The organism is Methylobacterium sp. CM6244 (assembly GCF_054817885.1).
The window spans coordinates 2,864,544-2,921,405 of record NZ_CM139247.1 but is presented as its reverse complement, the minus strand read 5'-3'; the positions used below and the strand labels follow the sequence as shown (position 1 = coordinate 2,921,405).

52 protein-coding genes (2 of these 52 running past the window's edge) are annotated in these 56,862 nt (G+C 66.3%); 20 read left to right on the top strand and 32 right to left on the bottom strand.

The window, feature by feature from the left end; all coding sequences use genetic code 11:
- From ACYQML_RS13580 to ACYQML_RS13570, 3 genes are all read left to right on the top strand, one after another.
- Positions 1-493 carry the end of a capsule biosynthesis protein gene (locus ACYQML_RS13580; protein ID WP_311274669.1) on the top strand. The gene continues 815 nt to the left of window position 1, outside the view, so the window shows 493 of its 1,308 coding nt (coding positions 816-1,308); its start codon lies off the left edge, out of view; its stop codon occupies positions 491-493.
- Positions 494-610: 117 nt separating this feature from the next.
- On the top strand, positions 611-1,381 hold the full coding sequence (locus ACYQML_RS13575; RefSeq protein WP_311274670.1) for an SDR family NAD(P)-dependent oxidoreductase: 771 nt from the start codon (positions 611-613) through the stop codon (positions 1,379-1,381).
- Positions 1,378-2,232: a formyltransferase family protein gene (locus tag ACYQML_RS13570; protein WP_461233099.1), complete on the top strand. Its 855-nt coding sequence runs from the start codon at positions 1,378-1,380 to the stop codon at positions 2,230-2,232. The genes ACYQML_RS13575 and ACYQML_RS13570 overlap by 4 nt, the downstream gene beginning before the upstream one ends.
- A 130-nt stretch (positions 2,233-2,362) precedes the next feature.
- Here ACYQML_RS13570 and ACYQML_RS13565 read toward each other — a convergent pair whose 3' ends face one another.
- The 4 genes from ACYQML_RS13565 to ACYQML_RS13550 all read right to left on the bottom strand — a co-directional run bounded on the left by ACYQML_RS13565 (position 2,363) and on the right by ACYQML_RS13550 (position 6,772).
- Complete coding sequence (locus ACYQML_RS13565; RefSeq protein WP_056429153.1) at positions 2,363-3,229, bottom strand: outer membrane protein; 867 nt, start codon at positions 3,227-3,229, stop codon at positions 2,363-2,365.
- A gap of 389 nt (positions 3,230-3,618) precedes the next feature.
- Positions 3,619-5,271, bottom strand: a complete 1,653-nt coding sequence (gene ettA / locus ACYQML_RS13560; RefSeq protein ID WP_056429151.1) for an energy-dependent translational throttle protein EttA — start codon at positions 5,269-5,271, stop codon at positions 3,619-3,621.
- A gap of 308 nt (positions 5,272-5,579) precedes the next feature.
- A complete protein-coding gene (locus ACYQML_RS13555) occupies positions 5,580-5,894 on the bottom strand; it encodes a hypothetical protein (protein WP_461233098.1) in 315 nt (104 codons plus the stop codon).
- Between the two features lie 26 nt (positions 5,895-5,920).
- Entirely contained in the window at positions 5,921-6,772 is an 852-nt protein-coding gene (locus ACYQML_RS13550) for a DNA/RNA non-specific endonuclease (protein WP_461233097.1), read from the bottom strand.
- A 679-nt stretch (positions 6,773-7,451) separates the two neighbouring features.
- Here ACYQML_RS13550 and dxs point away from each other — a divergent pair.
- The 7 genes from dxs to ACYQML_RS13515 all read left to right on the top strand — a co-directional run bounded on the left by dxs (position 7,452) and on the right by ACYQML_RS13515 (position 16,582).
- The gene (gene dxs / locus ACYQML_RS13545) at positions 7,452-9,413 is read left to right on the top strand and encodes a 1-deoxy-D-xylulose-5-phosphate synthase (protein WP_419952727.1); all 1,962 of its coding nucleotides are present in this window, start codon (positions 7,452-7,454) and stop codon (positions 9,411-9,413) included.
- Positions 9,414-9,565: 152 nt separating this feature from the next.
- A complete protein-coding gene (gene hpnA / locus ACYQML_RS13540) occupies positions 9,566-10,606 on the top strand; it encodes a hopanoid-associated sugar epimerase (RefSeq protein WP_461233096.1) in 1,041 nt (346 codons plus the stop codon).
- On the top strand, positions 10,603-11,517 hold the full coding sequence (gene hpnC / locus ACYQML_RS13535) for a squalene synthase HpnC (protein WP_461233095.1): 915 nt from the start codon (positions 10,603-10,605) through the stop codon (positions 11,515-11,517). Before hpnA ends, hpnC begins: the two co-directional genes overlap by 4 nt.
- Complete coding sequence (hpnD, locus tag ACYQML_RS13530) at positions 11,514-12,368, top strand: presqualene diphosphate synthase HpnD (protein ID WP_461233093.1); 855 nt, start codon at positions 11,514-11,516, stop codon at positions 12,366-12,368. Before hpnC ends, hpnD begins: the two co-directional genes overlap by 4 nt.
- On the top strand, positions 12,368-13,684 hold the full coding sequence (hpnE, locus tag ACYQML_RS13525; RefSeq protein WP_461233092.1) for a hydroxysqualene dehydroxylase HpnE: 1,317 nt from the start codon (positions 12,368-12,370) through the stop codon (positions 13,682-13,684). The genes hpnD and hpnE overlap by 1 nt, the downstream gene beginning before the upstream one ends.
- Positions 13,685-13,721: 37 nt before the next feature.
- Positions 13,722-15,719: a squalene--hopene cyclase gene (shc, locus tag ACYQML_RS13520; protein WP_461235726.1), complete on the top strand. Its 1,998-nt coding sequence runs from the start codon at positions 13,722-13,724 to the stop codon at positions 15,717-15,719.
- Positions 15,720-15,874: 155 nt separating this feature from the next.
- The gene (locus tag ACYQML_RS13515; RefSeq protein WP_461233091.1) at positions 15,875-16,582 is read left to right on the top strand and encodes a phosphorylase; all 708 of its coding nucleotides are present in this window, start codon (positions 15,875-15,877) and stop codon (positions 16,580-16,582) included.
- Between the two features lie 98 nt (positions 16,583-16,680).
- Here the strand turns inward: ACYQML_RS13515 and hpnH are convergent, their stop codons facing one another.
- On the bottom strand, positions 16,681-17,844 hold the full coding sequence (hpnH, locus tag ACYQML_RS13510; protein ID WP_018044393.1) for an adenosyl-hopene transferase HpnH: 1,164 nt from the start codon (positions 17,842-17,844) through the stop codon (positions 16,681-16,683).
- Between the two features lie 763 nt (positions 17,845-18,607).
- Between hpnH and ACYQML_RS13505 the strand changes: the two genes are divergently transcribed.
- Positions 18,608-21,274 (top strand): MMPL family transporter, encoded by a 2,667-nt coding sequence (locus tag ACYQML_RS13505; RefSeq protein ID WP_461233090.1) that lies wholly within the window; start codon positions 18,608-18,610, stop codon positions 21,272-21,274.
- A gap of 104 nt (positions 21,275-21,378) precedes the next feature.
- On the opposite strand, the gene hpnK is transcribed toward ACYQML_RS13505, so the two are convergent.
- The 6 genes from hpnK to ACYQML_RS13475 form a co-directional block, all read right to left on the bottom strand.
- Positions 21,379-22,233: a hopanoid biosynthesis-associated protein HpnK gene (hpnK, locus tag ACYQML_RS13500; protein WP_461233089.1), complete on the bottom strand. Its 855-nt coding sequence runs from the start codon at positions 22,231-22,233 to the stop codon at positions 21,379-21,381.
- Entirely contained in the window at positions 22,230-22,388 is a 159-nt protein-coding gene (locus ACYQML_RS13495; protein WP_420604565.1) for a hypothetical protein, read from the bottom strand. Before ACYQML_RS13495 ends, hpnK begins: the two co-directional genes overlap by 4 nt.
- A 321-nt stretch (positions 22,389-22,709) precedes the next feature.
- Positions 22,710-24,146: a hopanoid biosynthesis associated radical SAM protein HpnJ gene (hpnJ, locus tag ACYQML_RS13490; protein WP_056423872.1), complete on the bottom strand. Its 1,437-nt coding sequence runs from the start codon at positions 24,144-24,146 to the stop codon at positions 22,710-22,712.
- Between the two features lie 57 nt (positions 24,147-24,203).
- Positions 24,204-25,418: a bacteriohopanetetrol glucosamine biosynthesis glycosyltransferase HpnI gene (gene hpnI, locus ACYQML_RS13485; RefSeq protein WP_311274679.1), complete on the bottom strand. Its 1,215-nt coding sequence runs from the start codon at positions 25,416-25,418 to the stop codon at positions 24,204-24,206.
- A gap of 112 nt (positions 25,419-25,530) precedes the next feature.
- The gene (locus ACYQML_RS13480; RefSeq protein WP_461233088.1) at positions 25,531-26,148 is read right to left on the bottom strand and encodes an MlaC/ttg2D family ABC transporter substrate-binding protein; all 618 of its coding nucleotides are present in this window, start codon (positions 26,146-26,148) and stop codon (positions 25,531-25,533) included.
- Positions 26,139-27,290 (bottom strand): HpnL family protein, encoded by a 1,152-nt coding sequence (locus ACYQML_RS13475; protein WP_461233087.1) that lies wholly within the window; start codon positions 27,288-27,290, stop codon positions 26,139-26,141. The genes ACYQML_RS13480 and ACYQML_RS13475 overlap by 10 nt, the downstream gene beginning before the upstream one ends.
- Before the next feature lie 211 nt (positions 27,291-27,501).
- On the opposite strand from ACYQML_RS13475, the gene ACYQML_RS13470 reads away from it, so the two are divergent.
- Together ACYQML_RS13470 and ACYQML_RS13465 are read left to right on the top strand one after the other, a co-directional pair.
- Positions 27,502-28,683 carry a hypothetical protein gene (locus ACYQML_RS13470; protein WP_056424469.1) on the top strand — a complete coding sequence of 394 codons (1,182 nt, stop codon included), beginning with the start codon at positions 27,502-27,504 and terminating at the stop codon, positions 28,681-28,683.
- Positions 28,684-28,864: 181 nt separating this feature from the next.
- Positions 28,865-29,698: a MipA/OmpV family protein gene (locus ACYQML_RS13465; RefSeq protein WP_461235725.1), complete on the top strand. Its 834-nt coding sequence runs from the start codon at positions 28,865-28,867 to the stop codon at positions 29,696-29,698.
- Positions 29,699-29,741: 43 nt separating this feature from the next.
- Here the strand turns inward: ACYQML_RS13465 and ACYQML_RS13460 are convergent, their stop codons facing one another.
- The 9 genes from ACYQML_RS13460 to ACYQML_RS13420 form a co-directional block, all read right to left on the bottom strand.
- Complete coding sequence (locus tag ACYQML_RS13460; protein WP_056423865.1) at positions 29,742-29,975, bottom strand: hypothetical protein; 234 nt, start codon at positions 29,973-29,975, stop codon at positions 29,742-29,744.
- Between the two features lie 73 nt (positions 29,976-30,048).
- Positions 30,049-30,660, bottom strand: a complete 612-nt coding sequence (locus ACYQML_RS13455; RefSeq protein WP_461233086.1) for a glutathione S-transferase family protein — start codon at positions 30,658-30,660, stop codon at positions 30,049-30,051.
- 124 nt (positions 30,661-30,784) lie between these two features.
- Positions 30,785-31,969: an alpha/beta hydrolase gene (locus ACYQML_RS13450; RefSeq protein WP_461233085.1), complete on the bottom strand. Its 1,185-nt coding sequence runs from the start codon at positions 31,967-31,969 to the stop codon at positions 30,785-30,787.
- A 159-nt stretch (positions 31,970-32,128) separates the two neighbouring features.
- Positions 32,129-32,338: a hypothetical protein gene (locus ACYQML_RS13445; RefSeq protein WP_461233084.1), complete on the bottom strand. Its 210-nt coding sequence runs from the start codon at positions 32,336-32,338 to the stop codon at positions 32,129-32,131.
- Positions 32,339-32,448: 110 nt separating this feature from the next.
- Positions 32,449-32,883: a response regulator gene (locus ACYQML_RS13440; protein WP_056423856.1), complete on the bottom strand. Its 435-nt coding sequence runs from the start codon at positions 32,881-32,883 to the stop codon at positions 32,449-32,451.
- Positions 32,884-33,121: 238 nt separating this feature from the next.
- Positions 33,122-34,021: a dienelactone hydrolase family protein gene (locus ACYQML_RS13435; protein WP_461226548.1), complete on the bottom strand. Its 900-nt coding sequence runs from the start codon at positions 34,019-34,021 to the stop codon at positions 33,122-33,124.
- A gap of 69 nt (positions 34,022-34,090) precedes the next feature.
- Positions 34,091-34,552: a hypothetical protein gene (locus ACYQML_RS13430; RefSeq protein WP_461233083.1), complete on the bottom strand. Its 462-nt coding sequence runs from the start codon at positions 34,550-34,552 to the stop codon at positions 34,091-34,093.
- A gap of 155 nt (positions 34,553-34,707) precedes the next feature.
- On the bottom strand, positions 34,708-35,142 hold the full coding sequence (locus ACYQML_RS13425) for a DUF192 domain-containing protein (protein WP_056424462.1): 435 nt from the start codon (positions 35,140-35,142) through the stop codon (positions 34,708-34,710).
- A gap of 63 nt (positions 35,143-35,205) precedes the next feature.
- On the bottom strand, positions 35,206-35,781 hold the full coding sequence (locus ACYQML_RS13420) for a cold-shock protein (protein ID WP_244478141.1): 576 nt from the start codon (positions 35,779-35,781) through the stop codon (positions 35,206-35,208).
- Positions 35,782-36,264: 483 nt separating this feature from the next.
- Here ACYQML_RS13420 and ACYQML_RS13415 point away from each other — a divergent pair, with 483 nt between their 5' ends.
- Positions 36,265-37,305, top strand: a complete 1,041-nt coding sequence (locus ACYQML_RS13415; protein WP_461233082.1) for a DUF1624 domain-containing protein — start codon at positions 36,265-36,267, stop codon at positions 37,303-37,305.
- A gap of 79 nt (positions 37,306-37,384) precedes the next feature.
- On the opposite strand, the gene efp is transcribed toward ACYQML_RS13415, so the two are convergent.
- On the bottom strand, positions 37,385-37,951 hold the full coding sequence (efp, locus tag ACYQML_RS13410) for an elongation factor P (protein ID WP_056423850.1): 567 nt from the start codon (positions 37,949-37,951) through the stop codon (positions 37,385-37,387).
- 160 nt (positions 37,952-38,111) lie between these two features.
- Between efp and epmA the strand changes: the two genes are divergently transcribed.
- From epmA to ACYQML_RS13395, 3 genes are read left to right on the top strand one after another with little or no spacing between them, the layout of a single operon-like run.
- Positions 38,112-39,185: an EF-P lysine aminoacylase EpmA gene (epmA, locus tag ACYQML_RS13405; protein ID WP_461233081.1), complete on the top strand. Its 1,074-nt coding sequence runs from the start codon at positions 38,112-38,114 to the stop codon at positions 39,183-39,185.
- 20 nt (positions 39,186-39,205) lie between these two features.
- Complete coding sequence (locus ACYQML_RS13400; protein WP_419952882.1) at positions 39,206-40,267, top strand: lysine-2,3-aminomutase-like protein; 1,062 nt, start codon at positions 39,206-39,208, stop codon at positions 40,265-40,267.
- Between the two features lie 47 nt (positions 40,268-40,314).
- The gene (locus ACYQML_RS13395; protein ID WP_461233080.1) at positions 40,315-41,127 is read left to right on the top strand and encodes a YdcF family protein; all 813 of its coding nucleotides are present in this window, start codon (positions 40,315-40,317) and stop codon (positions 41,125-41,127) included.
- Between the two features lie 21 nt (positions 41,128-41,148).
- On the opposite strand, the gene ACYQML_RS13390 is transcribed toward ACYQML_RS13395, so the two are convergent.
- The 5 genes from ACYQML_RS13390 to ACYQML_RS13370 all read right to left on the bottom strand — a co-directional run bounded on the left by ACYQML_RS13390 (position 41,149) and on the right by ACYQML_RS13370 (position 45,251).
- Entirely contained in the window at positions 41,149-41,445 is a 297-nt protein-coding gene (locus tag ACYQML_RS13390; protein WP_056423843.1) for a DUF3253 domain-containing protein, read from the bottom strand.
- On the bottom strand, positions 41,442-42,179 hold the full coding sequence (locus tag ACYQML_RS13385; RefSeq protein WP_461224485.1) for a DUF599 domain-containing protein: 738 nt from the start codon (positions 42,177-42,179) through the stop codon (positions 41,442-41,444). The genes ACYQML_RS13390 and ACYQML_RS13385 overlap by 4 nt, the downstream gene beginning before the upstream one ends.
- A 143-nt stretch (positions 42,180-42,322) precedes the next feature.
- Positions 42,323-42,631, bottom strand: coding sequence for an acylphosphatase (locus tag ACYQML_RS13380; protein ID WP_461233079.1), 309 nt, complete (start codon positions 42,629-42,631; stop codon positions 42,323-42,325).
- A 37-nt stretch (positions 42,632-42,668) separates the two neighbouring features.
- Entirely contained in the window at positions 42,669-43,100 is a 432-nt protein-coding gene (locus ACYQML_RS13375; protein WP_056423837.1) for a gamma-glutamylcyclotransferase family protein, read from the bottom strand.
- A gap of 198 nt (positions 43,101-43,298) precedes the next feature.
- On the bottom strand, positions 43,299-45,251 hold the full coding sequence (locus ACYQML_RS13370) for an ATP-binding protein (protein WP_461235724.1): 1,953 nt from the start codon (positions 45,249-45,251) through the stop codon (positions 43,299-43,301).
- On the opposite strand from ACYQML_RS13370, the gene ACYQML_RS13365 reads away from it, so the two are divergent.
- Entirely contained in the window at positions 45,180-45,641 is a 462-nt protein-coding gene (locus ACYQML_RS13365) for a hypothetical protein (RefSeq protein ID WP_461235784.1), read from the top strand. The genes ACYQML_RS13370 and ACYQML_RS13365 overlap by 72 nt on opposite strands.
- Positions 45,642-46,008: 367 nt before the next feature.
- Here ACYQML_RS13365 and ACYQML_RS13360 read toward each other — a convergent pair whose 3' ends face one another.
- Both ACYQML_RS13360 and ACYQML_RS13355 read right to left on the bottom strand, forming a co-directional pair.
- On the bottom strand, positions 46,009-46,461 hold the full coding sequence (locus ACYQML_RS13360) for a hypothetical protein (RefSeq protein ID WP_461233078.1): 453 nt from the start codon (positions 46,459-46,461) through the stop codon (positions 46,009-46,011).
- Between the two features lie 204 nt (positions 46,462-46,665).
- The gene (locus ACYQML_RS13355) at positions 46,666-47,349 is read right to left on the bottom strand and encodes a L,D-transpeptidase (protein WP_461233077.1); all 684 of its coding nucleotides are present in this window, start codon (positions 47,347-47,349) and stop codon (positions 46,666-46,668) included.
- Positions 47,350-47,533: 184 nt separating this feature from the next.
- Between ACYQML_RS13355 and ACYQML_RS13350 the strand changes: the two genes are divergently transcribed.
- Positions 47,534-48,469 (top strand): histone deacetylase family protein, encoded by a 936-nt coding sequence (locus ACYQML_RS13350; protein WP_311274695.1) that lies wholly within the window; start codon positions 47,534-47,536, stop codon positions 48,467-48,469.
- A gap of 7 nt (positions 48,470-48,476) precedes the next feature.
- Here the strand turns inward: ACYQML_RS13350 and ribB are convergent, their stop codons facing one another.
- The 3 genes from ribB to ACYQML_RS13335 form a co-directional block, all read right to left on the bottom strand.
- A complete protein-coding gene (gene ribB / locus ACYQML_RS13345; RefSeq protein ID WP_207410470.1) occupies positions 48,477-49,553 on the bottom strand; it encodes a 3,4-dihydroxy-2-butanone-4-phosphate synthase in 1,077 nt (358 codons plus the stop codon).
- 48 nt (positions 49,554-49,601) lie between these two features.
- Positions 49,602-50,705 carry a chorismate synthase gene (gene aroC / locus ACYQML_RS13340; RefSeq protein WP_461233076.1) on the bottom strand — a complete coding sequence of 368 codons (1,104 nt, stop codon included), beginning with the start codon at positions 50,703-50,705 and terminating at the stop codon, positions 49,602-49,604.
- A 185-nt stretch (positions 50,706-50,890) separates the two neighbouring features.
- A complete protein-coding gene (locus ACYQML_RS13335; protein WP_207410483.1) occupies positions 50,891-52,030 on the bottom strand; it encodes an anhydro-N-acetylmuramic acid kinase in 1,140 nt (379 codons plus the stop codon).
- A 123-nt stretch (positions 52,031-52,153) separates the two neighbouring features.
- Between ACYQML_RS13335 and tyrS the strand changes: the two genes are divergently transcribed.
- Positions 52,154-53,443 (top strand): tyrosine--tRNA ligase, encoded by a 1,290-nt coding sequence (gene tyrS, locus ACYQML_RS13330; protein ID WP_207410485.1) that lies wholly within the window; start codon positions 52,154-52,156, stop codon positions 53,441-53,443.
- A gap of 392 nt (positions 53,444-53,835) precedes the next feature.
- On the opposite strand, the gene ACYQML_RS13325 is transcribed toward tyrS, so the two are convergent.
- Positions 53,836-56,862: the 3' portion of a YhdP family protein gene (locus tag ACYQML_RS13325; RefSeq protein WP_461233075.1), read on the bottom strand. Its footprint extends 429 nt past the window's final position; 3,027 of the gene's 3,456 nt are visible here — the last part of the coding sequence; its start codon lies beyond the right edge, outside the window; the stop codon is at positions 53,836-53,838.

Genomic DNA, 56,862 nt, shown 5'->3' with positions numbered 1-56,862 from the left:
GATCAAGCTTCACCCCCTCGACAGCGGGCTGGTCAATTGGCGCAAACACGCCAGGAACTCCGCCCGTCGTCATGGCGTGGAAGACCGGCTGGATTTCATCGATGGCGGCGACCTGCCGAACCTCATCGCCGGCAGCCGAGGCGTCGTCCTGGTGAACAGCACGGTGGGGATGCTGTCCCTGGAGCTCGGCCGTCCGACGGTCGCCGCGGGTGATGCGATCTACAACATACCCGGCCTCACGCATCAGGGTGGGCTCGACAGCTTCTGGACGAAGCCGGAAGCTCCCGACATGCAGCTGGTCGCGGATTTTCGTCGGGTCGTCTTGCATCGGACCCAGGTGAATGGCGGATTCTTCTCCCGTCCGTCGATCGACCGAGCCGTGGCGGGGAGCGTCTCGCGCCTCGAAGCCCGTCTGCCTGCACCGGCCCTGGCCGCCGCGAGGGTGATTCGCGAGCGCACGACGACGACGCCGGAACTCGCGCCGGTCTACTGACCGAGCGCCGCCGGGCTTCGACTCATTCCGGGGACGGTGCGCCTTCATATCGGCACGGCATCATCTTGTCCGAGAACGGGTTCCCGCTTGCCAGGGTGATGCTCTAGAACAGGCCTCATGCCCGTCATTCTCATCACCGGTGCGTCGAGCGGTATCGGCGCGGCTCTCGCCCGGCATTACGCTGCGCCCGGCACGCATCTCGTTCTGAATGCGCGTGGCATCGACAGGCTGAATACCGTCGCCGCCGCGTGCCGCGACCTCGGCGCAACCGTGGCGACCCGGTCCATCGACGTGCGCGACAGGCAGGCCGTGGGCGAATGGCTACGCGAGACGCACGCGGTGACGCCCCTCGATCTCGTCATCGTCAATGCCGGCATCAACGGCGGCCATCCCGGTGGGGATATCGAGACCGAGGCGATGGCGTTCGAGACCGTCGACGTCAATCTCAACGGCGCACTGAATGTCGCCCTCCCCTGCGTGACCCTGATGCTGGCGCGCGGGAGCGGCCAGATCGCCCTGATCTCGTCTCTCGCGGCCTTCGCGCCCTTGCCCGACGCACCGGCCTATAGCGGCACCAAGGCGGCCTTGCTCGCCCACGGATTGGCGCTGCGCGCCAAGCTCGGTCCGCGTGGCGTCCGGATGAACGTGGTGACTCCCGGTTACGTGAAAACCACAATGGGTGGGGATTACGAGGGCTGGCGTCCGATGGAGATGAGTGCCGAGGAGGCGGCTGTCCGCATCGCGCGCGGCCTCGCCCGCGACCTCGACATTATCGCCTTCCCAGAGCCCCTCGCCTCCCTGGCACGCGGATCGGCCTTGCTGCCGGAGAGCCTGCGACGCCGCTCCATGCGCGGTTTCCGGTTCAAGGTCGGGCGTAGCAAGCGATGACGCGCCCGCGCATCGCATTGTTCGTGCTCGAAGCGTTGCCGAATGCCCGTGCCGCCCGCCAGTTCGTGCAGGACCATGCCGGCGACATCGCCTTTGTCGGGCTTTCGAATGCGGAGCGTCCGAACTCGGGTGGTCTCACCGGCCAGGTCCGGCGCCACCTCGCCCGGTCCGGCCCGGCATTCCTGCCCTATCTCGCGGTGAATTTCGGCCTGCCCGATCTGCTGGCTCCGGCATCGGGAATGCTGCGGCGCTTGACGGGGGCTGGACATGTGGCCACGGCGACGCCGCTCAAGGCATTGTGCCGGACGCTCGGTATTCCGACTCTCCGCATTGATGACGTCAACGGATCGGATGTGGTCCAGGCCTTCGAGGCCCATGCGCCGGACCTCATCGTCGCGTTCCATTTCGACCAGATCTTTTCCGCCGCGACCCTGGCATTGGCGCCGCTTGGAGGAATCAACGTCCATCCCGGCCTGCTGCCGCGCCATCGTGGGCCGGTGCCGACGATCCACGCGCTGGCAGAGGAGGTTCCCGGCTTCGGCGTCACGATCCATCGCTTGACGCCAGCAATCGACGCGGGGGCGATCCTCGCCCAGGAAGCATCGGACTTTCCGTCCGGCACCACCGCCACCCGCGCGGCGATCCTGCTGCATGAGAGGGGGCGCGTCCTCCTCGATGGGGTGCTCGACGATCTCGCCGCAGGTATCCTAGGCGACGGCATGGTGGCGGAGGCCCTGCCCTACTGCCCGTTCCCGGACCGGGCGCTGCTGGCGGGTCTCGCGAGACAGAACCGAAAGCTCGTCGATGGCGCCGATCTGCGAGCCGCGTTGAGCGTGCACGCGACGACTTGAATGCGCCCACCGGCCGGAGCAGCCGGATTGATATCATGAGAAAACGGCCCGGTCCTGGGGACCGGGCCGTTTGATGGCTTTCGCCGTCGTTCTACTGCCGAAGCGAAGACCGCTCCGGCAGAGTCGAACCTCAGAGGCCGCCGAACTTGTAGTTGAAGCCGGCCTTGATGAGGTTGCCCTCGGTGCTGAAGCGCGAGGTGTAGGAACCGGTGGAGGGAGCGCCGAGGCCGGTGTTGTTCACCAGGACGTTGCGGCTGCCGAGGTCGTAATGCAGGTACTCGGCCTTCAGCGTGATGGCGCTGGCGCCGATGAAGCTGCCGATGAAGTTGAAACGGTTGAGGAAGCTGTCGGTGGGGATCGCCCACTCGATGCCGCCGCCATAAGCGTAGCCGGTCTCCATGTCGTTATAGCGGCCGGCATAGGCCAGAGCGCCGGCGCCGTTGAAGAAGTTGGCGCCGTAATTGACGTTGCCGTAGGCGAAGCCACCGGTGCCGTAGACGAGGACCGTGTCGAAGGCGTAGCCGATGCGGCCCTGGACGGTGCCGAGATAGTCGAGGCGCTGGCGCAGGTTAGCGGGATTGAGGGGGCCTCCAACCGTGCTGCTGGGGCCGAAATAGGCGTAGCTCTTGCTGATGTCGGTCCAGGTCACGTCGGCATTGACGCCGAGGACGAAGCCTGAACCGGGGGTCAGCTGATAGTTGTAGCCGATGCCGCCGCCGACATTGCCGATACCGTCCTGCTCGGAACGGAACGTGCCGGGGCGACGGTCCAGACGCACGTTCTCGCGCGTGTTGAATTCGTTGCCGGTGGTGCGGATCGTCTGATCGTCGCTCCAGGCGTAGGAGCTGTGGGTGCCGAGATAGAAGCCGGTCCAGGTGAAGACCGGGACGGGCGAGAAGACCGGCGGGGGAGCGGCGCGGCGCGGAAGATCCGCGGCCGAAGCGGCGCCGGCCAGAAGAACGGAGGCGGTGCCGGCGAGAAGAAGCTTCGCGATCATGATGAGGATGTCCGTGGGGGCTGACCTTCAGGTCAAATTAGCCCCTCTCCCACGGCTCGCCTATGACCCCCGAGCCACACCCTAACGTAGAAACGAGGGTCGTCGGCCGATCTCCATCGATACGGCACCGGCGCCCTTAGAAATTTCGTTCGACGGGGCGAAAAGCTGAAGACATCGAGATCGGTAACGTTTCGATCATCTTTGCTTCAACGCTGAGCCTCCTGCCGACATCGTGCCGGTCTTAGGTGAAGACCGGGGTGAGTTCTGCAGGGCTTGGCAAGAACAATGCCGCTACCCGATCGATCAGGTGCGGCATCGTCGCCTCGGCCTCCCGCCCGGCCAAGGGCCGGACATACGAAATCGGCCCGGTCTTGGACCGGGCCGCGTCGTCAGCGCGAGAACTTCTTGTACTTGATCTTCTTCGGCATGAGGGAATCGGCGCCGAGGCGACGCTTCTTGTCCTCTTCGTAATCCGAGAAGTTGCCCTCGAACCATTCCACATGGCTCTCGCCCTCGAAAGCGAGGATGTGGGTCGCGATGCGGTTCAGGAACCAGCGATCGTGGCTGATGATGACGGCGCAGCCGGCATAATCCTCCAACGCCTCTTCCAGCGCCCGCAGGGTCTCCATGTCGAGATCGTTGGTGGGCTCGTCGAGCAGCAGCACGTTGGCACCGCCCTTGAGCGTGCGGGCCAGATGCACGCGGTTGCGCTCGCCGCCCGACAGTGTGCCGACCTTCTTCTGCTGGTCGGAGCCCTTGAAGGCGAAGGCCGCGCAATAGGCGCGGGAATTGATCTCGCGCTTGTTGAAATAAATGATGTCGTTGCCGCCCGAGACTTCCTGCCAGACCGTGGCGCCGGGATCGAGGGCGTCGCGCGACTGGTCGACATAGCCGAGATGCACGGTCTCGCCGACGGAGATGGTGCCGCCATCGGGCTTCTCCTGGCCGGTGATCATCTTGAACAACGTGGTCTTGCCGGCGCCGTTCGGCCCGATGACGCCGACGATACCGCCGGGAGGCAATTTGAACGACAGGTCCTCGATCAGCAGGCGGTCGCCGAACGCCTTGTTGAGGTGCTCGAACTCGATGACGTTGTTGCCGAGGCGCTCGTCGATCGGGATGACGATCTGGGCCGAAGCGTCGATCTTGTCCTGAGACTTCGCCACGAGCTCCTCGTAGCGGGTGATGCGGGCCTTCGACTTCGACTGGCGGGCCTTGGGCGAGGCCGAGATCCATTCCTGCTCGCGATTGATGGCGCGCTGGCGCGCCATATCCTCACGGCCTTCCTGGGCGAGGCGCTTCTGCTTCTGAATCAACCAGGCGGAGTAGTTGCCCTCGTAGGGGTAGCCGCGGGTGCGGTCGAGTTCGAGGATCCAGCCGGTGACGTTGTCGAGGAAGTAGCGATCGTGGGTCACGATCAGGATCGCGCCGGGATATTGCTTCAGGTGGCCTTCAAGCCAGTTCACCGTCTCGGCGTCGAGATGGTTGGTGGGCTCGTCGAGGAGGAGCAGTTCCGGCTCCCAGAGCAGCAGCTTGCAGAGCGCCACGCGACGGCGCTCGCCGCCCGACAGGGTGGCGACCGGCTGCTCGTCGCTGGGGCAGCCGAGGGCCTCCATGGCCTGATCGACCTTTGAGTCGAGCTCCCACAGATCCTTGGCTTCGATCTGATCCTGGAGGGCGGTCATCTCGTCCGCCGTCTCCTCGGAATAGTTCATCGCGAGTTCGTTGTAGCGGTCGAGCAGCGCCTGCTTCTCGGCGACGCCCTCCATCACGTTCTCGCGCACCGACTTGTTGGGATCGAGCTGCGGCTCCTGCGGCAGGTAGCCGACGCGGGCGCCCTGGGCGACGAAGCCCTCGCCGGTCCATTCTGTGTCGATGCCGGCCATGATCTTGAGCAGGGTCGACTTGCCCGAGCCGTTGATGCCGAGCACGCCGATCTTGGCGTCCGGATAGAACGACAGGTTGACGTTATCGAGGATCTTCTTGCCGCCGGTATAGGTCTTGGTCAGACCCTTCATGTGGTAGATGAATTCGCGCGCCATGAGCGTCCGGTATCCTTGACTATTGCTGGGCGGCGCGGCGCTTGGGCGCTTGATCGGCCGCCGGAAATGGCGTGAATGGGGCTCGCCGCCGAGGTCGCGCGCCATGAGGGCGGCGCGCGTTGCTCTGGTCTGCCCGGTCCGTCCCACGTGCGGTGGCATCGAACGGCGTCGTGCCATCCTTGAAACCGCAGCGCGTCGGACAATGGTTGGACCTACCAGGGCGGCGGGTCAGCGGCAAGAACGGGTATGGTCCGCAAGGGGAGCGGAAGAGCCCTTTCTGCGCGGGGTCGAAGCTGCGCCGAAGCGGCTCACGCGAAAGGGTTCTCGACTTTTCGCGTGTTCGAGGCCGTTCGTGCCACCTCGTCCGGCAGGTCGGCCGTTTCGAGCACGGCGACGATCTCCTCTGCAATGGTTCTGAGCCTGCGCGCCCGTTCCAGCCCCGCTTTGTCCCGTGAGAGGTCGAGGCTGCCGTGAAGGGCGATCGCCAGGGTGCCGTTCTCCACCGAGAGGCCGCCGATGGTCTCGACCGTGGCGTCATCCGCGAAGGGCGTGAAGGCGTCAGGTTCCGCTCTCATCGTGGGCGGTCCGGTCTCCGCCGCCCTCGTCTCATCCGGCTTCGTCATGTCCGCCTCTCGTCTCGTTCGAGCGTTCAGAAGATCGACTTCAGAAACTCGCGAAGCACACGCCGCGCGATCCGCTCGAGGGTTGCAAGGGCCCATTCCTCGAAGCTCGGCTCATCGCGCGTGCGCCCTTTCGGTCGCCCACCCGCCGTGTCGCCCCGGGAATAGGTGCGCGGTTCGGGCAGGTGCATCATGGAAGCGACGAGCCCGGGAAAGACGTCGATCCCCGAGAGTGTCGTCAACTCGTCGAGCGGGATCGACCGCCAGTCCGCATCGGCACGGTTCGGCACGAGATAAGCCGCCGCCTCGCCGCGGGCCGGATCGTACACTGCCTTGAACAGTGACGTCGGCACCAGGACACGCCCGTCGAGAGAGTCGATGCTCGTGCCCGCATAGATCGTCCCGGTGACGACGAAGAGCTGCCCCCGCGCCACAGCGAGGCGTCGGACGCTCTCCTCGATCGCAGCCCACAGGCCCCGGTTCAGGGCACGGTCCTGGGGAACTACATTGGCCAGCGTGAAGGATTCGGCTTGCGCCGACTCACTCGGCATGTCCCCGGCAGGCGCCATATGGCCCCGGTCGAAGCCGCTACGGACATAATCGTCGAGCCGGGCGCGGCTAGCCACCGGCAGTCGGTCTTCCTCGTGGAAGGAATCGGTCCGATCGACGATGCGCGCCGCAGCGACGCTCGCCTGCGTCAGATGTTCGGAGGCGTAGACGGGGGTGCGCGACACGCCCGAATGCAGCACCGCGAAAGCCTCGTAGCAGAGGCTCGTCGTCTCCGCGGCGAGCTTACGGTTGACGATCACCGGTACCCGTCCGCGAGCGAACAGGGATGGGCAGGCGACGCCCGCCCGGCTCTCCTCCGCCGAAACCAACATTCCGACGAACAGGAACGCCGCCCCATGTGGCAACCGCCTGAGGCGCACCCTCGGCGAGGCGGCTTCCGGAAGGATGACCCTCAATAGCAGACCCGGACCTTGCGCGTGCCGGAGGGGGTCGGACGCCAGCGATAGCCACAGGGCCGGCCGAGCGTTCCCTCGAAGGGGTGGACCCGCCGGTCGGGCTGCTGCGACGCGCCGGGATGGCTGCACCCATCCAGCCTGTCGCACGGGAGCCTGAATTCGAAGACCGGCGCCGGGACGCCGTCCCAGACGCCCTGGCCGGACCGGGGAGACGCCACCGATGGTTCAGGACAAAGCGTCACACAGGCAGAAAGGCCCAAGAGCACTATCGCGGACAGGGGTCGACAAAAGGTCATTCCGGCTCGCCGTGAAGTCATCGCCGTGCGAAAAGCCAATCTTCGACATTGATCGATCAGCCACAAATCCTTACCTCCTTCGGCCGTTCCAGGCACCAAATGCGTGGGGCACGGCCAGAAGACTCGATATGGCGACGTGGCATTGACCGACGGTAGCGTTATAATGCGCGTTGGTCACGGCGGCCACGCTGCATGAAAGTCGCCAAAGCCAGGATCGACGGATGTCTCGCCCGAAGCCGATAGCGGCAGGTGGGGCGCACTGTCGATCGGTTACCTGATTCAAAGAAGTGAGTGAGCCATTGTCACGGATAGAAACCTCGATCCTCGACGGGCTTGACGAGACGTCTGCTCTTCGCGCGCTTCCCGAGAGCCAGCTTCAGGCGGTGGCGGACGCTGTGCGTCTGGAGATGATCGACGCGGTGTCGGTGACGGGCGGTCACCTCGGGTCGGGGCTCGGCGTGGTCGAGCTGACGGTGGCGCTGCATCACGTGTTCGACACGCCCGACGACCGGATCGTGTGGGATGTCGGGCACCAGGCCTACCCGCACAAGATCCTGACGGGGCGGCGGGACCGGATCCGGACGCTGCGTCAGCCGGGCGGGCTGTCGGGCTTCACCAAGCGGTCGGAGAGTGTCTACGACCCGTTCGGGGCGGCGCATTCCTCGACCTCGATCTCGGCGGCGCTCGGCATGGCGGTGGGCCGCGATCTCGACGAGTCGACCGCCAAGGCCAAGGGCCAGCCCGCTCCGAAGCGCCGCAACATGGTGGCGGTGATCGGCGACGGCTCGATGTCGGCGGGCATGGCCTACGAGGCGATGAACAATGCCGGCGCGCTGCATTCGCGGCTGATCGTGATCCTGAACGACAACGACATGTCGATCGCCCCGCCGGTGGGGGCGATGTCGGCCTATTTCGCGCGCCTGGCCTCGGGCGGGACCTATCGCGGCCTGCGCGAGACGGCCAAGCAACTCGGCAAGCTGCTGCCGAAGGCGATCTACCAGCGCGCCGCGGCGGCGGAGGAATACGCCCGCTCGCTGGTGGTGGGCGGCGGCACGATGTTCGAGGAGATGGGCTTCCACTATGTCGGCCCGGTCGACGGGCACAACCTCGACCATCTCCTGCCGATCCTGAAGAACGTGCGCGATTCGGACCAGGGCCCGATCCTGCTCCATGTCGTGACCCAGAAGGGCAAGGGCTACGCCCCGGCCGAGGCGTCGGCCGACCGCTATCATGGCGTGGTGAAGTTCGACGTCCTGTCGGGCGTCCAGGCCAAGGCCAAGCCGAACGCGCCGGCCTATACGCGGGTCTTCGGCGAGAGCCTGATCAAGGCGGCGGATGCCGACGACAAGGTGGTGGCGATCACCGCGGCGATGCCGGGCGGCACCGGGATCGACCTGTTCGGCAAGGCGCATCCGGACCGGACCTTCGATGTGGGCATCGCCGAGCAGCATGCGGTGACGTTCGCCGGCGGTCTGGCGACGGAGGGCTACAAGCCGTTCGTGGCGATCTACTCGACCTTCCTGCAGCGGGCCTACGATCAGGTCGTGCACGATGTGGCTTTGCAGAACCTGCCCGTGCGGTTCTGCCTCGACCGGGCGGGTCTGGTGGGTGCGGACGGGGCGACTCATGCAGGCGCGTTCGATCTCGCCTATCTCTGCTGCCTGCCGAACATGACGGTGATGGCGGCCTCCGACGAGGCCGAGCTGGTCCACATGGTGGCGACCCAGCATGCCCATGACAGCGGCCCGATCGCGCTGCGCTATCCGCGCGGCGAGGGGGTCGGTGTCGACCTGCCCGAGCGCGGCGTGCCGCTGCCGATCGGCAAGGGCCGGATCGTGCGGCGTCCCGAGGGCGCACGGGTGGCGCTGTTGAGCCTGGGCACCCGTCTGGGCGAAGCCTTGAAGGCGGCCGACCTGCTGGAGACGGCGGGGATCGCCGTGACGGTGGCGGATGCGCGCTTCGCCAAGCCGCTCGACGAGGCGATGATCCTCGATCTGGCGGCGAGCCACGAGGTTCTGATCACCCTGGAAGAGGGGTCGGTGGGCGGTTTCGGGGCTATGGTGCTGCATCTCCTGTCGGAGAAGGGCGCGCTCGATGCGGGCCGGGTACGGGTGCGGACGCTGACGCTGCCGGACACCTACCAGGACCACAACAGCCCCGACACCATGTACGCCGAGGCCGGCCTCGACGCCGACAGCATCGTCCGCACCGTTCAGGCCACCCTGCCCGAGCAGAAGGCCGGACGTCTGCGTCTCGCCTGACCTCCGGCCCCTGGCGTGTGGCCGCGCACGGAAGTCTCCGTGTGTGGCCGCGCTGCGCTTGTTCGCCTCGCCCATCGATGAGAAAAGACCGGGCATAATGCCGGTTCGCACCGGCGCGTCTTCCTGTGCAATCCCCTGACCCTACGAGAGAAATGACAGAGGCCACCTCCTCCGGCAGGTTCAAAGAGAACCGTTACGAAGCCGGCCCGGTTCTCATCACCGGAGCGAGTGGGTTCCTCGGTGCCGCCCTCGTGGACGTGTTCCGCAAGGCCGGCTTCTCCGTGCGGATCATGGTGCGGGCCTCCTCCCCGCGCACCAACCTCGTCTGGAACGACGTCGAGATCGTCGAGGGCGACATGCGCGATCGCGCGTCGGTCGCCGCCGCTCTCGCTGGCCAGCGCTACCTCGTCCACGCCGCCGCTGATTACCGGCTCTGGGCGCCGGACCCGGAAGAGATCGTCCGCACCAACCGCGACGGCGCCATCATCCTCATGGAGGAGGCGCTGAGGGCGGGGATCGAGCGGATCGTCTACACATCCAGCGTCGCCACCATCAAGCCGCATGACGACGCCACGCCCGCCGACGAAACGCGTCCTCTCACCCCCGGCACGGCCATCGGCGCCTACAAGCGCAGCAAGGTCGTCTCCGAGCGCGTGGTCGAGGAGATGGCGGCGCGTAACGGCCTGCCCGTGGTCATCGTCAACCCGTCGACGCCCATCGGCCCCCGCGACGTCAAGCCGACCCCCACCGGGCGGATCATCGTCGAGGCGGCCCTCGGGCGGATGCCTGCCTTCGTCGATACCGGCCTCAACCTCGCCCATGTGGACGACGTCGCCCACGGCCATCTCCTGGCCCTGCGCCATGGCCGCACCGGCGAGCGCTACATCCTGGGCGGCGAGAACGTGCTTCTGTCGCAGATGCTCGCCGACATCGCCGGCATGGTCGGCCGCAAGGCGCCGACCATCAACCTGCCGCGCGCCGTAGTCTACCCGATCGCGTTCATCTCCGAACAGATGGCCCGGATCACCGGCAAGACGCCCTTCGCGACCATCGACGGCATCAAGATGTCCCGCTACCGCATGTTCTTCACCGATGCCAAGGCACGGGCCGAGCTCGGCTATTCCGCGCGGCCCTACCGTGAGGGGCTGTCGGATGCGCTCGGCTGGTTCCGCCAATCGGGGTATTTGAAGTGACCGCAACCCTCGACAGCGCGACGGACGCGCGTTCGGGCAAGGGGCACAAGGACGAGAACTTTCCCGTCGCCTCCCACCTGATCCATCCGAAGAATCGCGGCGCGATCCTGGCTTTCTACGATTTCGTGCGTGCGGGCGACGACGTCGCCGACCATGCCGAGCTGTCGCCCGAGCGCAAGGTTGAGCTTCTCGACGAACTCGCCGATGCCCTGACCGGCAAGGGGCCCTCCGACCGCGAGGCGGAGCCGCTGAAGCGGGAACTCGCCGCGCGCGGCCTTCCGGCGACGCATGCCCTCGAACTCCTCGACGCCTTCCGCCTCGACGCGCGGAAGAACCGATATGAGGATTGGGACGACCTCATCGCCTATTGCCGTCTCTCGGCCATGCCCGTGGGCCGCTTCGTCCTCGACGTCCATGGCGAGGACCCGGCCGTGGTCTGGGGGCCGTCGGATGCGATCTGTGCCGCGCTCCAGATCATCAACCACCTGCAGGATTGCGCGAAGGACTATCGCCGCAATGACCGGGTCTACCTGCCGCGGGACGTGCTGGAGCGCCACGGGGTCTCCGTGCAAGCGCTTGCCGCCGACAAGGCCTCCCCTGCCCTGCGTGCGGTCATCCATGAACTCGCCGAGCGGACCATGGTCCTCCTCGACGAGGGCGCGGTGCTGCCCGATCTGATCGACGACCTGCGCCTGAGCCTCGAGATCGCGGCGATCCACCGTCTCGCCGTGGTGCTCACGAAGGGGCTGCTCACGCGCGACCCGCTCTCCGAGAAGGTCCATCACGGCAAGGCAGGCTTTGCCCTGACGGCTCTGGGCGGAATCGCCTCGACCCTGGCGCGGCGTCCGTTCCGTTCGCGCATCCTGCGCCGACAGTCCACGCGCGTCGCGAGCCAGGGAGCGCAGTCATGAGCGCCACCGCATCACCCGCCCAGGAACCCGCGATGGCGCAGGACGCCGCCCTGCCGGCCGCCGGGTCTTCGTTCTACACCGCCATGCGGCTGCTGCCGAAGGATCGCCGGGAGGCGATGTACGCGGTCTACGCCTTCTGCCGTTCGGTGGACGACGTCGCCGACGATGGTGGACCGGCGCCCGTCCGCGCGGCTGAACTCGACCGCTGGCGCGCCGATATCGATGCTCTTTATGCCGGAAAACCGGCTCCGCGCGTGCGCGACCTCGTGGTACCCATCCGCCGCTACGGATTGCTCCGCGAGGATTTCCAGGCGGTCATCGACGGCATGGCGATGGATGCGTTCGAGGACATCGTCGCTCCCGACGAGGCGACCCTCGATCTCTATTGCGACCGGGTCGCCAGCGCGGTCGGGCGACTGTCCGTGCGCATCTTCGGCCTGCCCGAGGCCGATGGCATCCGCCTCGCCCATCACCAGGGCCGCGCGCTGCAGCTCACCAACATCCTGCGCGACATCGACGAGGATGCCGAGCGCGGCCGTCTTTACCTGCCGCGCGAGAAGCTCGCCGCAATCGGCCTCACCGATCCGACGCCCCAGGCCGCCATCGCTCATCCGCGCATCGGCGAGGTCTGCATCGCCGTGGCCAGGGAGGCCGAAGCCCATTACCGCGACACTTGGACGATCATCGACCGCAATCCGCGCAAGGAAACCAAGGCTCCCCGCCTGATGGCGGCCGCCTACCGCCTTTATCTCGACGCGGTGCTGACGCGGGGCTGGACCATGCCGCGCGCTCGCGTGAAGCCCTCGAAGCTGGCCCTGCTCGGCGTCGCGCTGCGCCACGGGATTGTATGATGACGCAAATGCAGACCGGAACGGTCCATGTCGTCGGTGCCGGGCTCGCGGGCCTGTCCGCGGCGGTGTCCCTCGCCGAGCGCGGTCGGCGCGTGGTCGTCCATGAAGCGGCCAAGCAGGCCGGCGGGCGCTGCCGCTCCTACTATGATTCGACGCTCGGCCTGACCATCGACAACGGCAACCACCTGTTGCTGTCGGGCAACCGTTCGTCCCTCGACTTCCTGAAGCTGGTGGGCGCCCCCGCCGATGCCCTGACCGGGCCGGACGAGGCTGAATTCCCCTTCGCCGACCTGAAGACCGGTGAGCGCTGGACCCTTCGGCCGAATGCCGGGCGGGTGCCGTGGTGGGTGCTGCAGGCGTCGCGGCGGGTGCCGGGCAGCCGGGCGATGGATTATCTCGCGCCCCTGAGCATCCTCCGGGCCGCCTCGGGCAAGGCGCCGGGCCGTGCGGGCACGATCGGCGAGCGCATGGAATGTTCCGGGCCGCTCTACGAGCGCCTCTGGCATCCGGTGCTGCTCGCCGCCCTGAACACCGATCCGCAGGAAAGCGATGTCGGGCTCGCCGCCACGATCCTGCGCGAAACCCTGGGCGCGGGCGGCGCCGCTTGTCGGCCCCTCATCGCCGTCGGCGGCCTTTCGGTCGCCTTCGTCGATCCCGCCTTGTCGTATCTGGCCAAGCACGGCGCCGAGATGCGCTTCGGTCGTCGCCTGCGCGGCCTCGGCGCCGATGCGGGTCGGGTCGATACCCTCTTGTTCAACGACGAATCGGTGACGCTCGGTCCCGATGATTCGGTGGTGCTGGCCCTGCCGCCCTGGGTCGCGACCGACCTGATCCCAGGACTTTCGGCTCCGCAATCCTACCGCTCCATCGTCAATGCTCATTTCGCGATCCTTCCTCCACAGGGCTCGCCGTTATTGCTCGGTGTGGTGAACGGTTTGACGGAATGGCTATTCGCCTATCCGGATCGACTGTCGGTCACCATCAGCGGTGCCGATCGCCTGCTGGATATGCCGCGGGAAGACTTGGCGAAGCAGATCTGGGCCGAGATCTCGACTTTGACCGGACTTGCACCGGAACTGCCAAGCTGGCAGATCGTCAAGGAGAAACGGGCGACCTTCGCGGCGACGCCCGAAGAGGCCGCGCGGCGCGCGAGTGCCGTGACGGCCCACGACAATCTCGTCCTGGCGGGCGACTGGACCGCGACCGGCCTGCCATCGACGATAGAGGGAGCGATCCGTTCGGGAACGACGGCCGCGCAAGCGCTCCTTAAAGGCGCGCCTGCGCGCCGTGAAGCTGTGACGCGCGGCGCGGCGTGAGGAAGGGGCCGCGTCAGGCGGCACTGAGGCGAGGATGATGCGAGAGGCATTCAAGAAGGTCGAGACGCTCCAGCGTCCCAAGACCCAGGAGATTTCCCTGGACGACGTCGAGCATGGAGTCATGCGGGCGACACAGGCCCTGACGAATCTCGTCCATGCGGACGGGCATCTCTGTTTCGAACTCGAAGCGGATGCGACGATCCCCTCCGAATACATCATGTTCCACCAGTTCCGGGCGACGACCATTCCGCCCGAACTGATGGCCAAGATCGGCAATTACCTGCGCCGGACGCAAGGAAAGCATGGCGGGTGGTCGCTGGTCCATGACGGGCCGTTCGACATGAGCGCCAGTGTGAAAGCCTATTACGCGCTGAAATTCGTCGGCGACTCGATCGAGGCTCCCCACATGCGTCGCGCCCGCGAGGCGATCCTCTCGCGTGGCGGTGCCGCCAATTCCAACGTGTTCACCCGGTTCCTGCTGGCTCTGTTCGGCGAGGTGCCCTGGCGCGCCGTGCCGGTGATGCCCGTCGAGATCATGCATCTGCCGAAGTGGTTTCCCTTCCACCTCGACAAGATCTCCTATTGGGCACGCTGCGTGATCGTGCCCCTGCTGGTGCTGCAGGCGAAGAAGCCCCTCGCCAAGAACCCGCTCGGTCTCGGCATTCCCGAATTGTTCGTGACGCCGCCGGAGCATGTGCGCTCCTGGCCGGGCAGCCCGCATGCGACCTGGCCCTGGACCCCGATCTTCGGCGCCATCGACCGGCTGCTGCAGGTCACGCAGGATTACTTCCCGAAGAAGCGCCGCCAGCGCGGCATCGACAAGGCCGTGGCCTGGACGAGCGAGCGCCTCAACGGCGAGGACGGCCTCGGCGCCATCTTCCCGGCCATGGTCAACACCGTGCTCATGTACGAAGTGCTCGGCTATCCGGCCGATCACCCGCAGGTGCTGATCGCCTGCGAGGCGGTCGAGAAGCTGGTCGTCGTCAAGGAGCACGAGGCCTATGTCCAGCCCTGCCTCTCGCCGGTTTGGGATACGGCCCTGGCCGGTCACGCGCTGCTCGAGGCCGGCGGCTCCGATGCCGAGCACCAGGCCCGGCGCGGGCTCGATTGGCTGCGTCCGCTCCAAGTGCTCGACATCAAGGGCGACTGGGCGGCCGGCCGTCCCAATGTCCGCCCCGGCGGCTGGGCGTTCCAATACGCCAACCCACATTTCCCCGATCTCGACGACACCGCCGTGGTGGTGATGGCGATGGACCGGGCGATGCGCCAGCACGGTCTCGTCGCCGACGTACCGGATTATGCCGTCTCCATCGCCCGCGCGCGGGAATGGGTCGAGGGCCTGCAATCGAGCGACGGCGGCTGGGCGGCGTTCGACGCCGACAACAACCATCATTACCTCAACAACATCCCGTTCTCGGATCACGGTGCCCTCCTCGACCCGCCGACCGCCGACGTCACGGCCCGCGTCGTCTCGATGCTGTCGCAGCTCGGCGAGACCCGGGAGACCTCGAAGGGCCTCGATCGCGGCGTGAAATACCTCCTCGACGATCAGGAGGAGGATGGCTCCTGGTACGGGCGCTGGGGGATGAACTTCATCTATGGCACCTGGTCGGTGCTCTGCGCGCTCAATGCCGCCGGCGTCGATTCGGCCTCGCCGGAGATCCGCAAGTCGGTGTCCTGGTTGATCCGCATCCAGAACCCCGATGGCGGCTGGGGCGAGGATGCCTCGTCGTACAAGATCGATCCGGCCTTCGAGCCCGGTTATTCCACCGCGTCCCAGACCGCCTGGGCTCTCCTCGCCCTGATGGCGGCGGGCGAGGCCGACGATCCGGCGGTGACGCGCGGCATCAACTACCTGACACGGACGCAGGGCGCGGACGGGTTCTGGTCGGAGGAGCGCTATACGGCGACCGGGTTCCCGCGGGTGTTCTACCTGCGCTACCATGGCTATCCGAAATTCTTCCCGCTCTGGGCCATGGCGCGCTACCGCAACCTCAAGCGTAGCAACACGCGGTCTGTCGCCTACGGGATGTAGGCTCTCCTCGACCCTCTCCCCTCTGTGGGGGAGAGTGCCTGCGGAGCATGCGGGAGGGGGGCCTCTCCGGAAACGTCGCTCCCCTCTCCCGACCCTCGCTGACGCGAGGGCCACCCTCCCCCGCAGAGGGGGAGGGAGTGCTGGCTGGACATCCCATGCTCCCCATCCTCGTCGTCACCGGACTCTCCAAGGAGGCTCGGCTTGCCGCCGGTCCCGAAATCGAGGCCGTGGGAGCGGGTGGATCTCCGGAGCGCCTTCGTGCGCTGCTCGCCCTTCGCCGGAAGCCCGGATGTCGTTCCGTGATCAGCTTCGGCATCGCGGGAGGGCTCGATCCGTCGCTGGTCCCCGGCGACGTGGTGATCGCCACCGGCATCGCCGATGAAACGGGACGCCGCGAGACCGACGCCGCCCTGCGCGACGCGATTCACTCCGCCCTGTCGAGAGCCGATCTGACGACGCACTTGGCGGACCTCGCCGGGGTCGACGCAGCGGTCGTGAGCGTGGCCGCGAAGGCCGAACTGCATGCCCGTACCGGAGCGGCGGCGGTCGATATGGAATCCCATGTGGCGGCGGATTTCGCGGCTCGCCACGGCATTCCGTTCGCTGCGATCCGCGTGGTCTGTGACCCGGCCGAGCGCGCTCTGCCCGCCTTCGTGACGACGGCACTGAAGCCGAACGGCGACCCCGACATCATCGCCGTTTTGACTGCCCTCGGTCGGAACCCGACCCATCTGCCGGCTCTGATCCGTCTGGCCAGGGATTCTGGAAGAGCCTTCGCCGCTCTGGCTCGCTGCCGCTTTGGCCTCGTGCCGGACTTCGATGAGCCCAGCGCACGACACTCTGCCGGTGATGCCGCACGGTAGCTGCCTGCCGTATTCAATCAGTACCATGAACGAAAAGCCCCGCGATGCTGCTGCATCGCGGGGCTTTTTATTGACGCGGGAACGGCTTCCGCGTGGCGTCAGGCCGCCGTGCGGTTGCGGGCCTCACGCTTGGTGTCGACGCCCGAAGCTTTGATCTCGGACAGCTTCTGCGCCACGTTGCGCGAGAACACGAACTCGGCCGGGCGCTGGTTTTCGAGGCTGACCTCGGGAGCCATCTCGCCTTCGGTCTTGATCCCACGGATGGCGTGGATCAGCGGCTTCCAGGGCTTCTTCACGGAATCGACCACCGAGGAGGCCTCATATCCAGAATGGACCATGCAGTCGGCGCACTTCTCGTAATTGCCGGTTCCGTAGGAATCCCAGTCCGTCTCCTCCATCAGCTCCTTGAAGGTGGCGGCGTAGCCCTCGCCGAGCAGGTAGCAGGGCTTCTGCCAGCCGAACACGGTGCGGGTCGGGTTGCCCCACGGGGTGCAATGGTAGGTCTGGTTACCGGCCAGGAAGTCGAGGAACAGGCCCGACTGCTGGAAGGTCCAGTTCTGGCGGCCCTTCTCCTTGCCGTGCCGGAACACGCCGCGGAACAGGTCCTTCGTGGCCTTGCGGTTCAGGAAGTGCTGCTGGTCGGGCGCGCGCTCGTAGGCATAGCCGGGCGAGACGGTGATGCCGTCGATGCCGAGCTTCGTCACTGTGTCGAAGAAGTCGGCGATCTTGTCGGCCGAGGAATTGTTGAAGAAGGTGCAGTTGATGGTGACGCGGAAGCCCATCTCCTTCGCCTTGGCGATGGCGGAGACAGCCTTGTCGTAAACGCCGCGCTGGCACACCGACTGGTCGTGCATCTCCTTGTCGCCATCGAGATGGATCGACCAGGTGAAGTACGGGCTGGGCTTGTAGTCCTTGATCTTCTTCTCGAGCAAAAGCGCGTTCGTGCAGACGATCGCGAATTTCTTCTGCGCGATGATGCCCTCGACGATCTGCGGCAGGTCCTTGTGGAGCAGCGGCTCGCCACCGGCGATCACGACCATGGGTGCGCCGCACTCGCGCACGGATTCCAGGGCGTCGGCCACGGGCAGGCGCTTGTTCAGGATCTCGTCCGGGTAATCGATTTTTCCACAGCCGGCGCAGGCGAGATTGCAGCGGAACAGCGGCTCCATCATCATCACGAGCGGGTAGCGCTTGCGACCGGTGAGGTGCTGCTTAAGAATGTAGCCGCCAATCTTCGCGACGTAACGGAGGGGAATACCCAAGACGCGGCTCCTTATTTTTGGCCCCGATATGATCGGGTGCATTACCGTGAAAAGCGGCGGAATTCCAGCGAACTAGGTTAGAACCACGGTCGATGGGGACGCCTTGGTGGGCGGACGGGACGTGTTTGAGCGATCCTGGGACAATCCAGCCACAGGTAGAGCGTGCCAGCCATAGGTAGAGCGTGGCACATTGGTCCAGGATGACGTCCGTCGCGCCATGATGACGGACCTTATCCCAAAGCACGGTGCTTTTTCCTAGTCGGTCAGGGTATGCCTGAACTGCGCCGAGCCGTGATCACGTCATCGGCATCACTCTGCCATGCGGCGCCCCGGGCATGTCCTAGCTAGGGTTTCGCCTTGCGCCGCAGCGAAGCTCATCCGCAGTGCGCGGACGCACCTCATCCCTTGAACCGGGCCCGATAACCCTGTCTCGTTGCATTTCTACCTGCGGATGACTACGGAAACGGTCGACCGCGAGGTGCTCCCACTGGTATGAGCGCGGTCGAGATTGGATATCTCGTCGGCACGACCCATCTGCGAGAAGCGGCGCGTCGCGGCGATTCTCAAAGGAATTTCTGTCACGATCCTTGTCAGGAGCCTTTGGCAGGGACTCGTGGCCAGGGACTCGTGGATCGCGCCGACAGATGGTAACCGACATCCGGACCAAGACCGGTTCCACGTCGAACGTACCGGCCGTCCCACGCATCCGCGGGGACCGGCGGACTCATTCGGGCGACCGCGTCGCTAGGCAGGCAGGATACTTGTGATCGAACGTCTCGTCGCGTTTTCCGTCCACAGGCGCTGGCTCGTCATCACTCTCGTGGCGATTCTCACCATCGGAAGCGCAGCGCTCGGCGCGCATCTGTTCCGGATCAACACCGATGTCGAGCGTCTGATCGATAAGGACGTGCCCTGGCGGCAGGACGAGATCAATTACGAGAAGGCGTTCCCCCAACGGACCGGAACGCTCGTGGCGGTGATCGACGGCAAGACGCCCGAGGTCGCCGAGGAGGCGGCCGCCTCCCTCGCCAAGGCGCTGCTCGACCATCCCGAACAGATCGAGACGGTGTACCGCCCGGATGGCGGGCCCTTCTACGACAAGAACGGCTTCCTGCTGATGCCGCAGGAGGAGCTGACCAAGACCATGGAGCAGCTTGTCCAGCAGCAGGGGCTCCTCGGTCCGCTCGCGGCCGACCCGACCCTGCGCGGCGTCATGCGGGTGCTCGGCCTCGGGGCCAAGGGCATCAAGAGCGGCGATGCCAAGCTCGAAGACCTGGACGGTCCGATGACGCGGATCGACGAGGTGCTGCGTAAGGTGCTGGCCGGTGAGCCCGCACGTCTGTCCTGGCAATTGCTCCTCTCCGGCGGCAAGGCCCAGAGTACCGAGCTGCGCAAGTTCATCATGATCCAGCCGAAGCTGGATTATGCCGCGCTCCAGCCCGGCGCGGATGCGACGAAGCTCATTCGTGGCCTTGCCACCGACCTGAAGATCAACACCCTCGGCGGCCTCGATGCGGCCGACAATCCGCGCATGCGCCTCACCGGCCCGGTGGCCGTCGCGGATGACGAGTTCGCCACGCTCTCGGACGACGCGCTCCTCAATAACGGCGTCACCGTCGCGGCGATCGTGCTGTTCCTGTGGCTGGCCCTGCGCTCGCCGTCCCTGGTCACGGCGGTGATCATCACCACCTTCGCGGGTCTCATCGTCACCACCGCCCTCGGCCTCCTCATGGTGGGCGAGCTGAACCCGATCTCGGTGGCGTTCACGGCCCTGTTCGTGGGGTTGGGGATCGATTTCGGCATCCAGTTCGCCGTACGTTACAGGGCCGACCGGTTCGAGCAGCCCAACCTGTCGAGCGCGATCCGCGCCGCGGCGCGCGGGGTCGGCTGGTCTCTGAGCCTCGCTGCCATCTCGCTCCTGGCGGGCTTCTTCGCCTTCCTGCCAACCGCCTTCCGCGGCGTGTCCGAGCTCGGTCTCATCGCCGGCGTCGGCATGATCGTGGCGTATCTGTTCTCGCTGACCCTGCTCCCCGCCCTCATCGCCGTCTTCAAGCCCAAGGGTGAAGCGCGGGCGGTGGAGACGACCTGGCTGTCGGGCGTCGATCCCTGGATCATCCGGAACCGCAAGCTGGTGCTCATCATCGTCGGCGTGATCACGGTGGCGGGCATCCCGCTCCTGTTCAAGCTGCCGTTCGACTCGAACCCGATGCACCTGCGCAGCACCAAGGTCGAATCGATCTCGACCTATCTCGACCTGATCAAGGATCCCGAGACGAGCCCGAACCTCATCGACGTGATCGCGCCTTCGGTCGCGGCGGTGCCCGAACTCGCCGCCAAGCTGAAGGCCCTCCCCTCCGTCGCGAAGGTCATCGACATCGATACCTTCGTGCCGCCGGACCAGGACCAGAAGCTCGCGACCATCGCGGAGACGGCCGAGCTCCTCGGACCGATCCTCAATCCCGTCCGCAAGCCGCCGCCGCCGACTGATGCAGATACGGTCAAGGCGTTGAAGGAGGCTGCCGCTGCCCTGAAGGGAATCGCGACGGGCAATGCCGGTGGCGCGAATGCCGCGGGCTCCCTGGCTGGTACTCTCGACGCACTCTCGACCGCGACCCCGCAGATCCGGGAGGCGGCGAACGTCGCCGTCACCACCGACCTGAAGACCCTGCTGGTCCGCCTTCGGAGCCTGCTGGCTCCAGAAAAGGTCACCCTCGACAACATCCCGCCGAAGCTGAAGGCCGAGTGGATCGCCTCGGACGGTCGGGCACGGATCGAGGTGCATCCGAGCGGGGATGCCAACGACAACGTGGTTCTGCGCCGCTTCGCCAAGGAGGTGCAGTCGGTCGCACCCCACGCCACCGGTGCTCCCGTCGCCACGACCTCGTCGAGCTACACCATCCTCGGCGCCTTCGTTCAGGCGGCGCTGACGGCTCTGGTGGCCATCTTCGTCATCCTGTCCGTGGCGCTGCGTAAGCCCTGGGACGTGGCGATGACGCTGGGTCCGCTGGTGCTGGCGACCTTGTGGACGCTGATGGCGCTGCACGTGGTCGGCATGCCGCTGAACTTCGCCAACATCATCGCCCTGCCGCTTATGTTGGCGGTGGGTGTCGCCTTCCACATCTACTACGTCATCGCCTGGAGGGCGGGCGTCACCGACATGCTGGCCTCCAGCCTGACGCGTGCGATCTTCTTCTCGGCGCTCACCACCGGCACGGCCTTCGGTTCGCTCGTCCTGTCGAGCCATCCCGGCACGGCCAGCATGGGCAAGCTCCTGGCCCTGTCGCTGTTCTTCACCCTTGTCGCCGCCTTCTTCGTGGTTCCCGCCTTCCTCGGTCCCCCGCCGGAGCAGCCTGACCCGAACCGTCCCGAAGGCGACGAGGCCATGGCCGGCGTGAAAGCCCCTAGGCCGGAGCCGGTCTCGGCCAAATAATCCGGGACTGCCGATCCTCGGATTTCTCCAGGTCGCCAATGAAAAGGCCGGCGTCGCGTGAAGCGACGGCGGCCTTTTTCGTGTCCGTTCCTGCGATCGGACGGCTAAAGGAAATCCGAGAAGCCGCCTCTGTCCGCGCCGACCTGCCTGATCGCGTCGATTGCCTCCGGCGAGATCAGGGCGTCGCGCTCTGCCGCATAGGCGTAGCCCGGCGCCTCGCCGGGGAAGCCGCCGCGCGTGGCGGGATGGGTATAGAGCTCGGTCAACCCATCCGGCAGGTGCCGCAGGAGCCCCGCCACACGCTGCGGAGTCATCGCGCCGGACCATGCCAAGCCCAGGGTACGGTCGGGGATCAGCAGGCCGGCCTGGCGGGCGCGAACCGCGAGGAGCCCGGCCCAGGGGGCGATATCGAGGGCGGGCTTCGGGGTCGCACCGGGCTCTGCGGCGCGTAGCACGGCGCGGGGCTCGCGCGGCACCCGGATCGCCCGCATGCCGTATCCCCGGCCGATGGCCAGGACGCGCCCGGCGATGAGCGGATGGACATGGAAATGCTTGTGGGCGTTGACGTGGTCGAGGGGTAGGGCAGTGGCTCTGTAAGCTTCGAACTGCGCTGTGATTTCCGCTGAAAGCTGCCGCCGTGCCGAAGGTTTCACCGCGAGGTCGAGGCCGAGGCGACCCATGTCGCGTCGGATCAGCCCGTCCGCATCCACGAGGTCGGGCAGTTCGGCCGGGGGAAGCGTCGGCCAGGCCTCGACCATGACGAGGTGCAGTCCGACGCGAAGGGAAGGAAGGCGCCGGGCGCGGGCCACTGCGTCGGCCGCCGCCGGTGCCGAGACCATCAGGCTGGCAGCGGTGAGGATGCCCTCGCGATGGGCCTGCTCGACAGCCTCGTTCACTTCCCGGCTCAGGCCGAAATCGTCGGCGGTGACGATCAGGCGTTTCCTGGCGGCCTTGGTCATGCTCGATGGTCCTCGTCGTTCGGGTGGTCGGGCGACACGCCGGCGAAAGCATCGCGGCCGTGGTCCAGAGTCGCGCCGCCTTTCCCGCCCGATAGGGCTTGAAATAGGCGCAGGTTCACGAGCTCAGGGATGCCCTTCTGCATCCGGTCGGGCAACGCATCCCTCCCCCCCCGCCGGCCAGCCTCCGTCGCTGTGGGAACGGGCGAACGCCCGTGGCCTGCAGAGTCCGATCCAGACTGCCCGAAGGTCGGAACCGGAGAACGTTCGAGGCTGCCCAAACAGCAGGAAGGCGAACCCTTTCGTCGTTGACCGCGCCCGTACGAGCGCCGCGCCAAGGATTTAGAGCAGGCGGAGTGGGGTCGGAACCGGCTTTCCGAGCCCTGACCACCACCCGGCGGGCGCTTGAAACAAGAACGGCCGGGCGTTGAGCCCGGCCGTTGCTGGAGAAGTATGATGAAGGTTGGGCGACCTGAGGATCAGGCAGCTTTGGACGTGCCGGTCTGACGCTCCTTGAGGAAGCGGTAGAATTCCACACCCTCGCGCAGGCGGCGCTTCATCATGTCGGGCGAGCGCACCATCTCGGAGACGATGGAGGCGATCTTCGGGGCGCGGAAGTAGAACTTCCGGTAGAATTCCTCGACCGCCGCGAAGATCTCGGAATGCGACAGGTGCGGGTAGTGCAGCGGGGCGATCTGTACGCCGTTCTCGTCGACGAGCTCGGCATTCTCCACGTCGAGCCAGCCGTTCTCCACGGCCTGCTTGTAGAGGAAGGTGCCCGGGTAAGGGGCGGCCAGCGAGGCCTGGATCGTGTGCGGGTTGATGCGCTTGGCGAAGGCGATCGTCTCCTGGATCGTCTCGCGGGTTTCGCCCGGCAGGCCGACGATGAAGGTGCCGTGGATGGCGATGCCGAGGTCGTGGCAATCCTTGGTGAACTTCTCGGCCACCTCGACGCGCATGCCCTTCTTGATGTTGTTCAAGATCTTCTGGTTGCCGGACTCGTAGCCGACGAGAAGCAGGCGAAGGCCGTTCTCCTTGAGCACCTTCAGGGTCTCGCGGGGCACGTTCGCCTTGGCATTGCACGACCAGGTCACGCCGAGCTTGCCGAGTTCGCGGGCGATCTCCTCGGCGCGCGGGAGATTGTCGGTGAAGGTGTCGTCGTCGAAGAAGAACTCCTTCGTCTGCGGGAACTCCTTCAGGCAGTACTTGATCTCTTCGATCACATGCGCGACCGAACGGGTGCGGTAGGTGTGGCCACCCACGGTCTGCGGCCAGAGGCAGAAGGTGCAGCGGCTCTTGCAGCCACGGCCCGAATAGAACGAGATGTAGGGGTGCTTGAGGTACCCGATGAAGTACTTCTCCATCTGGAGGTCGCGCTTGTAGACCGAGGTGACGAAGGGCAGCTGGTCCATGTCCGTCATGATTTCGCGGTCCTCGTTATGGACCACGACTCCATTGGCGTCCCGGTAGGACAGGCCCTTGATCTCGGACATCGGCGTGCCGTCGGCGACTTCCTTGACGGTAAAGTCGAACTCGTTGCGGGCACAGAAATCGATACACGGGGCCTGGGCCATGGCACCCGCCGCGTCGACCGCGACCTTGGCGCCGATGAGCCCTGCGATGAGCTTGGGGTTAGCGGCCTTGAGAGCCTCGACGGTCTTCACGTCGGACTTGAAGGACGGCACCGAGGTGTGCAGCACCACGAGGTCGAAATCGTTGGCTTGGGCCACGATCTCGGCGAGCTTGATGTTGTGCGGGGGGGCGTCGATCAGCTTCGAGTTCGGCACGAGGGCGGCCGGCTGGGCGAGCCAGGTCGGGTACCAGAACGACTTGATCTCGCGCTTGGCCTGGTAGCGAGAGCCCGCTCCGCCATCGAAACCGTCGAAGGTGGGGGCCTGGAGGAAGAGCGTGCGCATGGGGTTCAAGGCCTCAGCGAGGGACGGGAATGGGGCGGGTTCAGAGCGAAGCGAGAGTCAGAGCGGGGACGCGCCGGCATCGTGGCCGAGGCTGCGCTCCGGGATCAGCGTACCGTCCGCAACCACCCGATAATCGTGACCTTTCCATGTCACCGCCCCCGACACGAAGCTCCAGGAGAAGTTCATGAAGGAGAGGATGTCGCGAATCGGCAACAGCCAGTAGGGGTGCGGAGCGAGACCGAAGGCGCGCTCCAGGCGGACGCAGAGGATGATGCGGCAGGCGAGCGCCAGGGCCGCCACCACGAGTCCGCTCGTGTCGGCTCCCGGAATCAGGGCGCCGATAAGCGCCAGCGGGAAGGCATGGGTGACGATGGAGCCGGCATACCCGGCCGGATCGACGTTGCGGATGGTCCGGTTCCAGCGCAACTCGTGCTTCCACAGGCCGGCGAGATCGGTGTCGACGCAGGTATGCCCGATCGTGAAGGTCGGGATCGCCACGAGACCGCCCTTGGCGCGCAGGGCTTCGCCCACCGCGTAATCGTCGGCGAGATCGTCGCGGAAGGCCTCGAAGCCCCCCATCTCGGCGAGCGCCTTGGTGGTGAAGGCGATGGTGGAGCCGAAGCAGGGCTTGGCCAGGCCGAGCGAGGTGCCCATCACGACATTGGGCAGGAACTGGACGTCGATGGCGAGCGCCGAGAGATGAGCCCAGACGCCGCGGTTCGCCGGTACGCCATGGTAGAGGCAGGTGACGCCGTTGACGCCGGGCTGAGCCAGCTCGGCAACGATCCGCTCCAGATAATCGGGCTTGGCCACCATGTCGCTGTCGGCGAGCACGATCACCTCGTGGGCGATCAGCGCCGACATGTTGATGAGGTTGGAGACCTTGCGGTTCGAGCCGTGCTGGCGCGCATCGATGACGAGGTCGAGCTTGAGGTCGGGATAGGTTTCGGCGAGGCGGCGCACCACGGCGATCGCCGGATCGGTGGCGTTCTGCACGCCGAAGACGACCTGCATCGGGCCGGCGTAGTCCTGGCGGCAGAAGGTCTCGAGGTTCTCGTAGAGATTGGGCTCCATGCCGCAGAGCGGCTTCAGGATGGTCACCGATGGGCGTGCGGCGTTCGCCGCAAGGACGGGAACGGGGCGGCGTGCGTAGCGGCTCGCCAGGAAGGCAGCCGTCAGCCCGTAGACACAGCCGGCCAGGGCCATGAACTGGAACAGGAGCGAGAGCCAGCTCAGGTTCGCCGAAGGCAGATCCGTCAAGGTGAGGTCCATGATGGGCGAAGCTCGGTCACGGTTTGGTTGAAGGTGCCGCAAGGTCTGGAAGGCGACACGGGCGGGTTCGTCCGGCCAGGCCCGACGAGGGGCGTCTGGCCTGCGTCTAAGGCTATGGTTTGGCGGCGAGCATCGCCGTGGTCCGATCACGAAGGAATTTCAGCAGGCTTTCCGCCCCGCCCGCCTTCAGCGGATCGGCGAAGCTGCCGCGCATGGCGGCGATCTCGCTGACATTGCCGTTGAGATAGACGTCCTGGATGCGGTTGCTCGAACCCACGAGGTAGTCGACCTGCGAGGCGTCGCCCTCCGAATTGGCGACCTCGGTCTGGACCACGCGGTTCTGGCCGCGCGCTTCACTCTCGGGCTTGATGTCGAACTTGCCGCCGGCGGCCTGCGACAGGCGGGTGGCATAGGTCGCGGTGAAATACTGTTTGAAGGCTTCCGTCAGCGCGCCCTGCTGCTCGGGGGTGAAGCCTTTCCATTTCGCGCCCACGGCGACCCGCGCCATGGTGGCGAAATCCATGCTCTGGTCGAGCACCGGGCCGATGACCAGGGCCCTGCTCTTCACGTCGGCTTCGGGCGCCTCGAGGGCGCCCTCGAAGCTGGAATAAAGGCCGCGTACGGTCTGCACCGCCGCATCCTCCGCCGCACGGGCGGGCCCGACCGACAGGAGGGTCGCTGCGAGAAGGGTCGAGGCCACCAGCCCCGATGCGAATCTGCTCACGCGCATTTCCGCAGCGTCTCCATCTCGCCCTCCATCGAGCGCGACACGATGTGGTTTCCCGCGGAATTGGCGGGCACCCGCGACACGGGCATGGAATCCAGGCTCACCGCCCGGGCAATGTCGCCTCCGACTTTCGGCGCGTTCTGCTCCACCGACCTCTGGTCCCGAAACGTCCGGTCTTCCACGTCCGGCGCGACCGTCTTGCCTTCCATGAAGTGCCACGCGACGAGGCCGGGCACACCGACCATGAGATCGGCCAGACGCTTCACCAGGGAGAGCGCCAGGGCAGCCTCGGCGGGGATGTCGAAGATCGCGCAGAGGGCGATGAGGCCGCCTTCCTGGGCACCGAGCGCCCCCGGCACGGCGAAGGCGGCACCGCGAACCGCCTGGGCCAGGCTTTCGATGACGATGGCCTCGGCGACCGTCACCGGATAACCCATGAAATGCAGAGCCACATAAACTTCGGCGGCGCCGATGATCCAGCCGATCATGTGCACGCCCATGGCGCCCACGACCCGCTTGGGCGAGGAATAAAGTCGGCGCAGGCTGTCGAACAGAACATCGACCGCGCCGAGCGCGCGCCATTCACGGGCGGCGGCAAAGCGGCTCAGCAGGGCCTGGATGATGCGGTGCCCGCTGCGGCGCTGGATCAGGAAGAAGGCGCCGAGAGCTGGGGCCGCGATGGCGAGACCACCGGCGACGGTGCGTACCACGGGGCCATCGCCATGTAGCCAGGCGAGCAGGGCGACGCCGCCGACCGTGAAGAGGAACTGGGTGACCGCCTGGGTCATCAGGTCCACGAACATGCTGGCGCCGGCGAGCCCTCCGGAGAGGCCGCGCTGCGTCAACAGTCGCGCTCCGACGAAGTCGCCGCCGACGGTGGCCACGGGGAGGAGCGTGTTGATGCCCTCCCGCACGAAACGCAGCGAAATGCAGTTCCACAGGCTCGGACGGTCGTCCCGCGGGAAAACCGTGAACCAGCCGAGGCCGGCCCAGCCGACGGCGACCGCGCGGGCCAGCACGACGATGGCAGCGCCCCAACCGGCGCTCACCACTGCCGCGGCGACGTCATCGAGACCCGATGACAAGAACAGTCCTGCAACTGTGCAGAGGCCGACGATGAGGGCCAATGTCGTCAGACGCTTCATGATCCCCCTTCGACCGTCGGCGCGGACGATTTTTTAGAGAATTTCACCGACGACCCGGACGAAAAGCCTTCCGGAAAACGTTGGCGTCATCGGAAGTTGCAGCTTTGGATTTCGTTGTCTATCACCCGATAGACACAGTGCGAGCCAAAGCGGCGCTGAGGCTTCTGCCTCGAAGAAACAGCCGCGCAAAGGCACGACCAAGGGACGAATGATGGACCGCGAAGCTTTCACCACGGCTCAGGATGCCGTGCTCGCCGACGCGCAGATCGATACCTACGACGCCAATTCGGCAGCCTATCGCGGGACGCCAGCCCCGAAATCGCCGGTCATGGCATGGAACGAGTGGGACCCTCTGGAAGAGGTGATCGTCGGCAGCCTCGACGGTGCGACTATTCCGTCCCACCACCTCACGGTGATCTTCAACCTGCCGCGCGCAGCGCAGCCGTTCTACCGGTTCGCCGCGGGCTTCCGGTATCCGAAGTTCATGAAGAAGCTCGCCCAGGCCGAGCTCGATAACTTCATCTCGATCCTCGCCGGCGAGGGCGTGAAGGTGCGTCGGCCCGACACGGTGGATTTCTCGCGCAAGTACAACGCCCCGCGCTGGTCCTCCCGTGGCTTCTGCGTCGCCTGCCCGCGCGACCCCTACCTGGTCATCGGCGATGAGATCATCGAGAGCCCGATGTGCTGGCGGTCGCGCTATTTCGAGGGCGACGCTTACCGTTCGCTGTTCAAGGAATATTTTCGTAACGGTGCGCGCTGGACCTCGGCGCCTCGGCCGCAGCTGACGGACGAACTCTACAATTACGATTACCGCGTGCCGAACCTGAAGGCCGGCGAGCCGATGCAGTTCACCGTGAACGAGTTCGAGCCGGTCTTCGACGCGGCCGATTTCGTCCGCTGCGGCCGCGACCTCTTCGTCACCCGCTCCAACGTGACGAACCTGATGGGGATCGAGTGGCTGCGCCGCCACCTCGGCTCGGGCTTCCGCGTCCATGAGATCGAGAGCCGTTGCCCGCAGCCGATGCATATCGACTCGTCCTTCATGCCGCTGGCCCCGGGCAAGGTGCTGGTGAACCCGGACTATATCGACGTCGAGAAGCTGCCCGCCGTGCTCAAGAAGTGGGACGTGCTCATCGCGCCCCGCCCCGACCCGGTCGAGGGCTTCATGAGCAAGATTTCGATGTGCTCGCCCTGGACGTCGATCAATGTGCTGGCCATCGACGAAAAGAAGATCGTCGTCGATGCAAGCCAGCCGACCTTGATCAAGGCACTGAAGGATTGGGGCTTCGATCCGATCCCGGCGCCGTTCCTGTCCTATGGGCCCTTCGGTGGCTCGTTCCACTGCGCCACCCTCGACGTGCGTCGCCGCGGTGCGTTGAAGTCCTACTTCTAATCTGAGAATCGCTTCGGCGCGCTTGTCGCGCCGAAGCGATTTTTTGTCGTTGCCAACATAGGTCTATCGTCGCGTCGGCTTTGTCGTGATGCGTTAGGGAATTGTGTCTATGACCTCCGTCATGGACACGATGCTTCTCAACCCATCCTCGCGCCCTGCCCAAAGGACGAGCCTTGCCGCCATGCCGGCGCTGGCCCTCGCGGGCTCGCTCATCGCGGCGAGCGGCGCCGGAGCCGGAGCCGCGGATCTCATGGAGTTGCAGAGGCCGCCGACGTTCCTCGCCTTGGACCAGAATCTCTGGGTCGTGACGGTGACGGCGACGGTGCAGGCGACGCCGAGTTTTCCGGGGTCGAACGAATATACCGCCATCGGCTACCCATCGATCAGCATCGCCAAGGCCGGTACGCCGCGCCGGTTCTCGTCGCCGGATGACGGGATCAGCTTCTCGCTCTACGATTCGCCGCTCTTCAATGCCGGCCTGACGGCGGAGTACGTGCCCGGCCGCTATTACGGCGACAACCGGCGTGACCTGTTCGGTCTCCGCGATGCCCAGTTCGCCATCGAGCCGGGTGTCTTCGTGGAGTATTACCCCACGCAATGGCTGCGCGCCCGGGCCGAACTGCGCCATGGGATCTTCGGGCATCACGGCTTCGTCGGCTCGCTCGGCGCCGATGTGATCCAGCCCTTCGACCGCTGGCAGGTCTCGGTGGGCCCGCGCTTCAACTTTGGCGATGCCAGCTTCGCCAGGCGCTATTTCGGCGTTCAACCGTTCGAGGCAGCGCTCAACGGGACGCTGACGCCGTTCCAGCCCGACAGCTACGTCACCGTCGGCGGATTGGGAGCCGTGACCTATACGTTCGACGAGCGATGGGCCGCCACTGGGTACGTTGGCTATAACCGGATCGTCGGCTCATCCGCCGAGAGCCCGTTGGTGCGCCGCCAGTTCGGATCGCAGAACCAATACACCTTTGGCATGAAGGTGAATTACAGTTTCACCACGCAGCCCTGGTTCTAGAGACCAAGGCCTGAGGTAGCGAGCGCCTGTCCGAGCCGCCGTTTCACCCGACGATATGGGCTTGGCCACCCCCGTTCGGGACGGCCTGCGCGACGAGCGCCCGCCGCCACGTGAATCCGGCGAGGGCGAGAGCGAGCCCGTATTGCAGCATTCCGTTCTCGGCGAGATCCGCCGGCGCGATTTGTGTCTGGATCGCCCAGCGCGTCAGGGCATTGAGCAGGATCAGCCCCGCGCAGAAAACCGCGGCGGTGATCAAGGCGGCAACGAAATCGGGCATGGCGCGACCTCCGGAGAACCGAAGGCGAACTTTGCAAGGCGCGCGCCAGTCTGGCGGCTGAAGCGGTGCCGGTTCAGGCCGCCGGTGGTTTCGTCACCACCATCGCGGGATGTTCGGCAAAGCCCGCGAACCACGCCGCCAAATCCCTATGGTCCCGCGTCCAGCCGAGTTCGGCAAAGCGCAGGTCGAGATATCCGAGGGCGCAGCCCAGGCTGATCGTTCCGATATCGACCCGGCCGAGGAGGCGTTCCGCCCCTGCGTCGAGGGACGCGAGCGAGCTCCGGATCTTGGCCTCCTGACCGTCCATCCAGGTGCTGGAGCATTCGGAGGCGTCGCGTGCCGTGAGTTCGTAGCGGATCAGCAGGGCCGCATCGAGAATGCCGTCGGCGATGGATTGGTCGTTGAGCGCCGTCCATCTCGCGGGACCGGCCGAGGGGAACAGCCCTCCCCCGGCTTGGGTGTCGAGATACTCGCAGATGACCCTGCTGTCGGCCAATGCGTGGCCCTCGTCGTCAAGCAGGGTCGGAACCTGTGCCAGCGGATGATGGGTCAGGATGGTGCCGTCGCGCTTCACCGGATGGGCCGCGCTCGGTAGCAGCTCGATACGGTCGACGATGCCCAGCACGTGGGCACAGGCCATGACCTTCCGCGCGAAGGGAGAGAAGTGCGAGTGGAACAGCTTCATCGTGACCTGTAGAGCTCGTTGCGCAAGCACAAGACCGTGCCGGCCTGCTGTTTGCGAAAAGCTACCGGGATGACAAGCCCCGGTGCCCCGCGCCTGAACCCTGACTCATCTCGGGCATGATGAATCAGGGACGTCTCACCGGTTTGGGCTTGGGTTGCGTGGCCGCCGCAGGCGTCGGAGCCGGCGCATGCGCGGCCGCCGGAGCAGCACGGGGCGTTTCCACGACCAGACGCTTCACCGGCCAGCCGTCGCTCCAGCGTTCCATTTCGCTGAGCCGCGGATTGGCCTTGAGTGTGGTGGCGTCGCCGCCGAACGCCGCTGCGGCGGCCAGATCGAACGTCTTCCAATAGGCGAGGTAATCGAGGCTATCTGCCCGGGAATTATTCAGTTGCGCGAGCAGTGTCGTCTGTTCGCCGGTCAGGGACATGTCGGCCGACCATTTGAACGGTGTCGGCGGCTGCTTCGGATCCTTCGGCGGCTCCGGTGGAAGCTTGATGGCTCCGCCGTCATAGGCCGTGTCCACGGCACCCGGCGAGGTCAAGGTCGCCGTCAGCGAGGGAAAGCCGTGGTCGTCGGAGAGCGCGCGGATGAAGAGTTTGCGCTCGGGCGCGACACTGCTCGCCTCACGCAGGAGCCGCTTGGCGGCGAGATCCGCCGCGCGGGCATCCCGGTCGCCGATGACGGTGATGACGAGTGTCTCGGATGGGATCTTCGACAGGTCGCGCAGCACGACGCCCCTGGATTTGGCGTCGCTGGCGATCCCCCCCGGCATGATGGCGAAGACGAGGCGCGGTATGGGCAAGCCGGTGCTGTCGGCATCGGCGGCGAGGTTGGCGGCGATCGGAGCCCCCGCGAGGTGGCCGATCAGGGCGACTCGCTTCGGATCCGGTTTGGCGTCGGGATCGGATTCGAGTTCCGCGAGGGCGGCCTTCACGAGTTTCTCGGCATTGCCCGTGGCGTCAGCCGGCCGCGTCCGGTTGACCTCCTGGAAGCGCGGAAACAGCACGAGATATCCGGCGCGGGCGAGGTGATCGATCCAGGCCCCGTAGGGCTGCGGGTTCGGGGCCCCCCAGGCGTGGAGGAACACCACGACGGGCCGTCCCTCCGCAGGCGCGGCACCAGCTGAGTAGAAGACGAAGGTCGCGGCACTCGGCCGTCCCAGCGCCCGCTTCACGATCGAGAGGGAGCGGTTTCCCACACCGCCGGGGCCGTCGGCAGGCTGGTTGGGGGGCGTCGCGGCGAAGGCCGGTTCGCATAACGGCGCAGCGACCAGCAAAGCGCCGAGAACGAGGCAGGCTTTCAAACGCATGACGGGCTCGTCAGATCGATCCGGAAGGGTCCGTTCGACATATCAGGTTTTAGGACATCGATGGGGAGGCGATCCAAGTCTTGCGCCAAGTCTCAGCGGCCATGCGTCATTCGAGCCGCACCGATCACGTCGTCCCGATCGCGGCAGGGGCGAACGATGCTAGCGCCCGGCCTCGGTTTCATTGCGCCTTTCATCGATCAGCGCCGCCAGACGAAGCAGTTCGTCGGGCGCGGAACGATCGATCATATCACCGTAAAGGGAGCGTAGATCCTCGCCGACTTTCTGCATCAGCCGCGCCTCGGAGAAGACCGTATAGGAATGCCCGGGGCGGCTGATATTGGCCATGTTGGTATTGGCGGCGCTGGTCATTGGAAACCCATGGCCCGTCACTGATCGACGAGGGACTGAACCAACCAACGGTTGGAGCCCGTCAAGTTTCCCTATGATCTATGATATTTTTAGAACGGCCCGGTGGCACGTCAGGGAGCGGTACCACCGATCACGTCTATGCCCGCGCCTTGCGCGGGAGCACGGCCCGCCGCCTCCTCGACCCAAGCTAGGATGTCGGATGCCCGCCACGGTTTCGGGATGAAAGTCGCGGAAATCCGCAGGTCACTGGGCTGGTCGCCCGCATCACCGGATGTGAGAAGCACGCGTACCCGCGGCCAGGTGACTCCGATGATCCGCGCGAGTTCGAAGCCGCCGATGGGGCCAGGGGTTCGCACATCGGAGAAGACGACGCTCACAGCGCCGTCCTTCTCGTTCAGGATGGCCAGGGCGCGTTCGGCCGTTTCCGCTTCGATGACGCTGAACCCGGTCTCTTCGAGGAGTGCGGCCGCGAGGTAGCGCTCATCCGGCTCGTCCTCGACGACGAGGATGATGGGTCTCTCGCCTGATGGATTCGCAGCACTCATGGGTCCGGAACGCTCTTCAGGCTTGACAGCCGCTCTAGCCGTTATCCCAGCAACGCTATGTAGTCCTACCCGTCAATGTGTCGAACCGGCGCTCGGATCGTAATTTCCGACATGCATCCATCCCTGAAATCATGATCAGAGCGGCGGTTCCTCCATTGTAACAGAGGGAACGCTCCTGTGGGAGGTGCCCGAACGCTCCGATTCGGTCGATCGTCGCGTTGGTCGATGAGGGTACGATTTAGCCGACCCCGTGGCTTTTGAGGAACGCCAGCGCGCGTGCCCAGCCCTGCTCCGCACTGTCCTTGCGATAGCTCGGCCGGTAATCGGCATGGAACCCGTGCGGTGCGTCGGGGAAGACGACGAGCTCGACACTCCGCCCCGCAGCGTTCGCCCGGTCGCGGGCCTCCTCGACGCTGGCGATGGGAATGCCGGTATCGGCGCCGCCATAGAGTGCCAGAAGCGGTGCGCGGATGTCCGCTGCGACGTCCCCTGCCGTTTTCGGCTGCAGGCTCGTACGGTCGCCACCGAGTGGGCCGTACCACGCCACCGCGGCTTTCAGATCGCGCCGATGCGCCGCGTAGAGCCATGCCCCGCGACCGCCCCGGCACCATCCCATCGTGCCGATCCGCTCGGGATCGGCCTTCGAATCGGCAACGGCCCAGGACGCTGCCGCATCGAGATCCGCGATCCACTCGGCATCGGGCGTCTTCAGAATGACGTCGCGAACGATCGCCTTCACATCCGTCATAGTCGAGAGATCGCCCTGCCTTGCGTAGAGCTCGGGCGCCACGGCGCAATAGCCGGCCTTGGCCAGGCGGCGGCACACGTCCTTGATATATTCGTGAACCCCGAAAATCTCTTCGATGACGAGGACGAGGGGAAACGGGCCCGCTCCCTCGGGCATCGCCCGATAACCCGGCATCGGCCCGTCGGTCGCGGGGATCTTCACCTCGCCGGCGACGAGACCATTGGAATCGGTCGTAACGGCCTGAGCCTGCGCATTCGCCTCGGCCAGGGTGAACCCGGCGATCAGGCTCGTCATCACGAAGCCCCGGCGCGAGAGGGGGGGAACGACGAGCCCATCGAGGCCGCCCAGTCCCTTGCTCCGATCGTCCTTGTCCGTCACGCGCTCGTCCATGGATTGACCTCCTGCACGGCGCCCCTCGACGCCCTCAAGAAATCTAGGGCGTCGCGGCGGGAGGTCACGTCAGGACAGGGCGACGCGCGCCGTATCCTTTTCTTCCTTCCGCCCCGCGACGTTGCGGTGGGGAACGGGTCGGCCCTCGGATGCGGTGGGTCTCCGCCGAGCGATGGATTTCGGACGCACCAGTTCCGCCAGTTTCGTGAAGCCTTCGGTGCCGCCCTGTCCGCCCTGCCCCATCCTGAGGCCGAAACCGGTGACGAAGGATTGCGACAATGCCTCGTCGCGCTCGACGTTGAAGAGATCGGCAGCCGCCTGAAACGCGTCGCGGAACGGACGCAGCGAACACCAGCTCTTCTCCGCCAGATGTAGCGGCCATTCCCACAGGCCGGACTCGGAGCGCCGGCCCAAGCTCTCGCGGGCGATGAAATAACCGGTCCCGCGATGTTCGAGACCGTCCGCGATCACGCGCCAATCGGCACTCTCGAACAGGATCGTTTCATCGCCGGAAGCTTGAACGTCGAGCATCGCGTTCCCCTGTCATCGTCGAGGAACCCGATGTCTCAGGTTCGCTCGCCTTTGGAACAATATGGGAACATTGGTCAGAAACGAGGCGGCCGTCAAGATGCTCGTTCACGCTGTGTTCGCGGGGTGGTGCCGCGACGATCCCCGTTTCGCTCTGGTCAGCGCGATGGGAACATCGTGTGGTCGACTTGGTCACCCGCCTTGATTCCGAGCTTAGCCGTGACACCGGCATTGAGTTCGAGAACGGCGACCACTGGCTCTCCCGACGGAATGACCTTGGTCGAAAGCGGCTCGGTATTGGTCGCGATCCGAGCAATGCTTCCATCCGGGCGGATGAACAGCATGTCGAGGGGCAGGTAGGTGTTCTTCATCCACATCGCGACGCGCTCAACCTTCTGGAAGTCGAAGAGCATCCCGTGCTCAGGCGCCATCGCGCGGCGGAACATCAGGCCGCGCGAGCGCGATTCGTCGTCGCGCATCACCTCGACGGAGAAGCTGTGCCTGCCGCTCTTGCCCGTGATCGCAAGGGGCTCCTGCGCGGCCGAATCCTGAGCATTGGCGAGGCCGAGACCAGCGAGAATCGTGATCAGGATCAGGAGCGCGCGCAAGGGCGCGGACGAGCGAACGTCTTGGATTGGTGTCACGTGGTCATTCCGTCAATGGGAGGCGGGCAGCGCGCCGTCCAGAAGCCTGACTTCGGCTGCCATCTTGCCCTTCGAACCGTCGCCGTAGCGCACGAGAACGGTTTCGCCGGGCTTCAGTTCGGCGATGCCGTAGCGACGCAACGTCTCCATATGGACGAAGATGTCGGGGGAGCCGTCCCCCCGGCTGAGGAAGCCGAAACCGCGCAACCGGTTGAACCATTTCACCACGGCCGTCTCGAGCCCGCTCGTCGCCGTGACGCTCACATGGGTGCGGGGCATCGGGAGTTCGGACGGGTGGATCGCCGTCGACTGATCGAGGGATATCACCCGGAAGGCCTGCCATCCGCGTGGCCGCTCGGTGGCTTCCACCACGATGCGCGCGCCCTCGCTGGCGGCCGAGAATCCGTCGCGGCGCAGGCACGTGATGTGAACCAAGACGTCGGCCGAGCCGTCATCGGGAAGGATGAAGCCGAAGCCCTTCGACACATCGAACCATTTGATGCGCCCCGAAACCTCGATGAGGTCGAGGGGGCGCTGCACCTCTCCGTCGCCGAGGTCGGTGCCACGTCCACCGGTCGATTCACCCATCGCGCGCTGGCCGTGCGAGCCTGATTCGAAATCGTCGGACATGTAAGCAACCCACACCGAATCACGCGACGCGATCCGCACCATAGATTAACAAAGTCATGACTCGGCGGAAGCCCGTTTGGCGGACATCGACTGCGGCGATTGAGACATTCTTCATCATATTGGCATGAGAGCAACAAGGAACCGGGCAACCGGCGGCGCGGCGCCTTTCTCGCCCGCAACGGTGACACAGCGGCTTCCGCCGAAAAGTCCGGATACGGCCTATCCGCCCGCGACCCGCCGCCTCTCGTTCGGGAGTTGAACGGTTTTCGACGCTTCACGCGGAGCGCCGGTCACACTGGGCGATGCTGGGCCCTTGCATCCGCCTCGCCACCGGCGATAGCCAACGCGCATGACTCAGATCGTATCGTCCGAGATCGAACGTCCGACCAGCGCGGGCTCGTCGCGCCACTCCGAACGGTTCAAGCCGGCGAGGCCGTTCGCATGAGTGCCTCCACGGCGAGACCTGTCGCTGCGGCCTCCGCATCGCCGGCCTCCAAAGAACTCGGTGGAACGCCGCGGCGGTTCGATAGTCTCGATATCGCGCGGGGCGGCGCCCTGCTGGCGATGGCCGCCTACCACACCACCTGGGACCTCGGGCACCTCGCGCTCACGCCCGAGAACTACGCTCTGGCCCCGTTGGGCAAGGTCGCGGCGCACCTCATCGCGGGCACGTTCCTCGTTCTGGTCGGGATCGGCCTCGTCCTCATGAACCGGGACGGTCTCCGGCCCCGCGCGTTCCTCTTGCGGCTCGCACGGATCGGCATCGCCGCCCTCCTCAGCACGGCCGCGACGGTCTACGCGTTTCCGGACAGCTTCATCTTCTTCGGCATCCTGCATTGCATCGCCGTGTCGAGCGTGCTCGCCGTGCCGTTCCTGCGGGTGTCGCCGGCCGTCGCACTGGTGGTGGGGATCGTCGTTCTGGCGACGCCGGCCGTGATGGCGAACCCGGATTATCATCTCGCGGTCTTCGACGACCCGATCCTGAGTTTCCTCGGCCTCGGCATGGTTCCGCCGCGGACCAACGATTACGTGCCGCTGTTTCCCTGGTTCGGCCTGGTTCTCCTGGGGCTGGCAGCGGCGCGGCTCGGTCTGCCGGCTTTCCTGCGCACGAAATGGGCGACGTGGCAGCCGGGATCGATCGCCTCGCGCGGGCTGGCTTTGGCCGGGCGCCACAGCCTCGCCGTGTATCTCGTGCATCAGCCGGTGCTGCTCGCCCTGCTCACGGGCGTCGTGACGGTGACGGGCCCTCATCCGAAGGCCGGTCTCGCGGCGTTCCGTCAGGATTACCGGGTCCAGTGCGAGACGACCGGAGGTTCCGCGCAGACATGCCGGGTGGCGGCGCGCTGTGTTGCCGATGCCCTCCAGCGAGAGAATCTCTGGGCGATCACGGGGCGGGGATTCAGCGTCGAAGAGCGGGCGAAGGCCCAGGCTCTGTCTCAGTCCTGTTACGACGCCGCCGAAGGGCCGGCGCCGTCGCCCTGAGGCGGAATCAGGCCGGCATCGGTCTCCCGCGGGAGATCGATGTCCGAGCCTCGAAGTCCGAGCCTCGAACCGGCGGGTCTCAATCCTTGGCGCGTTCCACGTAGGAACCGTCTTCCGTCAGGATGACCACACGAGTGCCGACCGCCACATGCGGCGGGACGGCGGTGCGCACGCCGTTCGACAGGATCGCCGGCTTGTAGGAAGACGAGGCCGTCTGACCCTTCATCGCCGGCTCGGTCTCGGTGATCTCGAGGGTGACGCGCTGCGGCAGTTCGACCGTGAGCGGCACGTCGTTGTGCAGGGCCAGCATCACCTTCATGCCCTCCTGCAGGTAGGGCGCCGCGCTACCGATCACGTCCTTGGGAACCGCGACCTGATCGTAGTTCTCAGGGTTCATGAAGTGGTAGCCCTCGCCATCCTCGTACAGGAAGGTGTGCTCGCGATCCTCCACGAAGGCACGCTCTACCGACTCGGTGGTGCGGTAGCGCTCGGACACCTTCACCCCATCGGTGATGCGGCGCATGTCGAGCTGCGTGACGGGGGTGCCCTTGCCGGGATGGATGTTCTCCACCGTCAAGATGACGTAGAGCTTGCCGTCCTTGTCGACGACGTTGCCCTTGCGGAGCGTAGAGGCGATCACCTTCACGGGGTCAGATCCTGTTCGAGACAATATATGCGACGCCCCGGCGTGGATTCGGCCCACGGGAGCGACATCTGTGCCCCGCCACTATCCTATCCTGCGTCGCGTTGCCAGCAGCCCGGCGCCTGTGCCCGCAATTGGTGCGCCGGCTAGGGGGAGAACCGGCGTGAGCGGCTCACCGTCTCCGTGGTGGGCGCCGCATCGGCATGCCGATCGCCGCCCGGCCCTGCTCGCGCGAAACCGCATCGTCGCGGCCCTGCGCAGGCATTTCGCGGCCCGCGACTTCGTCGAGGTCGAAGCCGCCGCCCTCCAGGTCTCGCCGGGCAACGAGGCGCATCTCTCGGCCTTCGCCACCTCCGCCATCGGCCATGACGGTGCCGCCTCCCCGCTCTATCTCCACACCTCGCCGGAATTCGCCTGCAAGAAGCTGTTGGCCGCGGGTGAGACACGGCTGTTCAGCGTGGCGCGGGTCTTCCGCAACCGTGAGCGCGGTCCCCTGCACCATCCGGAATTCACCATGCTGGAATGGTACCGGGCGGGGCAGGATTACGAGGTGCTGATGCGTGACTGCGCCGACATCCTGGCGCTGGCGGCCGACGAGGCGAAGACGCGCTCCCTCCGCTTTCGGGGAAGGGAATCCGATCCCTTCGCGGATTTCGAGCGCCTCACCCTCGCCGAGGCGTTCGAGCGCCATGCCGACATCGACCTCCTGGCGACGATCGAGCCCGGCGGCCGCACGGACAGGGACGGCCTCGCCGCCGGCGTGGTCGCATGCGGCCTGCGGGTGGCGGCCGACGATACCTGGGCCGACCTGTTCAGCCGCGTCCTCGTCGCCCTGATCGAGCCGAAGCTCGGCGACGGGCGGCCGACCCTGCTCTACGAATATCCCGTGAGCGAGGCGGCCCTGGCCCGTCCCAGCGCCCGCGACCCCCGCGTAGCGGAGAGGTTCGAGCTCTACGCATGCGGCGTGGAACTCGCCAACGCCTTCGGCGAACTCACCGACCCGCACGAGCAGCGGCGGCGCTTCGAGATCGAGATGGTGGAGAAGGCGCGCATCTACGGCGAGACCTACCCGATCGACGAGGATTTCCTCTCGGCACTGGCCATCATGCCGGAGGCGAGCGGCATCGCACTGGGCCTCGACAGGCTGGTCATGCTCGCGGTCGGCGCGCCGCGCATCGACGACGTGATCTGGACGCCGGTCGCGGAGACGTCGGCGGCGATGGATGGCAACGCGTGAACAGGCCGCTTCCCCGTCCCCTGCCCCGCTCCCTTCGCAACCCCGCGCAGCTCGTCGAAGCCGGGCTCGTCGCTCCGTCCGATCTTTCCGCGCTCGAAGCGGTGGCGGCGCGATACGCGGTCTCGGTGACGCCCGACATGGCCGAACTGATCGACCCGACCGATCCCGCCGACCCCATCGCCCGCCAGTTCCTGCCCCGCGCGGAGGAACTGGTGACACGTGCGGAGGAAGATTCGGACCCGATCGGCGATGCGGCGCATTCGCCGCTTCCGGGCCTCGTCCACCGCTATCCCGACCGGGTGCTGCTGAAGCCGCTCCATGTCTGCCCGGTCTATTGCCGCTTCTGCTTCCGCCGCGAGATGGTGGGGCCGGACGGGCTCGGCACCCTGAGCGAGGACGAACTCGCCGCAGCTTTCGCCTACATCGCCGACCGGCCCGACATCTGGGAGGTGATCCTCACCGGCGGCGACCCGTTCGCGCTCTCGGCCCGCCGGCTCGGGCAGATCGCCGAGGCCCTTGGCCTCATCCCGCACGTCAAGGTCCTGCGCATCCATACCCGTGTGCCGGTGGTCGAGCCCGCCCGCGTGGACGACGATCTCGTCGTTGCCCTGAAGCGCTTCGGCGGTGCGGTCTATGTCGCGCTCCACGCCAATCATCCGCGCGAATTCACGCCGGCCGCGAAAGGCGCCATCGCCCGTCTCGTCGATGCCGGCATCCCGATGGTGAGCCAGTCGGTGCTGCTCGCCGGGGTCAACGACGACCCGGAGACCCTCGCGAGCCTGATGCGAAGCTTCGTCGAGAACCGGGTGAAGCCCTACTATCTTCATCATGGCGATCTCGCGCCCGGCACCGGGCACCTGCGCACCGGATTGGCGGCGGGTCGCAACCTCATGGAACGCCTGCGCGGGCGCCTGTCCGGCCTCGCCCAACCGCTCTACGTGCTCGATATTCCCGGCGGCCACGGCAAGGTGCCGGTGGGACCGTCCTATCTCGCAAGCGACAGGTCCGGCTGGCGGGTCACCGACCCTCACGGGCTGGAACATCCCTACCCGCCGGATGCTGACAGGCCGGACCGAGACTGACCCGCGCGCGGAAGCGCCCGACTGAGACGAGGCTTCAGGGTCCAGACATGTTCTTTCCGCTCTCGAAACTGATCTATTTCGTCATCACGCCCTCGAACTTCTTCATCCTGATCGGGCTCCTCGGCTGCGTCCTGATGTTCGGCGGCTGGACGCCGCGCCTCGGGCGCGGTCTGGCCCTCCTCGGCTTCGCCGGGCTCTTCCTCGGCGGTCTCCTGCCCCTCTCTGCCTGGATCACCCTGCCCCTCGAAAACCGTTTCCCGCGCTTCGCGGAGGACGGCGCACCGATCAAGGGCGTGATCGTGCTCGGTGGCGCCGTGGAAACCCAGACGACGCTGGCGCGCGGCCAGCTCTCGGTGAACGATGCCGGCGAGCGCCAGATCGCCTTTGCGGATCTCGCGCGCCGCTACCCGGAGGCGCGGCTGCTTTTCTCCGGGGGCAGCGGATTGCTCGGCACCGACGGGACGTCGGAGGCCGAGATCGTCAGCCGCTTCGCCGACACGCTCGGGCTGCCGCGCACGCGGCTGATCCTGGAAGACCGCTCGCGCAACACCCACGAGAACGCGCGTTTCTCGGCCGATCTCGTCAAGCCGGTCGCGGGTGAACGCTGGCTGCTGGTCACCTCCGCCTGGCACATGCCACGCGCCATCGGCTGCTTTCGCCAGGCCGGTTTCGACGTGACGGCCTATCCGGTCGATTACCGCACGGTGGGATGGAGCGACGTGTGGAAGCTGAAGAGCTTCGCCTCCGACGGGCTGCTGGTCCTCGACCTCGTGGTCAAGGAATGGATCGGCTTGGTCGTCTACCGGCTCGCCGGCTACACCGACGCGCTGCTGCCGGCGCCGCGGACGAAGGCCGACTGATCTTTTCGCGTCGACGAGGGTTCAGGCTTCGCCGGTAGCCGGGACGGGCATTCCGAGACGATAGATCCCGCGAAAATCGTCGGGGTCGGCGACGGGTTTCCCTTTGCGCATGATGGCGATGTGGCCCTCCTTGGTAAGGCGCACGGCCATGCGGCGAATCGGCTGCATCAGCGGGCTCCAGCCGTCCGGATGCGGCCCGCCGAGGTGGCGCGCCACCTCCGATGGGCAGACGGTCTTGCCTTCTCCCCGCTCTGAAACGAGGCGGAGGATCGATTCGCCGATCTCCTCCTCGCTCACGGATCTGCGCTCTGTGCTCATGACTCGGTGTCCTGCAGGGTGGCCTCGTCGTCCTCGTTGAGGAGGATGGCGCGGATATCGGAGGTGAATTGCCGTCGCCACATGACACAGATGACGCCCGTGGTGGCGAGGATGAGAAACCAGGCGTTCACGAACCAGCCGAGATAGGCCAGCGCGAACAGGAAGGCACGCTGTCCCTTTGCGAAATGGGTCCCGGCGGCGATGTTCATGGCGGCGGCCCGGCGGGCGGCGCGGTCCATGTCGCGTTGCGCGGCGCCAGCGCCCTTGGGCGGCACCGCGCCGATGAGGATCGCACCGTAATTGAACAGACGGTAGGCCCAGGCGAATTTGAAGAACGCATAGACGAAGACGACGGCGAGGCCCGCCACCTTGACCTCCCAGGTGACGCGCGTGGCGATGGCGCCGAAGGGCAGCGCGCCGAACAGGGTCAGCACATCGTCACCGGAGCGGGACAGGGTCAGCACCCCGCCGAGCGCGATGAGGGACGTGGAGGCGAAGAAAGCCGTCCCGTTCTGGAGGGAGGCGTTGATCGTGGTGTCGACCACCCTGTTGTCGCGGACGATGAGCTGCCGCGACCATTCCTCCCGCTGGCGGTTCATGATCTGGCTCAGGCTCGTGCGCCGCCCGCGCATCCGCGCCACCGCGATCCCATAGCCAGCCCAAGCGGCGACGAAATAGAGAAGGCCGGCAATGTCGAGCGGCGAGAAATCCGCGAAGGTGAACGGCTGCTGCATGGGTTCTGATCGCTTCCCGGCCTATGGCCGACCGGAACCCGGTCTCACCGGTCCGGCGCCGTTCCGCCTGCGGCGCGGACCATAGGTCATCGGCCCGATCCGTGGGAAACGAATCTCTGACGATGAAGGATAAGAGAAACCCGTTATCGTGCCCGTCGGCACAGAGAGATCACGTTCGCAGGATGCGAAATCCCCGCATCGGGGGGATTGGCGAAGTCCACCGCCTCCACCGAGGACACGACGGCACCGGCGGGCCCCAGCTTGCACGCATCGAGCATGGCGGCGACCGCATCGGCGGGACCGCTAAACGTCGCTTCCACACCGCCATCCGAACGGTTGCGGACATGGCCGTCGAGGCCGCGACGTTCCGCTTCACGCGAGGTCCAGTACCGGTAGCCGACACCCTGCACCCGGCCACGGATGACGACATCGACGGTTCTGATCGTAGCCAAGAATAAACCTCCTCGCATCCAACCGTGTCTGCGATCCTCAGCCGCGTCCTGCCCGCAGCCAGCGGCGCATCTCGGCGAGGTAAGGCGCCGGGAAAGCGGCAGCTTCGGCCGCGGCCAGCACCGGTTGCAGGTAGTCCGGTCGCGGAACCCCCGGAACAGCGCTGCAGCCCAGATAGATCAAGGCCCGTTTCACGCCGGTCGATGTGGTCACCGGCTGGTAGGCTTTGGTGTAGAGCCGCCCGGCGACGCCCTCGTAGCGGTCGAGGGCCGGCACGTCGGCCAAGGCCAGATCCCAGAGGACGCCCCAGACGGTGGATGTCGGGTCGCGCACCACCGAGGCATAGCCCTCTCGCATGATGATGAAGCGGTGCCGGTTCAGGCGGGCGGTGCCGAGGGAGGTCGAGCCGGGGCAGCGCATGGCCATCGCGGCGGCATCCATGTTGGCACCGTAGGAGAAATACAGGGGCATGGATCGGCTGGCCGGAAGGGGATGACGAGCGCCTGCCGGGCCCGATTCGACGGTCGGACCCGCCCAGGAGGGCCCATTCGCGTGGTCCCGGTGAATGAGGGGGCTGTCGATCCCCCTCGCTTCGAGATTGCGCCTAGCGTTTGGCGAGGGAGCGGGGCGGCCGTGATCGGCTACCCCGCACCTTTAATCGCTATGCGATCAGGCGAATTCCATGATGACCGCGTCGACCGCGAGGCTGTCCCCTTCCTTCGCTTCGATCTTGGAGATGGTGGCGTCGCGCTCGGCGCGAAGCACGTTCTCCATCTTCATCGCCTCGACGATGGCGAGGGGTTCGCCGTTCTTCACTTCCTGGCCTTCCTTCACCAGGATCGCCTTCACTAGGCCGGGCATCGGGCAGAGCACCTGCTTGCCGGAACCGGCATTCTCCTTGATCGGCATCAAGGCGGCGAGTTCGGCTTCGCGCCGGGTGAAGACCCGCGCCTCGGCCGCCGCGCCCGCATGCTGGAGCGCGACGCCGTTGAGAAGGGCGCGCACCTGGATGGCCACGCGGGTGCCGTTGATCTCTCCCGACCAGACCGGCTCACCCGGACGCCAGTCGCTCTCCACCGTCCAGGTCCGGCCGTCTTCGGCGGTGACGACGAGATGCTCGCCGAGATCGTCCACCGTGACCGGGTAGGATTGGCCGGCCAGGATCACGATGCGGTCGCGCTCGAAATGGAGCAGGGCCGGGTCGCGCATCTGGCCCGAGATGCCGCGCTTGCGGGTGTTGAGCTTGTGGTCGATGGCGGCGGCAGCCGCCGCCATGCGTTGGGCGACCTCGCCCTCGGGCTCGGGGGCGACGAAGCCTTCTGGGAATTCCTCGGCGATGAAGCCGGTGGAAATGTTGCCCGAGCGCCAGCGCGGATGCGCCATGAGGGCCGACAGGAACGGGATGTTGTGGCGGATGCCGTCGATGGCGAAGGCGTCCAGTGCCTGGCCCTGCGATTCGATGGCCTCGGCGCGAGTCGGCGCCCAGGTCACCAGCTTGGCGATCATCGGATCGTAGTGGATCGCGATCTCGCCGCCCTCCTCCACGCCGGTATCGTTACGCACGATGGCATTGCCGAACGGGCCCTCCTCCGGCGGCTGGTAGGTGGTGAGGCGGCCAATGGAGGGCAGGAAGTTGCGGGTCGGGTCCTCGGCGTAGACGCGGCTCTCCACGGCCCAGCCGTTGAGCTTCACCTGGTCCTGGCTCAGTGGCAGCGCCTCGCCATAGGCCGAACGGATCATCAACTCGACGAGATCGAGGCCGGTGATCATCTCGGTGACGGGATGCTCGACCTGGAGACGGGTGTTCATCTCGAGGAAATAGAACGACTTGTCCTGGCCGGCGACGAACTCGACGGTACCGGCCGAATCGTAGGAGACGGCCTTGGCCAAGGCCACGGCCTGCTCGCCCATCTTCTTCCGGGTCGCCTCGTCGAGGAGCGGCGACGGCGCCTCCTCGATGACTTTCTGGTTGCGGCGCTGGATCGAGCATTCACGCTCGCCGAGATAGATGACGTTGCCGTGCTTGTCGCCGATCACCTGGATCTCGATGTGGCGCGGATCGGTGATGAACTTCTCCACGAACACACGGTCGTCGCCGAAGGACGAGGCGGCTTCGGATTTGGCGCGGGCGAAACCCTCCGCGACCTCGTCCGACGAATGGGCGATGCGCATGCCCTTGCCGCCACCGCCGGCGGAGGCCTTGATCATCACCGGATAGCCGATCTCGTCCGCGATGGTGACGGCGTGTTCTGGGCTCTCGATGACGCCGAGGAAGCCCGGCACGGTGGAGACGTTGGCAGCCGAAGCCGCCTTCTTCGATTCGATCTTGTCGCCCATGGCGGCGATGGCGCCGGGATTGGGGCCGATGAAGACGATTCCGGCCTCGGCCAGCGCGCGCGGGAACGCCTCGCGCTCCGACAGGAAGCCATAGCCCGGATGGACCGCCTGGGCGCCCGTCTGTTTGCAGGCCTCGATGATCTTGTCGATGATCAGGTAGGACTGCGCAGCCGGAGCGGGGCCGATATGCACCGCCTCGTCCGCCATCGCCACATGAACCGCGTCCCGGTCGGCATCGGAATAGACGGCGACCGTCTTGATACCCATCCTGCGAGCGGTCTTGATGATGCGGCACGCAATCTCGCCGCGGTTCGCAATCAGGATTTTCTCGAACATCTGTCCAGGCACTCGGGTGAAGCGGGAAAGGTCACGAGCGCCGTCGCGCTCAAGCTCGTTCCCGTTAAAGCAGTTGTGCGGCTTCGCAAAGCTGGACCAATGAAGGATTGTTCATACGCTGCGCCAAACCGGCTGTGTATTCAAAATCATGGTCGATGGTATCCAAGGGGCGGCGTAGCGATTGCGCCCTTCTTCCTTGGCCCGGTAAAGCGCATCATCGGCCTGCCGGACCAGGAAGAGGAAGCCCGCCTCGTCACAATTTCCGACGTCGAGGGACAGGCCGATGCTGACCGTGACGCATTGCCCGTCGCCGAGGCCCGGATGAGGAAGCGCCAGTGAATCCGGTGTGACCGACACCAGGGTGTCTTCAAGCCTTCTCGGTCAACGATTTATCGACGCTGTTCAACTGCTGCAGAAAGTGTTCGGTGAACTATGATCCGTATATGTGAGTGGTGTTATAAGTATTTATCCTAAAAATACCTTCGATTACTGGTTATTTTATTAGCATAATGGCGTGACGCCAATGGTATTGCGCCGTAGTTTCAATTTATGTGTATTGACTGTCGTAGGTCCGAATTTTTGCGATTTCTAAAAAGCCTAAAATTTCGAATCAAGACCGGTAGTGGTTGAGTGTGTCGTCAGGCCCCCCTCTAATTGCCATCGTTCGCTGGCCAGTCCGGCGAACGCGATCCGGACCCGCTCAGATTCAGGCCGCGTCCAGCAGCTCGACCGGCGATACCGAGGTCGCTTCCTCGACATGCAGACGACGGTGGGCGGAGCCGATGGCGAAGGCGACGAGGATTTCGTGGCTCGTCTCGGCCTCGCGAACGATCTCGAAAGCGATGCGGGCGGCAAGCGCTGTAGGGCCGGCATCGCTGCGCAGGGAGCCGACGAGCCAGCGGGCGATCTCGACATCGACGTAGCCGGTGGGACGCTCGCCCCAGACGGCGAAATTCACCACCGCGGCGCTCACGAGATCGGCATACGACACGTCGCTCTGCGGCACGGCCCGGTCGAGGGCGATGAGCATGTCGGCCTCGTCCGCATGCGAGATGCCGTCCGGGAGGATATCGCGACCGAGGACCTGAACGTCGGCGGCGGTGATGCGGCCGGCGGCGACGACACGGTTACAGAAGAGCTGAAGCGAATGGTTGATCATTGGTTGGTGCCTCCCCGGCTTTATTTGCGCCGGTCTGTGTTTCTGCATGTCGATGACTATGCAGGAGGCACCCGTTCAAGAAGTTAACGGCCAAATCTGAATCAACGTTCAGGTTAAAGGCTGCTCACGAATGAGCCTTTCCGAATCGTATCTTTGGAGCCCGGCTCCGCCGCCTCGGCGACGGAGCCGGTTCCCATCTTCGCCTCAGCGCACCACCACCTTCGCGCCGATCGGAACGCGCTCGTAGAGATCGACCACGTCCGCGTTGAGCATGCGGATGCAGCCGGACGACACGGCCTGGCCGATCTTCTCCGGCTCGTTGGTGCCGTGGATGCGGAACAGCGTGTCCTTCTTGCCCTCAGCGAGGTAGAGCGCGCGGGCCCCGATGGGGCTGGTGGGGCCGCCCTCGAGGCGCTTGGGCAGTTCCGGGCGGCGGGTGATCATCTCGGGCGGCGGGTTCCAATCCGGCCACTCGCCCTTGCGGTCGACATTGGCGGTCCCGGCCCAGGCCATGCCGGCATGGCCCACGGCCACGGGATAGCGCACGGCCTTGCCGTCCGGCAGCACGTAATAGAGCCGGCGCTCCTTCGTCACGACGATGACGGTGCCCGCGGGCTCGTTCGTCTTGTAGTCGACGGTGGTGCGGGCGATCTTGGGATCGACATTGCCCTGCGGCGCCTGTTTCAGCCATTCCTTGTCACGGGCCTCACCGGTCAGCGCCGGGGGCTGGGCCAGGGCCGTATGCGCGGTTGGCGGGCTGAGCGGGGCGGTCGCCGTCTGCGTGTTGCAGGCGCCGAGAGCGAGGGCGGACAGGATCGTCGCGGCGCCGAGCGAGCGACGCAGGACGCCGTGACGGGAGGGGATGGGCGACCGGGTCGTGGGCGACATGTGAGAGTGAGCCTGTCTCGAAGCCGGGGGGCTTCGAAGAATGTGGTTGATGGATTATGTCGCCATCTAACTCGCAGACTGATCGGCGCGTAATCTCGCTACCCTGAACCGTGGCGCATTTGCATCGTATGTTGTGCGTAAAGCACAGTCGGGTCGGGTGGAACGACGAGGATCGTTCGGAGGGATGAGCGTGACGACCCTGTACGTAAGCCACCCCTCCGCGCTGGATCACCAGATGCCCGAGGGGCACCCGGAACGATCGGACCGGATCCGCGCCGTGGAGGCCGCCCTGGAGAAGGAGCGGTTCTCAGGTCTGCTGCGCGAATCGGCGCCCCGCGCTGAGACGGAAACCGTCGCTCTCGCCCATCCTGTTCCCTATGTGGAGGCGATCATCGCGGCCTCCCCGCGGTCGGGCTATGTCCAAATCGATTCGGATACGCTGATGTCACCCGGCACCCTCGACGCGGCCCTGCGCGGCGTCGGCGGCGCCGTCCATGCGGTGGATGCGGTGATGAGCGGGGCCTGTTCGAACGCCTTCGTCGCCATGCGGCCGCCGGGCCACCATGCCGAGCGCATGCAGGCGATGGGCTTCTGCCTGTTCAACTCCGCCGCCATTGCCGTCCGTCACGCCCGGGAACGGCACGGAGCCAGCCGGGTCGCCTTGGTGGATTGGGATGTCCATCACGGCAACGGCTCGCAGGACATCTTCTGGGACGATGCGGCGGTGATGTACGCCTCGACCCATGAGATGCCGCTGTTCCCCGGAACAGGCGCAGTAGGCGAGCGCGGCACCCACGACACCATCGTCAACGTGCCGTTACGGGCCGGCGACGACAGCTGGATTTTCCGCGAGAAGTTCGAGAAGGGGGTCCTCGCTCGCCTCTCTGCTTTCGCCCCCGACCTGATCGTGATCTCGGCAGGCTTCGACGCCCACCGCCTCGATCCGCTGGCCAGCGTCGAACTCGACGAGGCCGATTTCGGCTGGGCCACCCGGAAGCTCATGGAGATCGCCGACAAGCATGCCGGCGGCCGGATCGTCTCGGTCCTGGAGGGCGGCTACAGCCTGGACGGTCTCGCCCGGTCCGTTACCGCCCATATGGATGCGCTGATGGGACGGTGAGGGGGACTCACCCTTCCAGCGGCACCTCGCCCAGCAGATCGATGCCGAAGCCAGACAGGCCGACATAGGAGCGCGACGAAGTCGAGAGGTTGCGGATCGAGACGATGCCGAGATCGCGCAGGATCTGGGCGCCCAGACCGACCTCGCGCCATTGCCGCACGCGCTGGGCTTCCGCTCCTTCTTCTGCATAGGAAGAGAGCGGCACTCCGGCGGTGCCGTCGCGCAGGTAGACGAGGACGCCGCGTCCCTCCTTGGCGAAACGGCGCAGGACGCAGTCGATCGACTTACCGCCGCCGATCACGTCGGCCACCACGTTGGAGCGATGCAGGCGCACCAGCACATCCTGCCCGTCGCCGATATCACCCTGAACGAAGGCGAATTGCTGCACCGTCTCGAACGGGGTCGTGTAGGCGAAGCCGGTGAGCTCGCCGAACTCCGACTTCACCGGGAAGGTCCCGACGCGCTCGACCAGCTTCTCGCGCGCCTGCCGGTAGGCGATGAGATCGGCCACCGATACGCGCTTGAGGTTGTGCAGTTCCGAGAAGGCCGTGATCTGCGGCCCCTTCATCACCGTGCCGTCATCGTTGGCCAGTTCGCAGATGACGCCCACCGGCGGCAGTCCGGCGAGCTTGCAGAGGTCGACCGCCGCCTCCGTGTGGCCGGAGCGCATGAGGACGCCGCCGTCCTTGGCGATGAGCGGGAAGACGTGGCCGGGGCGGACGAAATCGGATTCGCCCATATTGCCGTTGGCGAGCGCCCGCACCGTGTTGCAGCGCTGCTCGGCCGAGATGCCAGTGGTCAGCCCGTGCTTCACATCCACCGTGACGGTGAAGGCGGTGCCCAGGGGCGCATCGTTGGAGGCCACCATCGGGTCGAGCCGCAGACGCCGCGCTTCGGCGCGGGTGAGAGGCGCGCAGACGATGCCGCAGGTATTGCGGACGATGAAGGCCATCTTCTCCGGGGTGCAGAGCGAGGCCGCGACGACGAGGTCGCCCTCGTTCTCACGATCGTCGTCATCGGTGACGACGACGATCTCGCCGCGGGCATAGGCCTCGATGGCCTGCGTGACGTGGGTATGGGGCAAGGGATATCTCTTGGAATTCGCTGGGCGGATGGGCTGCGGCGCGCCGGGTCACCCCCGCGTCCCGACCTGCCCCCGGTGACGCAGATAGTGATCGGCCAGCACGCACGCCATCATCGCCTCGGCGACGGGGACGGCGCGAATACCCACGCAGGGGTCGTGGCGCCCCTTGGTGACGAGATCGACGTCGCGGTTGTCGGCCGTCACGCTCATGCGCGGCGTCAGGATGGAGGAGGTCGGTTTGACCGCGAAGCGGCAGATCAGCGGCTGGCCGGTGGAGATGCCGCCGAGGACGCCGCCGGCATGGTTGGCGAGGAAGGTCGGAGCGCCGGCATTGCCCGAGCGCATCTCGTCGGCATTCTCCTCACCGCGCAAAGCCGCCGAGGCGAAGCCGTCGCCGATCTCGACGCCCTTCACCGCGTTGATCGACATCATCGCGGCGGCGAGATCCGCATCGAGCTTACCGTAGATCGGTGCTCCGAGGCCCGGCGGCACGCCCTCGGCGACCACTTCGATGACGGCGCCGATGGACGAGCCGTCCTTGCGGATGCCGTCGAGATACTCTTCGTAGAATTTGGCCGTCTCGGCATCGGGGCAGAAGAACGGGTTGCGCGCCACCTCGTCCCAATCCCACCGCGACCGGTCGACCGCATGCGGTCCCATCTGCACCAGGGCGGCCCGGATGACGATGTCGGCCGGCAGGACCCGCCGCGCGATGGCCCCGGCCGCCACGCGGGCGGCGGTCTCACGGGCCGAGGAGCGGCCGCCTCCCCGATAATCGCGAATGCCGTATTTGGCGTCGTAGGCGTAGTCGGCATGACCCGGCCGATAGCTGTCGCGGATCTCGGAGTAATCCTTCGAGCGCTGGTCGGTGTTCTCGATCTCCAGGGCGATCGGCGTGCCGGTGGTCAGCTGGACGCCGCCGGTGCGGTCGTCGGCGAAGACGCCCGACAGGATGCGGACTTGGTCGGGCTCGCGGCGCTGGGTCGTGAAGCGCGACTGGCCGGGCTTGCGCCGGTCGAGCTCCGCCTGGATGTCCGCCGCCTCGATGGGAATCCCCGGCGGGCACCCGTCCACCACGCAGCCGAGCGCCACCCCGTGGCTCTCGCCGAAGGTGGTCACGCGGAAGAGATGGCCGAAAGTGTTGTGCGACATGGTGGGAGACGCTCTAGCGCGGGATGTGGCCGAGAGCAAAGCGCCGGGCTCATGCCAGACCTCGCTGAGCCTGACTCATCGAGGTCTGCCCGCGCGACGGCGCGGCGGCGGTCATCCGCCGGACCTCACTGAACCCGACCTATGGGTCGGGTTCAGTGAGACTTGGTATTCAGCGAGGCTTGGTATCATGCCTCCGGCCGCGCCAGCACCCCGCCGGTCATCGCCTCCCGCACGCCGGTGGTCGACGGGAAGGTGATCGGCAGGCCCTTCAGCGAGCGCACGGCGAGATGCGCGAAGGCCTGGGCTTCGAGATAGGCCGAAGACCAGCCGATGGCGTCCGCCGTCGTGATCTCGGCGCGCAGGTGGTAGTTCAGAAGCCGCACCAGCTCGCCGTTGCGGGCGCCGCCGCCGGCGACGATCCAGCGCGTCGGGATTTCCGGCGCGTGGTCGAGGGCACGGGCAACGGACCGCGCGGTGAAGGCTGTGAGCGTCGCCGCCCCGTCCTCGGTGGACAGCTGGCCGGCGAGCTTGTGCGAGAACCAGTTGCGGTCCAGTGATTTCGGAGGCCTGCGGAAGAAGAACGGGTGGGTCAGGAGCCAGGCGAGGAGCGGCTCGTCCGGCCGTCCCCGCGCCGCCGTGCGCCCGCCATCGTCCAGCGGCCGGCCGGTGCGCTCTCGCATCCAGTCGTCGATAAGCGCGTTGCCGGGCCCGGTATCGAAGGCGATGACGTCGCCGTTGGAGGCGATGAGCGTGGCATTGGCGACCCCGCCGATGTTGAGGATGCCGAGCGCGCCGTCATAGCCCGCCGCCTTGGCGAGCGCCTTGTGGAAGACCGGCACCAGCGGCGCCCCCTGCCCTCCCGCAGCGATATCGGCATGGCGCATGTCCGACACGACCGGGATGCCGAGACGGCGGCTGAGTGCGGCCCCGTCGCCGATCTGCACGCTCATGCGCTGGTCGGGGCGATGGACCACGGTCTGCCCATGGAAGCCGATGACGTCAATATCCGCAGCGCTGAGGCCGTTATCCGCAAGGAAGGCTTCCACCGCCTCCGCATGGGCCGCGGTGACGAACGTCTCCGCCTCCGCGAGGCAGCCGGGCCGGTCCTCGCGCGCGACCACGGCCTCGGAATCGGACAGCGCCCGGCGGAGCAGCTCACGATCCTCGTCGGTATAGCCGCGATAGCCGGTGGGGCCGAGCGGCTCGAGGTAACCGTTATGGCTGCGGACCACCTTCACGTCCTCGCCGTCGGTCTCGATCAGCGCCACGTCGACGCCGTCGAGGGAGGTGCCGCTCATCAGGCCGATCGCCCGCATCATGGTCATGCCGTTTACGCCCCGTGCCTTCCGCGGTGAGCCCTGCTAAGAGCCGCGCATCACTTGACCTGCTGCTATCACGCCGGCGTTTCTTCTGTCCCGCGCCGCGACCCGTTGAATCCGGAACCCCGCATGTCCACCGCTACGCCGAACCAGCCTGAGACCTTCGCGCCGAAATCCGACTTCCTGCGGGTTCTGTCCGAGCGCGGCTACATCCACCAGGGATCGGACCTCGCCGGGATCGATGCGGCGGCCCTGGAAGGCCGCCTGACGACCTATGTCGGCTACGATTGCACGGCCGCCTCGCTGCATGTGGGGCATTTGCTGTCGATCATGATGCTGCACTGGCTGCAGAAGACCGGAGGCACGCCGATCACCCTGATGGGCGGCGGCACGACCCGCGTCGGCGACCCGTCCGGGCGGGACGAGTCGCGGAAAATCCTCACGCTGGAGCAGATCGAGGAGAACAAGGCCGGGATCCAGAAGACCTTTTCGCGGTTCCTGACCTTCGGGGGCGGCGGCAACGGCGCGACCATGGTCGACAACGCCGAGTGGCTGACCAAGCTCAACTACATCGAGATGCTGCGCGATATTGGGCGTCACTTCTCGGTCAACCGCATGATGTCGATGGACAGCGTGCGGATGCGCCTGGAGCGCGATCAGGAACTGTCGTTCCTCGAATTCAACTACATGATCCTGCAATCCTACGATTTCGTGGAGCTGAACCGCCGCTACGGCTGCATCCTGCAGATGGGCGGATCGGACCAGTGGGGGAACATCGTCAACGGCATCGATCTCGGCCGCCGCATGGGCACGCCGCAGCTCTACGGCCTGACCTGTCCGCTGCTTACCACGGCGTCCGGCGCGAAGATGGGTAAGACGGCGGCCGGAGCGGTCTGGCTCGATGCCGGGATGTTGAGCCCCTACGATTACTGGCAGTTCTGGCGCAACACCGAGGATGCCGACGTGGCTCGGTTCCTCAAGCTGTTCACCCTGCTGCCGATGGACGAGATCGCCCGGCTTCAGGCGCTCCAGGGCGCCGAGATCAATGAGGCCAAGAAGGTGCTGGCCACCGAGGCGACGGCGCTCATGCACGGGCGCGAGGCGGCTGACGCGGCCACCGAGACCGCCCGCAAGACCTTCGTGGAAGGCGCCGTGGCGCAGGACCTGCCGAGCGTCACCGTCGCCCGCTCCGTTCTGGAAGCCGGTCTCGGCGTGCTCTCGGCCTTCGGTCCCGACCACGCTAAGCTCGTCCCCTCCACCAGCGAGGCGCGGCGCCAGATCAAGAGCGGCGGGTTGCGTGTCAACGACGTCCAGATCACCGACGAGAAGGCAGTGCTGACCACAGCCGATCTCGGCCAGGATGGCGTGGTGAAGCTTTCCTTCGGCCGCAAGAAGCACGTGCTTCTCCGGGTCGAGTGAGGCGACGGGGGTAGAACCTCGATCGGGGCTTTCGAAAGTGTGGCGCATCTCCTTCCCCCCTCTGCGGGGGAAGGTGGCCCGCGAAGCGGGTCGGATGAGGGGAGCACGTTGTTCGGAGAGATCGCCCCCTCTCCCGCCGGCTCGGCGGGCACCCTCCCAAGCCGGCGGCGCTACGGCATTCACAGATTTTGCGGGCTGCGCAGCCCTGCCCTCCTCCGCCTTGTGGGGAGGAGTTGGAGGTGGGGTGGTCGGGTGCCCCTCCCGCTGCTGCGGAGGCTGGCGGAGCCACCCCCACTCCTAACCTCTCCCCACAAGGGGGAGAGGGACGCGGTCTGCCTAAAAGCAGTTGTATAAATCCCGTAGCCCGCAGAGGGCGGACGTGGCCGGCTACCTCAGCGTTCGGTCTCTCCGGCGGAGGTCGCGCCGGGAAAGCCGTCATTCCCTCCGGCGCTGAACAGACGGCGCAGGATGCCGGGAGCCAGGGCGGAAAGCGGGTTCACACTCACATCCGGCTTGGACAGGCGGCCCGAGACCCGGAAATTCAGGGCGAACAGGCCCTCGTTGTTCCCGCCGCCGAGAAGCTGTCCGAACAGCGGCAGGCGCGAGACGACGTTGTTCAGCCCGTAGAGCGGGACGAAGGTGCCGTTGATGTCGGCGCGTTCCTTGGCGGTGTCGAGATAGCCGCTCATGGTGAAGCCCATGGCGGCGTTGGAGATGGCGGCGTCGGTAAAGTCGACGCGGCTGCCGGTGCGGGTGAAGTTCGCTCGCAGGCGGTCGAAGTTCACGTCGTTGCCGGCATTCTGGATGATCTGCTTACGGCCCTTGGCATCGACGACCTCGCTGGTCGCCGGGCCCTGCGCCATGATGCTCGACAGGGCCGGCTCGTTGCGCAGCACGAAATCGCGGATTTGGACCACGCCGGTCTGCGGCCCGTCCCCTAGGGTGCTACCGAGGACGAGCCGCCCGCCATACATGCGCTTGTAGATGTCGACGAAACGCAGGGTCGCCCCGGCATCGGTGGTCTCAATGTTGATCGAGGGATCGCTGCGGCCCGAGCGGGACACCACGGCGGAGAAGCCAGCTCCGTTGAAGCGGCCCTGCAGGCGGCCCGAGCGGAAATCCTTGCCCTTCATCGAGAGCTTCGCGCTGGCGCCGGTCAGCGCCTCGCCGTTGAAACCGGTGATGATGCCTAAGCTGATATCGGCCTCGATCTCCTTGGACTGGTCCCGGCCGCTTTCCTTGCCGGCCTTGCCCTCCGGTGCTCCGAGCGACTTCATGAAGGGCCGCGCATCGGCCACGGCCCCTTTCACGCCCACCTTGTAGAGGTTGCCGCTGCGGTCGATCTGGATGCGCATGTCGTCGCCGGGCGAGAGCTTGAAGCTCGAAAGGTCGGCCCGGTCGAACTGTCCGTCGCCGTTGATCGCGGCCGTGCCGCGCGCGCTGGCGCTGCCGGCATCGAGGACGATGTCGCGCAGGTCCATGGCCCCGCCCGGGCTGACCTCTGTCATGACGAAGCTGACGCGCCCCGGCTTGCCGGCCGGTTTGACGAAGCCCGGGATCAGGCCATCGATGGAGGCTCGGGACAGATCCGCTTCCATGCGGATAGGCGAGCGCGCCGGGCTCCCCTTTCCGATCGCGAGATTGATCTTTAGTGGGATCGGCCCGGCGAGTTGCGGGGCCACCGGCAGGCCTCGCCTCGCCCGCAGGGCTTCGTCGAGGAGGAGCGTCGCGTTGACCTCGCCCGGTGCGCCCGCCTTCGGTTGGCGCAGGTCGAGGGTGAGCGGCGAGCCGAGGACCCGGCCGTCGCCCTTCAGGGTGAAACCGCCCCGTTCGTAGGTAACGGCGAAGCGGCCGTTCTCCAGCTTCTCCTTACCGAAGGCCTTCTCGACGGCGAGGTCGTTCAGGGTTCCGTTGAGGCTCACGGGAAGGTCCGGCAATTCGGGGATGCGCTTGAGGTTGAGCGGGAAGTCGATGCGCAGATCGGCATTGCCCTTGACCGAAGCCGGGTCGATCTCGACCCCGGTGAGGTTCTTGAACATCTTGGTCTGGAGCAGGGCGACGAGGGCGTCCGCGCCGCCGCCGAGCTTGAGGCCGATCTGGGCGGTGACCGTGTCCGGCGTGATCTTCGGGATCACGAACGAGCCGTCTGTGATGTAGAGCGTCCGGTCGTCCGGCATCTTGATGTCGGCGGTGACGCCGCGGATGTTCGTGGTCAGGCCGGTGATGGTCCCCGTCACACGGCCGCGGCTCAGGGGGGGAGCGCCCTCGCTCACCGCCAGCGTGGCGTTGGAGACGGCGAAATCGATATGGATGGCGCTGTCCGGCATCGGCTCGCCACGCGTCGCGGCGGCAAGCTCACTGCCGCTCATGTCCACGGTGATGTCGACCTTGTCCACGAGGCCGCCCTGGAGGTTGTCCACCAGATATTCGCGGGCGGGCGGAGCGATATGCTCCGGCCACAGGCGCAGGGCCATGCGCCCATCGGTATGGGCCGCATTGATCTTCAGGGTGAGGCCGCCCTCGTCAGCGCTGGTGTCCACCGTACCGGTGACCCGGCCGGTGGCTCCACCGGCTCCCGCCACGGTGAACTCGTCGATGGACATGCCGCCATCCCGTCCCGTGACATGGGCCGAGAGGGCGTCGAGCTTGACCGGCTTATCGGTCCTGGCGGCACCGCGCAGGATCGCATCCTTGCCCGCGAGGGCCAGGGTCCAGGCCGTGGGGCCCCCCACCGGGCTCGCCGTCCAGACGCCGGCGAGATGCACCGCGTTGCCGGCTCCGAGATAATCGATGCTGTCGAGGTTCAGGACCCGCTTGGCCTCGTCCCAACTGACCGAGGCGGTCAGGCTCTCGATGGTGACCGGGTTGAAGTCCTTTTCCTCGATGAGGAAATTGCCATCGCTGGTCTTCACCGTCGCTTTCAGGGTTTCGATCCGGCCCTGGTCGAGGCCTACTTCCGCTTTGGCCGAGACCTTCAGGTCGGTCTCGATCGGCAGTTTCGATTGCCCCGAGAGGAGGAGGAGATCGGTGACCGGCAGATCGTCCAGGGTGATGATGCCGTTGCGCTTTCCTTCGCCGCCCTCGTGCAGGTCACCGCCGAAGCGCCATTCCCCGTGAGGGCCGTCGATGCGCAGCTCGAACACGCGGGAGTCCCGCACCGCGTCGCGCCGGAACAGACCGTTCACATGCTCGAACACCCCGCGCTGGCGGGCGTCGTCGTCGATCAGCGTCAGGCGACCGTTCGTGATCCGCGCCCGGTCGAGGGCTCCGACCACGCCGGCCGGATCGAGGACGATGCCGAAGATCGAAGCGATGGCGGCCGAGATCGGCGACGAGGTTCCTCGGGCACTATCCACGCTGGGCAGCGTATGAGGCTCCGCCGCGGCATGGGCCGGATCGGAACCGGCGAAGGCGATGGA

Excerpts from the sequence above, each read along its gene's own strand:
- ACYQML_RS13575 (WP_311274670.1), top strand. The coding sequence starts at position 611 with ATGCCCGTCATTCTCATCACCGGTGCGTCGAGCGGTATCGGCGCGGCT.
- ACYQML_RS13570 (WP_461233099.1), top strand. The coding sequence starts at position 1,378 with ATGACGCGCCCGCGCATCGCATTGTTCGTGCTCGAAGCGTTGCCGAAT.
- ACYQML_RS13565 (WP_056429153.1), bottom strand. The coding sequence starts at position 3,229 with ATGATCGCGAAGCTTCTTCTCGCCGGCACCGCCTCCGTTCTTCTGGCC.
- ettA (WP_056429151.1), bottom strand. The coding sequence starts at position 5,271 with ATGGCGCGCGAATTCATCTACCACATGAAGGGTCTGACCAAGACCTAT.
- ACYQML_RS13555 (WP_461233098.1), bottom strand. The coding sequence starts at position 5,894 with ATGACGAAGCCGGATGAGACGAGGGCGGCGGAGACCGGACCGCCCACG.
- ACYQML_RS13550 (WP_461233097.1), bottom strand. The coding sequence starts at position 6,772 with ATGTTGGTTTCGGCGGAGGAGAGCCGGGCGGGCGTCGCCTGCCCATCC.
- hpnA (WP_461233096.1), top strand. The coding sequence starts at position 9,566 with ATGACAGAGGCCACCTCCTCCGGCAGGTTCAAAGAGAACCGTTACGAA.
- hpnD (WP_461233093.1), top strand. The coding sequence starts at position 11,514 with ATGAGCGCCACCGCATCACCCGCCCAGGAACCCGCGATGGCGCAGGAC.
- hpnE (WP_461233092.1), top strand. The coding sequence starts at position 12,368 with ATGACGCAAATGCAGACCGGAACGGTCCATGTCGTCGGTGCCGGGCTC.
- shc (WP_461235726.1), top strand. The coding sequence starts at position 13,722 with ATGCGAGAGGCATTCAAGAAGGTCGAGACGCTCCAGCGTCCCAAGACC.
- ACYQML_RS13515 (WP_461233091.1), top strand. The coding sequence starts at position 15,875 with ATGCTCCCCATCCTCGTCGTCACCGGACTCTCCAAGGAGGCTCGGCTT.
- hpnK (WP_461233089.1), bottom strand. The coding sequence starts at position 22,233 with ATGACCAAGGCCGCCAGGAAACGCCTGATCGTCACCGCCGACGATTTC.
- hpnJ (WP_056423872.1), bottom strand. The coding sequence starts at position 24,146 with ATGCGCACGCTCTTCCTCCAGGCCCCCACCTTCGACGGTTTCGATGGC.
- hpnI (WP_311274679.1), bottom strand. The coding sequence starts at position 25,418 with ATGGACCTCACCTTGACGGATCTGCCTTCGGCGAACCTGAGCTGGCTC.
- ACYQML_RS13480 (WP_461233088.1), bottom strand. The coding sequence starts at position 26,148 with ATGCGCGTGAGCAGATTCGCATCGGGGCTGGTGGCCTCGACCCTTCTC.
- ACYQML_RS13475 (WP_461233087.1), bottom strand. The coding sequence starts at position 27,290 with ATGAAGCGTCTGACGACATTGGCCCTCATCGTCGGCCTCTGCACAGTT.
- ACYQML_RS13470 (WP_056424469.1), top strand. The coding sequence starts at position 27,502 with ATGGACCGCGAAGCTTTCACCACGGCTCAGGATGCCGTGCTCGCCGAC.
- ACYQML_RS13465 (WP_461235725.1), top strand. The coding sequence starts at position 28,865 with ATGCCGGCGCTGGCCCTCGCGGGCTCGCTCATCGCGGCGAGCGGCGCC.
- ACYQML_RS13460 (WP_056423865.1), bottom strand. The coding sequence starts at position 29,975 with ATGCCCGATTTCGTTGCCGCCTTGATCACCGCCGCGGTTTTCTGCGCG.
- ACYQML_RS13455 (WP_461233086.1), bottom strand. The coding sequence starts at position 30,660 with ATGAAGCTGTTCCACTCGCACTTCTCTCCCTTCGCGCGGAAGGTCATG.
- ACYQML_RS13450 (WP_461233085.1), bottom strand. The coding sequence starts at position 31,969 with ATGCGTTTGAAAGCCTGCCTCGTTCTCGGCGCTTTGCTGGTCGCTGCG.
- ACYQML_RS13445 (WP_461233084.1), bottom strand. The coding sequence starts at position 32,338 with ATGACCAGCGCCGCCAATACCAACATGGCCAATATCAGCCGCCCCGGG.
- ACYQML_RS13440 (WP_056423856.1), bottom strand. The coding sequence starts at position 32,883 with ATGAGTGCTGCGAATCCATCAGGCGAGAGACCCATCATCCTCGTCGTC.
- ACYQML_RS13435 (WP_461226548.1), bottom strand. The coding sequence starts at position 34,021 with ATGGACGAGCGCGTGACGGACAAGGACGATCGGAGCAAGGGACTGGGC.
- ACYQML_RS13430 (WP_461233083.1), bottom strand. The coding sequence starts at position 34,552 with ATGCTCGACGTTCAAGCTTCCGGCGATGAAACGATCCTGTTCGAGAGT.
- ACYQML_RS13420 (WP_244478141.1), bottom strand. The coding sequence starts at position 35,781 with ATGGGTGAATCGACCGGTGGACGTGGCACCGACCTCGGCGACGGAGAG.
- ACYQML_RS13415 (WP_461233082.1), top strand. The coding sequence starts at position 36,265 with ATGAGTGCCTCCACGGCGAGACCTGTCGCTGCGGCCTCCGCATCGCCG.
- ACYQML_RS13395 (WP_461233080.1), top strand. The coding sequence starts at position 40,315 with ATGTTCTTTCCGCTCTCGAAACTGATCTATTTCGTCATCACGCCCTCG.
- ACYQML_RS13390 (WP_056423843.1), bottom strand. The coding sequence starts at position 41,445 with ATGAGCACAGAGCGCAGATCCGTGAGCGAGGAGGAGATCGGCGAATCG.
- ACYQML_RS13385 (WP_461224485.1), bottom strand. The coding sequence starts at position 42,179 with ATGCAGCAGCCGTTCACCTTCGCGGATTTCTCGCCGCTCGACATTGCC.
- ACYQML_RS13375 (WP_056423837.1), bottom strand. The coding sequence starts at position 43,100 with ATGCCCCTGTATTTCTCCTACGGTGCCAACATGGATGCCGCCGCGATG.
- ACYQML_RS13365 (WP_461235784.1), top strand. The coding sequence starts at position 45,180 with ATGAACCGCGTCCCGGTCGGCATCGGAATAGACGGCGACCGTCTTGAT.
- ACYQML_RS13360 (WP_461233078.1), bottom strand. The coding sequence starts at position 46,461 with ATGATCAACCATTCGCTTCAGCTCTTCTGTAACCGTGTCGTCGCCGCC.
- ACYQML_RS13355 (WP_461233077.1), bottom strand. The coding sequence starts at position 47,349 with ATGTCGCCCACGACCCGGTCGCCCATCCCCTCCCGTCACGGCGTCCTG.
- ACYQML_RS13350 (WP_311274695.1), top strand. The coding sequence starts at position 47,534 with ATGAGCGTGACGACCCTGTACGTAAGCCACCCCTCCGCGCTGGATCAC.
- aroC (WP_461233076.1), bottom strand. The coding sequence starts at position 50,705 with ATGTCGCACAACACTTTCGGCCATCTCTTCCGCGTGACCACCTTCGGC.
- ACYQML_RS13335 (WP_207410483.1), bottom strand. The coding sequence starts at position 52,030 with ATGACCATGATGCGGGCGATCGGCCTGATGAGCGGCACCTCCCTCGAC.
- tyrS (WP_207410485.1), top strand. The coding sequence starts at position 52,154 with ATGTCCACCGCTACGCCGAACCAGCCTGAGACCTTCGCGCCGAAATCC.